At 68.8% G+C, this 56803-nt stretch carries 52 protein-coding genes (2 of these 52 cut by a window edge); 29 read left to right on the top strand and 23 right to left on the bottom strand.

Annotation, left to right across the window (positions count from 1 at the left end):
• Positions 1-323, bottom strand: partial view of an IclR family transcriptional regulator gene (locus tag ABIC25_RS07235; protein WP_354560637.1) — the 5' portion only. It extends 631 nt beyond the left edge of the window; 323 of the gene's 954 nt are visible here — the first part of the coding sequence; the start codon lies at positions 321-323; its stop codon lies off the left edge, out of view.
• Between the two features lie 86 nt (positions 324-409).
• Here ABIC25_RS07235 and cysD point away from each other — a divergent pair, with 86 nt between their 5' ends.
• The 3 genes from cysD (at position 410) to ABIC25_RS07220 (ending at position 4063) form a co-directional block, all read left to right on the top strand.
• Positions 410-1357: a sulfate adenylyltransferase subunit CysD gene (cysD, locus tag ABIC25_RS07230; RefSeq protein WP_354560836.1), complete on the top strand. Its 948-nt coding sequence runs from the start codon at positions 410-412 to the stop codon at positions 1355-1357.
• On the top strand, positions 1357-3219 hold the full coding sequence (gene cysC, locus ABIC25_RS07225) for an adenylyl-sulfate kinase (protein WP_354560636.1): 1863 nt from the start codon (positions 1357-1359) through the stop codon (positions 3217-3219). The genes cysD and cysC overlap by 1 nt, the downstream gene beginning before the upstream one ends.
• Positions 3220-3283: 64 nt before the next feature.
• Positions 3284-4063, top strand: coding sequence for a 3'(2'),5'-bisphosphate nucleotidase CysQ (locus ABIC25_RS07220; protein ID WP_248644700.1), 780 nt, complete (start codon positions 3284-3286; stop codon positions 4061-4063).
• A gap of 11 nt (positions 4064-4074) precedes the next feature.
• Here ABIC25_RS07220 and ABIC25_RS07215 read toward each other — a convergent pair whose 3' ends face one another.
• From ABIC25_RS07215 to eccA, 3 genes are all read right to left on the bottom strand, one after another.
• The gene (locus ABIC25_RS07215) at positions 4075-4614 is read right to left on the bottom strand and encodes a hypothetical protein (RefSeq protein WP_101820923.1); all 540 of its coding nucleotides are present in this window, start codon (positions 4612-4614) and stop codon (positions 4075-4077) included.
• A gap of 14 nt (positions 4615-4628) precedes the next feature.
• Positions 4629-5045, bottom strand: coding sequence for a hypothetical protein (locus ABIC25_RS07210; protein ID WP_354560635.1), 417 nt, complete (start codon positions 5043-5045; stop codon positions 4629-4631).
• 183 nt (positions 5046-5228) lie between these two features.
• The gene (gene eccA / locus ABIC25_RS07205; RefSeq protein WP_248644702.1) at positions 5229-7010 is read right to left on the bottom strand and encodes a type VII secretion AAA-ATPase EccA; all 1782 of its coding nucleotides are present in this window, start codon (positions 7008-7010) and stop codon (positions 5229-5231) included.
• 185 nt (positions 7011-7195) lie between these two features.
• Here eccA and purL point away from each other — a divergent pair, with 185 nt between their 5' ends.
• The 3 genes from purL to ABIC25_RS07190 all read left to right on the top strand — a co-directional run bounded on the left by purL (position 7196) and on the right by ABIC25_RS07190 (position 10477).
• Entirely contained in the window at positions 7196-9526 is a 2331-nt protein-coding gene (gene purL, locus ABIC25_RS07200; RefSeq protein WP_004023148.1) for a phosphoribosylformylglycinamidine synthase subunit PurL, read from the top strand.
• 134 nt (positions 9527-9660) lie between these two features.
• Positions 9661-10032, top strand: coding sequence for a CD225/dispanin family protein (locus ABIC25_RS07195; RefSeq protein WP_239400073.1), 372 nt, complete (start codon positions 9661-9663; stop codon positions 10030-10032).
• 28 nt (positions 10033-10060) lie between these two features.
• Complete coding sequence (locus tag ABIC25_RS07190) at positions 10061-10477, top strand: DUF2752 domain-containing protein (protein ID WP_354560633.1); 417 nt, start codon at positions 10061-10063, stop codon at positions 10475-10477.
• On the opposite strand, the gene ABIC25_RS07185 is transcribed toward ABIC25_RS07190, so the two are convergent.
• Positions 10463-11389: a glycerophosphodiester phosphodiesterase gene (locus ABIC25_RS07185; protein ID WP_354560834.1), complete on the bottom strand. Its 927-nt coding sequence runs from the start codon at positions 11387-11389 to the stop codon at positions 10463-10465. The two genes, ABIC25_RS07190 and ABIC25_RS07185, sit on opposite strands and share 15 nt — an antisense overlap.
• Before the next feature lie 79 nt (positions 11390-11468).
• Between ABIC25_RS07185 and ABIC25_RS07180 the strand changes: the two genes are divergently transcribed.
• Positions 11469-12548, top strand: coding sequence for an NAD(P)H-dependent amine dehydrogenase family protein (locus tag ABIC25_RS07180; RefSeq protein ID WP_354560631.1), 1080 nt, complete (start codon positions 11469-11471; stop codon positions 12546-12548).
• Between the two features lie 168 nt (positions 12549-12716).
• On the opposite strand, the gene ABIC25_RS07175 is transcribed toward ABIC25_RS07180, so the two are convergent.
• The 4 genes from ABIC25_RS07175 to ABIC25_RS07160 form a co-directional block, all read right to left on the bottom strand.
• On the bottom strand, positions 12717-14378 hold the full coding sequence (locus tag ABIC25_RS07175) for an HNH endonuclease signature motif containing protein (RefSeq protein ID WP_354560629.1): 1662 nt from the start codon (positions 14376-14378) through the stop codon (positions 12717-12719).
• 191 nt (positions 14379-14569) lie between these two features.
• Entirely contained in the window at positions 14570-15367 is a 798-nt protein-coding gene (locus tag ABIC25_RS07170) for an NADPH-dependent oxidoreductase (protein WP_101820951.1), read from the bottom strand.
• Positions 15368-15470: 103 nt separating this feature from the next.
• Complete coding sequence (ykgO, locus tag ABIC25_RS07165; RefSeq protein WP_033205406.1) at positions 15471-15593, bottom strand: type B 50S ribosomal protein L36; 123 nt, start codon at positions 15591-15593, stop codon at positions 15471-15473.
• 67 nt (positions 15594-15660) lie between these two features.
• On the bottom strand, positions 15661-17169 hold the full coding sequence (locus ABIC25_RS07160) for a glutamate-cysteine ligase family protein (protein WP_354560627.1): 1509 nt from the start codon (positions 17167-17169) through the stop codon (positions 15661-15663).
• A gap of 55 nt (positions 17170-17224) precedes the next feature.
• Here ABIC25_RS07160 and ABIC25_RS07155 point away from each other — a divergent pair, with 55 nt between their 5' ends.
• The 3 genes from ABIC25_RS07155 to purM all read left to right on the top strand — a co-directional run bounded on the left by ABIC25_RS07155 (position 17225) and on the right by purM (position 20599).
• The gene (locus tag ABIC25_RS07155; protein WP_051987072.1) at positions 17225-17629 is read left to right on the top strand and encodes a sterol carrier family protein; all 405 of its coding nucleotides are present in this window, start codon (positions 17225-17227) and stop codon (positions 17627-17629) included.
• Positions 17630-17785: 156 nt separating this feature from the next.
• Positions 17786-19396, top strand: coding sequence for an amidophosphoribosyltransferase (gene purF, locus ABIC25_RS07150; protein ID WP_354560626.1), 1611 nt, complete (start codon positions 17786-17788; stop codon positions 19394-19396).
• Positions 19397-19492: 96 nt separating this feature from the next.
• On the top strand, positions 19493-20599 hold the full coding sequence (gene purM, locus ABIC25_RS07145) for a phosphoribosylformylglycinamidine cyclo-ligase (RefSeq protein WP_064569499.1): 1107 nt from the start codon (positions 19493-19495) through the stop codon (positions 20597-20599).
• A gap of 266 nt (positions 20600-20865) precedes the next feature.
• Here the strand turns inward: purM and ABIC25_RS07140 are convergent, their stop codons facing one another.
• The 3 genes from ABIC25_RS07140 to ygfZ all read right to left on the bottom strand — a co-directional run bounded on the left by ABIC25_RS07140 (position 20866) and on the right by ygfZ (position 22995).
• On the bottom strand, positions 20866-21045 hold the full coding sequence (locus ABIC25_RS07140; RefSeq protein ID WP_004020923.1) for a DUF3073 domain-containing protein: 180 nt from the start codon (positions 21043-21045) through the stop codon (positions 20866-20868).
• 94 nt (positions 21046-21139) lie between these two features.
• Complete coding sequence (locus tag ABIC25_RS07135; RefSeq protein ID WP_239400063.1) at positions 21140-21817, bottom strand: MOSC domain-containing protein; 678 nt, start codon at positions 21815-21817, stop codon at positions 21140-21142.
• The gene (gene ygfZ / locus ABIC25_RS07130; protein ID WP_239400061.1) at positions 21814-22995 is read right to left on the bottom strand and encodes a CAF17-like 4Fe-4S cluster assembly/insertion protein YgfZ; all 1182 of its coding nucleotides are present in this window, start codon (positions 22993-22995) and stop codon (positions 21814-21816) included. Before ygfZ ends, ABIC25_RS07135 begins: the two co-directional genes overlap by 4 nt.
• Positions 22996-23053: 58 nt before the next feature.
• Between ygfZ and ABIC25_RS07125 the strand changes: the two genes are divergently transcribed.
• The 5 genes from ABIC25_RS07125 to cydC all read left to right on the top strand — a co-directional run bounded on the left by ABIC25_RS07125 (position 23054) and on the right by cydC (position 30257).
• On the top strand, positions 23054-23923 hold the full coding sequence (locus ABIC25_RS07125; protein WP_354560623.1) for an aminodeoxychorismate lyase: 870 nt from the start codon (positions 23054-23056) through the stop codon (positions 23921-23923).
• 223 nt (positions 23924-24146) lie between these two features.
• On the top strand, positions 24147-25730 hold the full coding sequence (locus ABIC25_RS07120) for a cytochrome ubiquinol oxidase subunit I (protein ID WP_354560621.1): 1584 nt from the start codon (positions 24147-24149) through the stop codon (positions 25728-25730).
• Positions 25731-25742: 12 nt separating this feature from the next.
• Positions 25743-26825, top strand: a complete 1083-nt coding sequence (gene cydB, locus ABIC25_RS07115) for a cytochrome d ubiquinol oxidase subunit II (RefSeq protein WP_239400055.1) — start codon at positions 25743-25745, stop codon at positions 26823-26825.
• Positions 26822-28549 carry a thiol reductant ABC exporter subunit CydD gene (cydD, locus tag ABIC25_RS07110; RefSeq protein WP_354560619.1) on the top strand — a complete coding sequence of 576 codons (1728 nt, stop codon included), beginning with the start codon at positions 26822-26824 and terminating at the stop codon, positions 28547-28549. Before cydB ends, cydD begins: the two co-directional genes overlap by 4 nt.
• Positions 28539-30257 carry a thiol reductant ABC exporter subunit CydC gene (gene cydC, locus ABIC25_RS07105; RefSeq protein ID WP_354560617.1) on the top strand — a complete coding sequence of 573 codons (1719 nt, stop codon included), beginning with the start codon at positions 28539-28541 and terminating at the stop codon, positions 30255-30257. Before cydD ends, cydC begins: the two co-directional genes overlap by 11 nt.
• A gap of 299 nt (positions 30258-30556) precedes the next feature.
• Here cydC and ABIC25_RS07100 read toward each other — a convergent pair whose 3' ends face one another.
• The 3 genes from ABIC25_RS07100 to ABIC25_RS07090 all read right to left on the bottom strand — a co-directional run bounded on the left by ABIC25_RS07100 (position 30557) and on the right by ABIC25_RS07090 (position 33184).
• Positions 30557-32056, bottom strand: coding sequence for an aldehyde dehydrogenase (locus tag ABIC25_RS07100; RefSeq protein ID WP_004020915.1), 1500 nt, complete (start codon positions 32054-32056; stop codon positions 30557-30559).
• A 129-nt stretch (positions 32057-32185) separates the two neighbouring features.
• Positions 32186-32821, bottom strand: coding sequence for an LON peptidase substrate-binding domain-containing protein (locus tag ABIC25_RS07095; RefSeq protein WP_180819413.1), 636 nt, complete (start codon positions 32819-32821; stop codon positions 32186-32188).
• 54 nt (positions 32822-32875) lie between these two features.
• The gene (locus tag ABIC25_RS07090; RefSeq protein WP_004020913.1) at positions 32876-33184 is read right to left on the bottom strand and encodes an antibiotic biosynthesis monooxygenase family protein; all 309 of its coding nucleotides are present in this window, start codon (positions 33182-33184) and stop codon (positions 32876-32878) included.
• A 109-nt stretch (positions 33185-33293) separates the two neighbouring features.
• On the opposite strand from ABIC25_RS07090, the gene ABIC25_RS07085 reads away from it, so the two are divergent.
• On the top strand, positions 33294-34115 hold the full coding sequence (locus ABIC25_RS07085) for an alpha/beta fold hydrolase (RefSeq protein ID WP_004020912.1): 822 nt from the start codon (positions 33294-33296) through the stop codon (positions 34113-34115).
• 102 nt (positions 34116-34217) lie between these two features.
• Here the strand turns inward: ABIC25_RS07085 and ABIC25_RS07080 are convergent, their stop codons facing one another.
• Positions 34218-35177 (bottom strand): hypothetical protein, encoded by a 960-nt coding sequence (locus tag ABIC25_RS07080; RefSeq protein WP_354560615.1) that lies wholly within the window; start codon positions 35175-35177, stop codon positions 34218-34220.
• A gap of 167 nt (positions 35178-35344) precedes the next feature.
• Positions 35345-36238, bottom strand: a complete 894-nt coding sequence (locus ABIC25_RS07075; RefSeq protein ID WP_248644715.1) for an iron-sulfur binding domain-containing protein — start codon at positions 36236-36238, stop codon at positions 35345-35347.
• On the opposite strand from ABIC25_RS07075, the gene ABIC25_RS07070 reads away from it, so the two are divergent.
• Together ABIC25_RS07070 and ABIC25_RS07065 are read left to right on the top strand one after the other, a co-directional pair.
• Complete coding sequence (locus ABIC25_RS07070) at positions 36237-36890, top strand: carbonic anhydrase (RefSeq protein ID WP_239400043.1); 654 nt, start codon at positions 36237-36239, stop codon at positions 36888-36890. The two genes, ABIC25_RS07075 and ABIC25_RS07070, sit on opposite strands and share 2 nt — an antisense overlap.
• Before the next feature lie 121 nt (positions 36891-37011).
• Positions 37012-37791: a hypothetical protein gene (locus ABIC25_RS07065; protein WP_354560613.1), complete on the top strand. Its 780-nt coding sequence runs from the start codon at positions 37012-37014 to the stop codon at positions 37789-37791.
• Positions 37792-37802: 11 nt separating this feature from the next.
• Here the strand turns inward: ABIC25_RS07065 and disA are convergent, their stop codons facing one another.
• On the bottom strand, positions 37803-38888 hold the full coding sequence (disA, locus tag ABIC25_RS07060) for a DNA integrity scanning diadenylate cyclase DisA (protein WP_064569491.1): 1086 nt from the start codon (positions 38886-38888) through the stop codon (positions 37803-37805).
• A 99-nt stretch (positions 38889-38987) separates the two neighbouring features.
• Here disA and ABIC25_RS07055 point away from each other — a divergent pair, with 99 nt between their 5' ends.
• Positions 38988-39536: a PaaI family thioesterase gene (locus tag ABIC25_RS07055; RefSeq protein ID WP_033205345.1), complete on the top strand. Its 549-nt coding sequence runs from the start codon at positions 38988-38990 to the stop codon at positions 39534-39536.
• 13 nt (positions 39537-39549) lie between these two features.
• On the opposite strand, the gene radA is transcribed toward ABIC25_RS07055, so the two are convergent.
• Both radA and ABIC25_RS07045 read right to left on the bottom strand, forming a co-directional pair.
• Positions 39550-40929: a DNA repair protein RadA gene (radA, locus tag ABIC25_RS07050; protein ID WP_239400039.1), complete on the bottom strand. Its 1380-nt coding sequence runs from the start codon at positions 40927-40929 to the stop codon at positions 39550-39552.
• An 84-nt stretch (positions 40930-41013) separates the two neighbouring features.
• Entirely contained in the window at positions 41014-41697 is a 684-nt protein-coding gene (locus ABIC25_RS07045) for a hypothetical protein (RefSeq protein WP_004020904.1), read from the bottom strand.
• 435 nt (positions 41698-42132) lie between these two features.
• On the opposite strand from ABIC25_RS07045, the gene ABIC25_RS07040 reads away from it, so the two are divergent.
• The 3 genes from ABIC25_RS07040 to ispF are packed head-to-tail and all read left to right on the top strand — an operon-like array spanning position 42133 to position 43809.
• The gene (locus tag ABIC25_RS07040) at positions 42133-42621 is read left to right on the top strand and encodes a CarD family transcriptional regulator (protein ID WP_004020903.1); all 489 of its coding nucleotides are present in this window, start codon (positions 42133-42135) and stop codon (positions 42619-42621) included.
• Positions 42622-42652: 31 nt separating this feature from the next.
• Complete coding sequence (gene ispD / locus ABIC25_RS07035) at positions 42653-43342, top strand: 2-C-methyl-D-erythritol 4-phosphate cytidylyltransferase (protein WP_239400037.1); 690 nt, start codon at positions 42653-42655, stop codon at positions 43340-43342.
• Positions 43342-43809, top strand: coding sequence for a 2-C-methyl-D-erythritol 2,4-cyclodiphosphate synthase (gene ispF, locus ABIC25_RS07030; protein ID WP_033205341.1), 468 nt, complete (start codon positions 43342-43344; stop codon positions 43807-43809). The genes ispD and ispF overlap by 1 nt, the downstream gene beginning before the upstream one ends.
• Here ispF and ABIC25_RS07025 read toward each other — a convergent pair.
• Positions 43806-45038 carry a nucleotide disphospho-sugar-binding domain-containing protein gene (locus ABIC25_RS07025; RefSeq protein ID WP_354560610.1) on the bottom strand — a complete coding sequence of 411 codons (1233 nt, stop codon included), beginning with the start codon at positions 45036-45038 and terminating at the stop codon, positions 43806-43808. The two genes, ispF and ABIC25_RS07025, sit on opposite strands and share 4 nt — an antisense overlap.
• Entirely contained in the window at positions 45035-46390 is a 1356-nt protein-coding gene (locus ABIC25_RS07020; RefSeq protein WP_354560608.1) for a hypothetical protein, read from the bottom strand. Before ABIC25_RS07020 ends, ABIC25_RS07025 begins: the two co-directional genes overlap by 4 nt.
• Before the next feature lie 425 nt (positions 46391-46815).
• Between ABIC25_RS07020 and ABIC25_RS07015 the strand changes: the two genes are divergently transcribed.
• From ABIC25_RS07015 to rlmB, 6 genes are all read left to right on the top strand, one after another.
• Positions 46816-47775, top strand: a complete 960-nt coding sequence (locus tag ABIC25_RS07015; protein WP_248644721.1) for an alpha/beta hydrolase — start codon at positions 46816-46818, stop codon at positions 47773-47775.
• 85 nt (positions 47776-47860) lie between these two features.
• Positions 47861-49369, top strand: coding sequence for a condensation domain-containing protein (locus tag ABIC25_RS07010; protein WP_248644722.1), 1509 nt, complete (start codon positions 47861-47863; stop codon positions 49367-49369).
• A complete protein-coding gene (locus tag ABIC25_RS07005) occupies positions 49369-50841 on the top strand; it encodes an acyltransferase (protein ID WP_354560606.1) in 1473 nt (490 codons plus the stop codon). The genes ABIC25_RS07010 and ABIC25_RS07005 overlap by 1 nt, the downstream gene beginning before the upstream one ends.
• The gene (locus ABIC25_RS07000) at positions 50838-52184 is read left to right on the top strand and encodes a condensation protein (RefSeq protein ID WP_239400025.1); all 1347 of its coding nucleotides are present in this window, start codon (positions 50838-50840) and stop codon (positions 52182-52184) included. The genes ABIC25_RS07005 and ABIC25_RS07000 overlap by 4 nt, the downstream gene beginning before the upstream one ends.
• 63 nt (positions 52185-52247) lie before the next feature.
• Positions 52248-53639 (top strand): cysteine--tRNA ligase, encoded by a 1392-nt coding sequence (gene cysS / locus ABIC25_RS06995; RefSeq protein WP_354560604.1) that lies wholly within the window; start codon positions 52248-52250, stop codon positions 53637-53639.
• Entirely contained in the window at positions 53639-54589 is a 951-nt protein-coding gene (gene rlmB / locus ABIC25_RS06990; protein WP_004020893.1) for a 23S rRNA (guanosine(2251)-2'-O)-methyltransferase RlmB, read from the top strand. The genes cysS and rlmB overlap by 1 nt, the downstream gene beginning before the upstream one ends.
• Before the next feature lie 16 nt (positions 54590-54605).
• On the opposite strand, the gene ABIC25_RS06985 is transcribed toward rlmB, so the two are convergent.
• Positions 54606-55364 carry a LamB/YcsF family protein gene (locus tag ABIC25_RS06985; RefSeq protein WP_354560602.1) on the bottom strand — a complete coding sequence of 253 codons (759 nt, stop codon included), beginning with the start codon at positions 55362-55364 and terminating at the stop codon, positions 54606-54608.
• 100 nt (positions 55365-55464) lie between these two features.
• On the opposite strand from ABIC25_RS06985, the gene ABIC25_RS06980 reads away from it, so the two are divergent.
• Positions 55465-56803, top strand: the 5' portion of a protein-coding gene (locus ABIC25_RS06980) for a carboxylesterase/lipase family protein (protein ID WP_354560601.1). 209 nt of this gene lie beyond the right edge of the window; 1339 of the gene's 1548 nt are visible here — the first part of the coding sequence; the start codon lies at positions 55465-55467; its stop codon lies beyond the right edge, outside the window.

The following is a 56803-nucleotide window of genomic DNA, read 5'->3' as shown; positions in this document are numbered from 1 at the left end:
AGCTCGCGCGCCGCCGAGGTGGCCCAGCGAACGAGGTGGTCGGCGCCGTCGGCATTGCGGACGAGACCGACGAAGGCAGGTCCGACGGCGAAGGTGCCTGCCGACGGGTCGCGGATCAGCCAGCCGCACTCCACGAGCTCGGAGACGACGGCATGCGCGGTGGCGCGCGACATCGAGGTCTGACGGACGATCTCGGCCAGGGTCATCGACGGCTGCTCGGCGCCCGCGAGGAGTTCGACGATGCGGACGACCCGGGCAGTGGGCGGTGACGCCGCACGTGCCGGTTGACGCGCGGCAGAGAAGTCACCTACGGTTTGTGTCACATTGTCAACACTTAGTGTCGAATATTCGACATGTCAAGGGGGTTGCTCCGGTGGCCATCACCATCGATGCCGACGGCGAACGTCGTCTGGATCGCACCGAGTCCACAACCGATGGTCGTCCGCACCATCGCGGGTACGAGCTCTCGCACCTCGCGGCGCTCGAGGCCGAATCGGTCCACATCTTCCGTGAGGTCGCCGCGACCTTCGAACGTCCGGTCCTGCTGTTCTCCGGCGGCAAGGACTCCGTGGTGATGTTCCACCTGGCGCGGAAGGCGTTCTGGCCGGCGCCGATCCCGTTCCCGCTCATGCACGTCGACACCGGGCACAACTTCGACCAGGTGATCGAATACCGCGATCGCGTGGTCGCCGAGACCGGGGTCCGCCTTCTCGTCAGCTCGGTGCAGGACGACATCGATGCCGGGCGGGTCGTCGAGCAGACCGGCCCGGGTGCCAGCCGCAACCGGCTGCAGACCGCGGCGCTGTTGCGCGGGATCACCGAGAACCGTTTCGACGCCGTGTTCGGCGGGGCCCGGCGCGACGAGGAGAAGGCGCGGGCGAAGGAGCGCGTGTTCAGCTTCCGTGACGAGTTCGGCGCGTGGAATCCGCGCGAGCAGCGACCCGAGCTGTGGCGCCTCTACAACGGGCGTCACGCCAAAGGGGAGCACATCCGGGTGTTCCCGCTGTCGAACTGGACCGAGCTCGACATCTGGCAGTACATCGCCGCCGAGGACATCGATCTGCCGGAGATCTACTACGCGCACCAGCGCGAGGTGATCCCGCGCGACGGCATGCTGCTCGCGAAAACCCGCTTCCTGCAGGAACTCCCGGGTGAGGAGGTGCGGACCGAGACCGTGCGGTTCCGGACCGTCGGCGACGCCACGTGCACCGGGTGTGTGCTGTCCGGCGCGGACGACGTGATGAAGGTGATCGAGGAGATCGAGGTCACCCGGTTGACCGAGCGGGGAGCCACGCGCGCCGACGACCGGATCTCCGAGTCGGGGATGGAAGACCGCAAGAAGGAAGGTTACTTCTGATGGGCGACCTCAACGCCGTCGGCGGCGCGACGGAGATGCTGCGTCTGGCGACCGCGGGCTCGGTGGACGACGGCAAGTCGACACTCATCGGCCGGCTGCTCTACGACTCGAAGGCGATCTTCACCGACCAGCTCGAATCGATCGAGCGCACCAGCGCCGAGCGCGGTGACGAGTACGCGAACCTCGCCCTGCTGACCGACGGGCTGCGTGCCGAACGCGAGCAGGGCATCACCATCGACGTCGCCTATCGGTACTTCGCCACGCCCAGGCGGAAGTTCATCATCGCCGACACGCCGGGTCACGTGCAGTACACGCGCAACATGGTGACCGGCGCCTCGACCGCCGATCTGGCGATGATCCTCATCGACGCGCGCAAGGGTGTGCTGGAACAGACGCGTCGGCATGCGTTCCTGTCGTCGTTGCTCGGCATCCCACATCTGACGGTCTGCGTGAACAAGATGGACCTCGTCGACTGGTCGCAGGAGCGTTTCGACGAGATCTGTGCGGACTTCGTCGATTTCGCGACCAAGCTCAACGTCGTGGATCTCACGTTCATCCCGATGTCGGCGTTGCGCGGCGACAACGTCGTCGAGCAATCCGCGGCGATGCCGTGGTACGAGGGGCGGCCGCTCCTCAATCACCTCGAGCACGTCTACATCGCGTCCGACCGCAATCTGATCGACACCCGCCTCCCCGTCCAGTACGTCATCCGGCCGCAGCGCAGCGACGGTGCCGACCATCGGGCCTACGCGGGTACGGTCGCCGGCGGGGTGCTCGCCAAGGGTGACGAGATCGTCGTCCTGCCGAGCGGATTCAGCACTACGATCACCGAGATCTGGGCGCCGGGAGGCCAGCCGGTCGACGAGGCCTTCGCGTCGATGGCCGTGTCCGTCGAACTCGCCGACGAGATCGACATCGTGCGCGGCGACATGCTGGCGCGGCCCAACAACCGTCCGTACGTCGGGCGCGATCTGGACGCGATGGTGTGCTGGTTCGCCGACGACGCCGAGCTCCGCCCGGGGAACCGGTATCAGCTGCTGTGTGGGACCCGGCTGACCCGAGCGCAGGTGAACGGACTCAACTATCGCCTCGACGTCAACTCGCTGCATCGTGACGAGGAAGCAGAGGGACTGTCGCTGAACGAGATCGGGCGCGTCGTCCTGCACACCCAGGAGCCGGTGACCTTCGACTCCTACCGCCGCAACCGGGACACGGGCAGCTTCATCCTGATCGACGAGGCCACCAATCGCACCGTCGGTGCCGGGATGATCACGGCGCCGGTGAGTCACGACAGCCACGTCGTGTGGCAGGCGACGAAGGTCGACCGCGAGCACCGTCCGCACCGCGGCGCCACGATCTGGTTGACGGGACTGTCCGGCTCGGGCAAGTCGTCGCTCGCGGTCGAACTCGAGCGGCGCTTCGTCGCCGAGGGCCGTCCGGCATATCTGATGGACGGCGACAACCTGCGGCACGGGCTGAACTCGGATCTGGGCTTCTCCGACGACGACCGGCGGGAGAACATCCGCCGGACCAGTGAGGTCGCGGCGTTGTTCGCCGACTCGGGATCGGTGGCGATCGTCTCGCTCATCAGCCCCTTCGCCGAAGAACGGCAGCGGGCCCGCGAGATCCACGCCGAGCGCGGGTTGCCGTTCTACGAGATCTTCGTCGACACCCCGCTCGCGGAATGCGAGCGACGCGACCCGAAGGGGCTCTACGACCGCGCCCGCCGGGGGGAGATCAGTCAGTTCACCGGCATCGACTCGCCCTACGAGCGGCCGTCGAGTCCGGATCTTCTCATCACGCCCGACGACGGTCCGCCGTCCGAGGTCGCTGACCTCGTCTTGCGTAACCTGGGTCTGTGAGTGCGCTCTGCCACCCGGCGCCGAGCGCTGTTGTGCCACCGGTATTCCGACCGAGAGGAACCCCGTGACCGACGATCGCGCCCTGGCGGGCGAACTGGCCACCGCCGCAGGTGAACTCCTGCTCGACATCCGGCGTTCCAGCGGATTGACGGGGAAGGAGCTCGGTCAGGAGGGCGACCGCCGGTCCGACGAATTCATCCTCGGGCGTCTCGCACAGGAGCGGCCGGAGGATGCCGTGCTGTCCGAGGAGTCGGCCGACGACAAGTCGCGGCTGTCGGCGCCGCGGGTGTGGATCATCGATCCGGTCGACGGCACGCGCGAGTACGGCACCTACGAGCCCGGTGGCGGGCGTACCGACTGGGCGGTGCACGTGGCGCTCTGGTCGGCCGACGACGGGCTGATCGCGGGTGCGGTGGCGCTCCCGGCGCTCGGGGTGACCTATCTCGACGACGATTCGACCGTCGAACCGGTGGAGGGCCTGGCCTCGCGGCCCCGCACCGGTGTCCCGCGCGTCGTCGTGAGCGGTTCGCGGCCACCGGCCTTCGCCGACGAGGTGGCCGCGGCCATGGCCGGCGAGGTACTGCCGATGGGGTCCGCCGGGGCGAAGGCGATGGCGGTCGTGCGCGGCGAGGCCGACGCCTACGTCCATGCCGGCGGCCAGTACGAATGGGATTCGGCCGCGCCCGTCGCGGTCGCGAAGGCGAAGGGCCTGTGGTGCGGGCGGATCGACGGTTCGCCGCTCGTCTACAACAACGAGGACACGTACCTGCCCGACCTCGTCATCTGCCGGCCCGAGTTCACCGAGGTGATCCTCACGGTCACCACCGAGGGTGCCGGCGGCTGAGCCCCGCGGTGCTAGTGCGTGACCACGACCTTGATCACGACGATCACGGTCGCCACCAGCGTGACTGCGCCGGCACTGAGAAGCGTTGCCCGACTGGGTCGTTCGTTGTTGAGACGGTCGATGACGAAGACTGTGCCGCCGATGCGCAGCAGGATCACGATCTCGGCGACGAGCTGGGCGGTACGGGGCTCGATCCAGCCGATCAGCCCGATCAGCAGGATCGCGCAGGGCAGGAGCGCCGAGGTCAGGATGGGCACCGAGTCGCGGAGATGGCCGAGCGCCTCTGATCGCGTCGGTTGCACCTTTCCGTCGGAGACCCGGCGGGAGACGCCCTCTGCGAAGACGTGCGCGATGAAGGTCGACGCGGCCGTGCCGGCGAGGATCGCGATCCCCACGAAGTCGTCCTCGACGTGCAGCGGGATGAGTACGGCGAGGATCAGGATGTTGCCGTAGATGTAGGCGCTGATCCGTGGGGCGGCGTGCTTGCGGTCGAGCGGGTTGTCGCGGCTGAACAGCGGGCCGTGCAGCAGGGTCCACGGACGAGTGCTCATAGACGCCGAAACTATCAGCGCGGGACCAGTTCGGCGACGACAGCGGCAATGGTGTCGTCGGGCCGGCTCAGGCAGACCGTCGCCGCCACGGTCGCCACCTGCTGCACATTCGCGGTCACGTCGAGCTCGGTGAGAACCGCCGCCCGCTGTGCGTCGTCGAGTTCGCGGAACTGCGCGCACGTCATCGTCGACGCGGCGCCGGTCCCGGTGTCGGAGCCGCGCGACGGCGATGCAGTCGTCCGGCTGGTGGTCGCGGATGTGGCGGGGCTGCTGGTCTCGGTGGCGCTCGTGGTCGAGACCACGCTCTCGGGTGCAGGCGCGGGCGCGGGCTCATCGGACGAGCACGCGCCGACCGCGAGCATCGCCAGCGCGGTCATCGTCAGGCCCGCGGCGAGCCGGGTCGGACGGAAACTGCGGGCGGGTACGGACATGCAGGGCTCCTCGTGGAATGTGCAGCGGTGGTGTTGTGATCGGCGGTCGGTGTGGCTTCGTGGCTTCGACTCGGCTCCTCGCTTCGCTCGGTGCCGGCTCAACCAGCAGATGGGGTCGGTGCCGGCTCAACCGGCGGATGGGGGCGGTGCTGTCCGGGCCGACGGGGTGGGTCGGTGGGGCATTCAGCGCATGAGCCCGGAGAGGACGCCCGAGATGGCCGACCGGACGTCGGCGGTCTCGATGCGCATGAGGTCGTCCTGGCTGAGTGCGTCGAAATCGCCGGCACCGCTGAGGCGGAACTCGCGCTCCTCCTCGGCCGCCTCGATGATGTTGCGGATGAAGCGACCGTTACCGGCGAGATCGGTGGCGCGCCGCACGGTGCCCTGGTGTTCGCGGACATCGTGGTACAGCGGAGCGCACGCCTGCTCGATCTCGGTCATCGCCTCGCGGGTCAGCGACGAGTCCCGCTTGCGCGCAATGAATTCGGCGATACGAGCGAGCTCGTCGGGAGTGTAGGAGTCGAAGCGCACGCGGCGGGCGAAGCGCGAGGCCAGGCCGTCGTTGGACGCGAGGAACCGATCGATCTCGGAGTCGTAGCCGGCGATGATGACGACGAGCCGGTCGCGGTCGTCCTCCATCCGCGCCAGCAGCGTGTCGACGGCCTCGCGACCGAACGCGTCGCCGCCGGACAATCCCTGCTGGATCAGGGTGTAGGCCTCGTCGATGAACAGGACACCGTCCATCGCGGAGTCGATCAGTGCCGAGGTCTTGATCGCGGTGCTGCCGAGGTGCTCGCCGACCATGTCACGGCGGGTCGCCTCCACCACCTTGTCGGACTTGATGAACCCCAGGCCGCAGTAGATCTTGGCGACGATGCGCGCCACCGTGGTCTTGCCGGTGCCGGGCGGTCCGGTGAAGGCGAGATGCAGGCTGCGCGCCGACGTCGACAACCCGCGGTCGGCGCGGACCTTCGCCAGCGTCGCGGTCGACTGCAGTTTGGCCACCTGCTGCTTCACCGAGTCGAGCCCGATCTGTTCGGCCAGTTCGCGTTGCGCCTCGGTCACCAGGGAGCTCTGCTCGTCCGGATCCCCGGACCCCGACACCAGGGTCTCGGCGCGATCGGGCACCGACTTTGGGTCCCACCGGTCGGTGCGCTCGGCGATCTGCTCGGGAGTCGTCGCGGTCACGCGGAGGGAAGGCGAGCGGATGGCCTCGGCCGCGGCCGCGAGCGACGGGTCGCGGGCATAGGCCTGCTCGAACATCGACTTGGCCTTCTCTTCCTGGCCCTGCTCGCGCAGGGCGAGGCCGTAGACGAACATCGCCTGCGTCGAACAGGCCGCGATCGGGCCGTCGACCGCGTTCTGCAGTCGGCGCATGCCCTCGCCGAGCATGCCGAGGTGCACACACGACGTCCCGGCCATGAAGTCGGCGACGGCCTGCATGTAGGGGTCGTTCCACCGATCCGACCTGGTGAGCGACGTCAGGACGTCGGGCCACCGCTGGGTGGCGAAGTGGAGGAAGGCGCGCACGAAGTCCACGATCGGCACGCGATGGGCCGGGGGCACCTCGTCGAGCACCTCTTCGGCACCGGCGAAATCCGCCCCGCGAACCAGGCTGGCGGCATAGGCCGCGGTCGCCTCGACCGCACTCGACGCCGGGAAGTCGATCATCATGCCCGTGTACCAGCGCCCCGCGATCGTGCCGGGCGGGAGTCCGAGCCGGCGCTGCTCCGCGCCGATCGATCCGCGTGCTCGATAGAGACCCAGAAGGACCTCGTTGCTGTTGTCGCCGCAGGCGAGCCTGCCGATCCAGGCGTCACCCAGGGACGGATCCCACTCCGTCGCGCGGGTGAAGGCCTTGGCGGCCTGGGCGGGATTGTCGACGGGCTCCTGGCCCTCGACGGGGATGTTCAGCGACAGGACACCGAGTTCGAAGAGCGCCCTCGCCTTGCGGACATCGGCCATCGCTTCCCCCTGTGTCGTCCCATCGGCGTACCGAAGCCCCTGTACCGATCTCCCCGGGCGCATCCGCGCGGTCGCCGGGGACAGACTATCGCTAGACCGCCCCGGCGCCGGGTGCAGATCTCCCAGGTCCGCACCCGGACCGCCCCGGCGGCCGGAACCGCCCGCGTCCGCCTAGACTGATCAGAGTGAGTGCCCAGGTGGATACCGTCTCAGCCGCTGCCCAGACCCCGGATCATCCGCAACCCTTCCGCGAACTCGGTCTCAAGGACGACGAGTACGCGCGCATCCGCGAGATCCTGGGCCGCCGGCCCACCGACGCGGAACTCGCCATGTATTCGGTGATGTGGTCCGAACACTGCAGCTACAAGTCGTCGAAGGTGCACCTGCGCTACTTCGGCGAGACCACCACCGACGAGATGCGTGCGAGCATGCTGGCCGGTATCGGCGAGAACGCCGGTGTCGTCGACATCGGTGACGGCTGGGCGGTGACCTTCAAGGTCGAATCGCACAACCACCCGAGCTACGTCGAGCCGTACCAGGGCGCCGCGACCGGCGTCGGCGGAATCGTGCGCGACATCATGGCGATGGGTGCGCGTCCCATCGCGGTCATGGATCAGCTGCGCTTCGGCCCGGCCGACGCCCCGGACACCCGCCGCGTCGTCGACGGCGTGGTGCGCGGCGTGGGCGGTTACGGCAACTCGCTCGGCCTGCCGAACGTCGGCGGCGAGACCGTCTTCGACGCCAGCTACGCGGGCAACCCGCTCGTCAACGCGCTGTGTGCCGGTGTGCTGCGCACCGAGGACCTGCACCTGGCCTTCGCCTCGGGCGCGGGCAACAAGATCATCCTGTTCGGCGCGCGTACCGGCCTCGACGGCATCGGTGGTGTGTCGGTGCTGGCGTCGGAGACCTTCGACGACGCGGACGCCGGGAGCGAAGCGAGCGGGTCCAGTGGTGCAGCGGGATCTCGGCCCAACCGCAAGAAGCTGCCGAGCGTGCAGGTCGGCGACCCGTTCACCGAGAAGGTGCTCATCGAGTGCTGTCTCGAGCTCTACCACGCCGGTCTCGTGGTGGGCATCCAGGATCTCGGTGGTGCCGGATTGTCCTGTGCGACCAGCGAACTGGCTGCGGCCGGCGACGGTGGCATGCACATCGACCTGGAGAAGGTGCCGATGCGCGCCGAGGGCATGACCCCGGCGGAGGTGCTCTCCAGCGAGTCGCAGGAACGTATGTGTGCGGTGGTGACGCCGGAGAACGTCGAGAAGTTCCTCGAGGTCTGCCGCAAGTGGGACGTGCTCGCGACCGTCATCGGCGAGGTCACCGACGGTGATCAGCTGGTCATCACCTGGCACGGTGAGACCGTCGTCGACGTGCCGCCGCGCACCGTCGCCCACGACGGTCCGGTCTACGAGCGCCCGGTCGCCCGACCCGACTGGCAGGACACCGTCATCGCGTCGACCACCGAACCGCTGCAGCGTCCGAGCACACCGGATCAGCTGCGCGAGACGCTGCTGACCATGCTCGCCTCACCCGCGCTGTGCAGCCGCAAGTTCATCACCGACCAGTACGACCGGTACGTCCGCGGCAACACCGTTCTCGCCGAACACGCCGACTCGGGGATGATCCGGATCGACGAGGAGTCCGGGCGCGGGATCGCGCTGGCGACCGACGCCTCGGGCCGTTACACCTTCCTCGATCCGTACCGCGGGGCGCAGCTCGCGCTCGCCGAGGCCTACCGCAACGTCGCCGTCTCCGGTGCGACGCCGAAGGCCGTCACCAACTGCCTCAACTTCGGCTCGCCGGAGGACCCCGCGGTGATGTGGCAGTTCCAGCAGGCGGTCCGCGGACTCGCCGACGGCTGTGCACAGCTCGGGATCCCGGTCACCGGCGGCAACGTGAGCTTCTACAACCAGACCGGGGCGACGGCCATCCTCCCGACCCCGGTGGTCGGTGTGCTCGGCGTGATCGACGACGTGCACCGACGCATCCCGACCGGGATCGGCACCGAACCGGGCGAGACGCTCATCCTCCTGGGTGAGACGCGGGACGAGTTCGACGGCTCGATCTGGGCGCAGGTCAGCCACGATCATCTCGGTGGCGTTCCGCCGCAGGTCGACCTCGAGCGGGAACGACTGCTCGCCGAGATCCTGACCGCGTCGTCGCGTGACGGACTGATCTCCGCGGCACACGATCTCAGCGAGGGTGGGCTGATCCAGACCGTCGTCGAGGCGGCCCTGGCCGGTGAGACCGGCTGCCGGATCCTGCTGCCCGAAGACGCCGACCCGTTCGTCTGGTTGTTCTCCGAATCGGCCGGCCGGGTGCTCGTCGCGGTGCCGCGTACCGAGGAGTCACGGTTCACCGCGATGCTCGACGCACGCACGCTGCCGTGGACGCGGATCGGCGTGGTCGATCAGGGCAGCGACGCGGTCGAGGTCCAGGACTACTTCTCGGTGCCTCTCGCCGAACTCCGCGAGGTCCACGAAGGCACCCTTCCGAGGATGTTCGGCGACGCCGTCTAGTTGCATCTCGCAACGTTGTAGCCTGCGAGGATTCCGTTGTACGTCAATGGAATCAATATCGTTTGCAGACGTGTCGCGGCCGGTGGCGGTCGGTTACGCTCCTTGAGTTCTCTGACCGAGTCGAAAGGGCGCAGATGAGCTACCCCTATGATCCGAACCAGCCGCCGAACTACGGCGCGGGTGGTTACGGACAGCAGCCGTACGGCGGGTTCCCCGGTGGGAATCCGGCCGGTCCGGAGCCGGACAACAACCTCGTCTGGGCGATCCTGTCGACGGTGCTGTGCTGCCTGCCGCTCGGGATCGTGTCGATCGTGAAGTCCACGTCGGTCAGCAAGCTGTGGGCGGCCGGCGATTACGCCGGTGCGCAGAAGGCTGCCGACGAGGCCAAGAAGTGGGCGATGTGGAGCGCGATCTCGTCGGTCATCATCTGGGTTCTGGTCATCATCGTCTATGTCGTCCTCTTCGTCATCCTCCTCGGCGCCTCCGCGTCCACGTCCACGTACTGATCGCTTCGAGAGAGCCGTCCTCGGACGGGTGTCGGCTCTCTCGAACCATCGGTACCTCGGGCCGGCGACCGTTGTCGCCGGTACCGGGTTGGTCTGTGCGGCAGTGTGGTTCGGCGATCCGACGACACCGGGCGGCGCCCTTCCGGTGTGTCCGACCAAGCTCATCTTCGGGGTGACGTGCCCGGGTTGTGGATCGCTCCGGGCGATCTATTCGCTGCTCCACGCTGATGTCCCGGCCGCCCTGCATTACAACGCGGTCGGGGTGCTCGCGATGGGGTTGCTGCTCGTCGCCTTCGGCGCGTACTGCGTGCGGCTGTGGACCGGTCGCCGGGTTCGCAGCTGGCAGCATCTCCGCTACTCCGGCGTAGTCGTACTCGTGGTCGTGGTGGCCTGGTTCGCGATCCGGAACATCCCGGTCGAACCGTTCTGGTCACTCCACGTCTGAACGTCCGGCGGCACCGCGGAACCAGCGAGCCAGCCGCGAACCGGGCTCGCGCACCGGATCGTCGAGGTCGAGTGTCGCCAGGGCCTCGGGATCGTCGGTCGTGATCTGATCGATCCGCAAGTCCAGCAACCGTCTGATGTCCGGGGCGACACGTGGCCCGACCCGCGTGACCGTGTACCCGTCGACCAGACGACGGTTCTCGTGAAAAGCGCCGATCAGATCGTGGCCGCGACGATCGGCCGCCAGGATCAACCGGTTCTCCAGGTAGACCATCTCGGCATCCGGTGATGCCGCCACCGCGCGGTCGACGAAGCCGTCGAAGTCCCCGGACCGGATCGCGGCCTCGGCGGCACCGTGATGGCAAGGGTCGTAACCGATCCGGATGCCCGGCGCGGCCGAGGTCAGCGTCTCCACCGCCGCGGCGTCGCCGCACGACAGGATGTAGTGCCTCGCGTGCGGTGCAACGCTGCGGGCGAACACCGCCACGGCCGTCGGGTCGAGAGCGGCGTCGTCTTCCTTGAAGTCGAGCTGGAGCGACGCGGTGGGCGCGATGTCGACGCCGTCGAAGAGCTCGGTCAGATCCTCGAGCAGGAGCACGCGATCCTCGATGGGTCGGCCGGTGTTGTCCCGCAGGTGCAGGTCGCGCAGGTACGACGCGGGGAGTGCCGACACCGTGCCGGTGCCGGTGGTGGCGTGGTCGACGGTGCGGTCGTGCAGGACGGCGAAGCCGCGCTCGGCGTGGATCACGAGGTCGATCTCGATGCTCGCGCCGAGACGCATGCCCTCGACGATGCGGGTCGCGGTGAACTCCGGATCGTCGGCGCGGCGTCGGCCACGGTGCCACTTGAGCATCGTCCGATGACCGTCGTGGTCGATGGCGATCGGGGCGGCCGCGGGATCTGGGGGCGACATGGCAGTCACAGCTCCGACCTTAGCGATGCATCTCACCGAATCGACGCGCCGAAGTGGAACGTGTTCTAGTTTGGTTCGTATGACATTGCGCGTGGTCGAGTGGTCGACCGGAACCGTCGGACGACATGCCATCGCCGGGATCGACGCCCGGCCCGACCTCGAACTCGTGGGGGTGTGGGTGTCCGACCCCGCCAAGGTCGGCAAGGACGCCGGTGAGCTGGCCGGTCTCGACCGTGGGCTGGGCGTCGCCGCGACCGACGACCGTGATGCGTTGATCGCCCTGAAACCCGACTGCATCGTGCACACGGCGATGACCGACGATCGCGTCATGGAGTCGATCGAAGACCTGATCTTCTTCGTGGAGCACGGGATCAACGTGGTGTCGAGCGGCCCGGTGGTGCTGCAGTTCCCGCAGGGGATTCTGCCGGATTCGCTTCTGGACCGGATCGCGGCCGCGGGCGAGTCGGGCGGGGCGAGCCTCCACGTCAACGGCATCGACCCGGGATTCGCCAACGACGTGCTGCCGCTGGCGATGACGAGTCTGTCGCAGCGCATCGACGAGGTGCGCTGTCAGGAGATCGCCGACTACTCGACCTACTACCAGCCGGTGGTCATGCGGGATCTGTTCGGCTTCGGGCAGCCCCTGGACACGACACCGCTGATCTTCGCGCCGGGCATCCTGTCGATGGGGTGGGGGAGTGTCGTTCGACAGATCGCCGCCGGCCTCGACCTCGTGCTCGACGAGCCGCTCGTCGAACGTGTCGACCGGGTGGAGGCCGATCGCGACTACTCCACGGTGTCCGTCGAGATCCCCAAGGGGACGATGGCCGCGGTGCGCTTCGAGGTCGTCGGCCAGGTCGACGGCGTGGATCGCGTTGTGCTGGAACACTACACACGCACCCACCCCGATCAGTGCCCGGACTGGCCGTCTCCGACCACGGGGGACGGGTGCTACCGCATCGAGATCTCCGGCGAACCCGAGATGGCCGTCGAGTTCGGGCATCACGGCGAGAACGGTGACCACAACGTGTCCGGCATGATCGTCACCGCGATGCGACTGGTCAATTCTGTTGCGGCGGTTGTCGATGCGAAGCCCGGTCTGGTCACCGCACTCGATCTCCCGCTCGTGACCGGCCGGGGGTTGTTCGCTCGGAAGTAGTCGCTATCGGCGACGGTGGTCGGGGTGATCCGAACTTGTGCGAGGTGTCGATGGCCTTGATTTCCGCCTGCACCATCGTGGGCGGCCCGCACAGATGGGCCGCATTGGTTACGGCGTATCGCGCCGTCCACTCGCCGTCGGCGCAAAGTCGGTCGAGTTGCGCTGCGATCACACGTGGTCGGTGAGTATGCGTGCGAGTTCTGCTTCGACTGGAGTAAGGGGTCGGGTGATGAGATCTTCCGGCAATGTTCGCGGGTGGACCAATTCGCGGTAGGCGAGTTCGAGGCGCCGGCCGCTGTCGCCATAGCCGACGGCGTCGGCGCGCGACAGGTCTGGGCGTGGTTGATCGCCGGACCGGGTTGGTGGTCCGTGGATTTCGTCGCGCACTGTGTTCAGATGTTCGGCGAATCGCCGGGGTATGTCGGGTCGGCGGTTGATGCGTTCGGGGTTGGGTGGCGCGCCGGGCTCGGCATTCAAGCGCCAGAGGCAGCGGCCTTCGTCGGGTCCGGACCGTTCGATTCGGGTGGTGTATTGCCCGGGTTGGTCGCCGACCATGCGGTTGTGGCGGGGGCAGGCGGGTGCGAGGTCGTCGATGTCGGTGAGACCACCTTTGGCCCAGTCTTTCTGGGCGTGGTGGAGTTCGACGTGGGTGGCGGGCTGGTCGCATCCGGGTGCCGAGCACACTTCACCGTCGGGGCGGGCGAAGGACACGAGGCGTTGTTCGCGGGTTGCCAAGCGTTTCCCGCGCCCGAAGTACAGTGGCACGGCGGTCGAATCTTTGAAGATCGCGAGCCACGGCTGCACGTCGGCGCCCATCGCGAGCAGGTCGGGGATGGGGATCAGGGTGCCGGTGGCGGTGGTGGCGAGTCCGGCTTCACGGATCAGATCATTCAGGTCGGCTTTGATGATCAGTTGGGCGGGCAGGCCGCGGTGCGACGTGCCGAGTGTGCCGTCGGCGAAACCGGCGGCCAGTGCGGCGTCGAGGGCGTCGTGATTGGTCTGGGCGGGGGTGCGTTGGTCGCGGTCGGCGGCGAGGGCCAGGGCGTCGGGGTCGGCGGTGCCGGCCGGTCCGGACGGTGAGTTGGGGTCGTCGGGGTTGTTGAGTCCGGGTTTGCCCCAGATGGCGAACATCATCGTGAGCCGGGCGGCGAGTTCGGGGGTGAGGGTGCCGGAGATGGTGGCGGTGCCGTCGGCGCGTTGGCGTCCGATCCACAGGTTGCGGCGCCGTTTCTGGTCGGTGTCGTCGGTGAGGGTGCCGTCGGGGTCGAGGTGAGCGAGGAGCCGCGCGCCGAGTTGGGTGATGTCGGCCGGTGTGTGGTCGATGGCGATCTCGGCCATCTGCCGCTCGGCGGCGACTCTGATGTCGTGGTCGATAGTGCCTGGGATGCGGTCGAGGACGTCGAGGGCGGCTTGGACGTGGGCGGTGCCGACGGCGCCTCGCGCGAATGCCTCAGCCAGGCAGGGGTGTTCGGGCTCCAAGATTTCACCGCCGAGGCTGGTGCGGGTGGCGGTGGCGTCCATCTGCTTACGCCGGCGCATCGGGTTCGACACTCGCAGTCGATGGGTCATGAACTGCATGAGCGTGCGGCAGCCGGTCTTGCGGGGGAGGTCGCGGGCCTCGACTTGATCGATCTGCCGGTCACCGGCAACGATCAGGCGTGCGATGGCACGTTCGGTATCGGCTGCCACGTCAGTCAACTCGGCATCGGTACACGGCGACAGGTCCACAGTCTGCAATTTGTCGAGAATCGCATGCAGCTCGGCCACCAGCTCGACGGCACGCGGTTGCGGCGCCGCCGAATCGTCGTCGACGTGTGTCGTGTCGGCCATGACGGTCACCTCCCCCGGGAGCCGTTGCTGCGAATGTACGTTCGAGTGTACACGATCTCGGCGCATCTGGTCGCGAAAAGCGCTGTCCAGCAATCTGTATGGTCTCTTGTGATGGTGAAGGGAGCTTGTCGGTGGCAACAGATATACCTAGCGGAACAACGAACATCGTCGTTGCAGTCAACCGGGCATCGTCACCACGACGGCAGCCCGCGCGCTTCTAATTGGGCACGTAGGTTCTCCCGACCGTGCAACGACTCTGCGCCGGCGAGCCGGGCGAGAACCCTTGTGCTCCAGTCGCCGTCGAGGCCATGTCGGCTGTTGTATCCGGTCAGTGTCCCGTCGTAGGCATCGACGTGCGAGTCCGCGGCCGCGGCGTCGTAGGTCTCGCGGTGGAGAACGGCGGCTTGGGGGAGGCGGGGTTTGACGCCCGCAGGCTCGGTGGGGTCGGGTCGGCCGATCGCCAGCCCGAAGGTTGCGATCGCATGGTCGGGCAATCTCAGCTCGTCGGCCACCTCTAGGGGGTGATTACGGATTGCGCCGACGAACACCGTGCCGAGGCCCAGTGATTCGGCGGCGACGACCGCGTTCTGGGCGGCGAGTGCGGTGTCGACGAACCCGATGATCGTGGATTCCAGATAGTCGGTCGCATCGAGCGGCACTGCCCGGCGCGTAGCGAGGCGCCGGGCACGGCCGAGGTCGGCGACCCAGACCAGGAACAGCGGCGCGTCGTCGATGAACCCCTGGTTGTTGGCCAACACCGACAACCGGCGCTTGCGATCCGGATCTCGCACCGCGATCACGCTCCACGCCTGCAGGTTCGACGATGTCGGGGCCGACTGTGCCGCCGCGACGATGGCGTGGAGCCGGGCATCATCGACGGGATCCGGCAGGAACCGACGGACCGAACGGTGCGCCAACTGAACGCCGAGAACCTCGCTGACCACGTCGAGGGTGGCTTCGGGGTCGGCGTAGCGTTCGGTGATGGTCATGCCGAGCATGCTGATGCGCGGGGACCGGTGTGACAACCTTCTCGCGCGGACTGGGCGGAAGTCCCCGCGGCGGCGAGCGGAACCTCGCCCTCCGCGCCGGCCATCAACCCTGGCGCGCCTTGAATCTGGGGTTGCCCTTGTTGATCACGTAGATGCGTCCTTTGCGCTTGACCACCTGCGAGCCGGGCTGGTTCTTCAACGAACGGATGGATGCACGGACCTTCAACGGAGCCTCCTTAATGGAAATTGTTTCCATTAAAGCAGCTCCGTCGCCACGGGTCGACGGCCGGGTCTCAGACCTCCCAGGTGTGTACCGGCTCGCCCTCGTGCATCTGGGTCACGTAGTCGCGCAGCATTCCCTGCAAGGCCTGCGCCCGGCTCTCGCCCGCGCGTTCGCGGGCCGCCACGGCCTGGCGTTGCCAGACCGACCCGGTCTGACGAGAGATGCAGCGGCCCTCGATGACCGAGAGGTAGCGCTTGCGGGCCTTGTCGGAGACCCCGAACCGGCGCAGTCCGTCCTCGGCGAGCACGAGGAGCCGGCGGAGAACGAGTTCGTCGGGCCGGACCCAGCCGACGTCGGGCCAGTACAACTGGGACTCCATCCCGGCGCGTGCGCCGGACTGCAGGTTCTCGGCGGCGGCATTGAACGACATCCGCGACCACAGCGGGCGGTCGGACTCGACGAGACCGCGGACGACACCGTAGTAGAAGGCGGCATTGGCCATCGTGTCGACGACCGTCGGGCCGGCGGGCAGCACGCGGTTCTCGACGCGGAGGTGGGCCTGGCCCTCGTGGATGTCGTAGACCGGCCGGTTCCAGCGGTACACGGTCCCGTTGTGCAGGCGCAGCTCGTCGAGGGTCGGGATGCGTCCGTCGTCGAGTTCGGCGAGCGGATCGGTGTCGGTGGAGACCGGGAGGAGGGCGGGGAAGTAGCGGGTGTTCTCCTCGAAGAGGTCGAAGATCGTGTTGATCCATCGCTCCCCGAACCACACTCGAGGCCGCACGCCTTGGTTCTTCAGCTCCAGCGGCCGGGTGTCGGTGGCCTGCTCGAAGACCGGGATGCGGCTCTCGTGCCACAGCGCGGTCTCGGCGAGGAACGGCGAGTTGCCGGCCAGTGCGACCTGCACACCGGCGATGGCCTGTGCCGCATTCCAATGCGCGGCAAAGTCTTCCGGCGCCACCCGGAGGTGCAGCTGGAGGGATGTGCAGGCGGCCTCGGGCAGGATCGAGTCGGTCGAGGTGCGCAGATTTTCGGTGTGGTGGGCGTCGGTCAGCGGTACGCCGGTGATGTCGATCTCGAGGTCCTCGCCCCGCGCGGCGAAGATCTGCTCGTTCAGCAGGTCGTACCGTGGGTTCGCCGAGATCCAGTGATGGGCGAAGTGTTCGGACCTCAGCGTCGGGAGCATGCCGATCATCACGAGGTGGCTCGAGGTCTGCGCGGCCCGCTGTTCAGCCCGGTTGAGCGACGTGCGGAGCGCCTGTTCGAGTGAGATCGTGTCGTCGGTGGTGAACGGTCGCGGCGAGACGTTGATCTCGATGTTGAACTGACCGAGTTCGGTCTGGTAGTCGGGATCGGCGATCGCCTCGAGGACGGCGGCGTTGGCCATCGCCGGTCGCATGTCCTCGTCGACGAGGTTCAGCTCGACCTCCATGCCGAGCAGCGGCTTCGGCGGACGCCCCTGGTCGGTGAACAACCCGTCGGCGAGCATCCGGGCGATCGCTTCCGTCCCGCGCCCCACCTGACGCCGGAAACGAACCCGGTCCTCGCCGGTGAACTGCTGCTTGGACACCTCGGCTCCCATGCGGTCAATACTGCCCGATCCGGGCCGCCCCGAACCCTGTTGGGAGAATGGCCGGGTGCCGCCACGCAGGAGAGTGGATCCAGCAGAGGTCCGAGCCGCAGTGCTGGCCGTCTCGGACTGGCTCGTCGACCCGACCGCGCCGCCGCCGGGACGAGCCGCCCTCGCCGACGCCGTCCGACAGTCGGCCCGGACGCTCGAACAACTGGCGCCCGGGAACTCGGTCGAGGTCCGGGTGCCCCCGTTCGTCGCGGTGCAGTGCATCGAGGGTCCCCGCCACACCCGCGGGACGCCGCCGAACGTCGTCGAGATGTCGCCGCGGACCTGGCTGCTGCTCGTCGCGGGCGTCCTGTCCTACGACGACGCGCTCGCCGCGGGCGACATCGACGCCTCCGGACACCGCGCCGGCCTGGTCGCCGACCTGCTCCCACTGGTCCCGATCGGAGCGTCGGGCGACCGGTGAGCCGGAGTGTGATCCGTCACTCGACGCCGGTGTCGAGGAATGACCCGCCGGTCCACACTGCTGCAAGATTCGCATCGGGAGCCGACGGACCCGTAAACTCCGTGATGTCTCCCAGCCCACTCGACTGACCGATCCGCAGCCCCAGGGAGCTAGTCGATGCCTGATCATTCGATCGCCAACATGAACCTGCTCGCTCCCACGACGCCGGCGGGCGGGTGCTCCGCTCGCGGCGCGGGCGCGGTCAACCCGGCTCCGCTGGACGAACCCGAGAACGAACCGCGTGAGGAATGCGGTGTATTCGGGGTCTGGGCGCCCGGTGAGGACGTCGCCAAACTGAGCTATTACGGGCTCTACGCCCTGCAGCATCGCGGCCAGGAGGCCGCTGGTATCGCGGTCGGCGACGGCAGTCAGGTGGTGGTCTTCAAGGACCTCGGACTGGTCAGCCAGGTCTTCGACGAGCAGACCCTCGGTGCGATGAGCGGCCACGTGGCGATCGGCCACTGCCGGTACTCCACGACCGGGTCGACCACCTGGGAGAATTCCCAGCCGATCTTCCGCACCACCGACGCCGGCACCGGCGTCGCGCTGGGCCACAACGGCAATCTGGTCAACACCGCGGACCTCGCGGCTCGTGCGCGTGAGCAGGGGATCAAGAGCTCGGCGGCCACGTCGGACTCCGATGTCGTGGGTGCGCTGCTCGCGCACGGCGCCGCCGACAGCTCCATCGAGCAGGCTGCCATGGAACTGCTGCCGACGCTCAAGGGCGCCTTCTGCCTGACCTTCATGGACGAGCACACGCTCTACGCCGCCCGCGACCCGCACGGGGTGCGTCCGCTGTCGCTCGGCCGTCTCGATCGCGGCTGGGTCGTCGCGTCGGAGACCGCCGCACTCGACATCGTCGGTGCGTCGTTCGTCCGGGACATCGAGCCGGGTGAGCTGCTGGCGATCGACGCCGACGGGGTCCGCAGCTCCCGCTTCGCCGAGCCCACACCCAGCGGCTGCGTCTTCGAATACGTCTATCTCGCCCGCCCGGACTCGGTGATCCACGGGCGCTCGGTCCACTCGACCCGCGTGGAGATCGGTCGACGCCTCGCCAAGGAGCACCCCGCCAAGGGTGACCTGGTGATCCCGGTACCGGAGTCCGGCGTGCCGGCGGCCGTCGGTTTCGCCCAGGAATCGGGCATCCCCTATGGCCAGGGACTGATGAAGAACGCCTACGTCGGCCGGACCTTCATCCAGCCGTCGCAGACGATCCGCCAACTCGGCATCCGCCTCAAGCTCAACCCGTTGCGCGAGGTCATCCGCGGCAAGAAGCTCGTCGTCGTCGACGACTCCATCGTGCGGGGCAACACCCAGCGCGCGCTCATCCGGATGCTGCGGGAGGCCGGGGCCGCCGAGGTGCATGTTCGCATCGCGTCGAGCCCGGTCCGGTGGCCGTGTTTCTACGGTATCGACTTCGCGTCGCCCGCGGAGCTCATCGCCAACGGCATGGAGTCCGAGGCCGGCATGGTCGAGGGTGTCCGGCAGGCCATCGGCGCCGACTCGCTCGGGTACATCAGCATCGACGAGATGATCAACTCGACCGGTCAGGCCGCGTCGGCCCTGTGTGCGGCCTGCTTCGACGGCAAGTACCCGATCGAGCTGCCCAAGGAGACGTCGATGGGCAAGGCCGTCCTCGAACAGATGCTGGCCAGCGCCGCCGGCGACCGGACGGTGGACCCCCTGACCAAGCCGAACGACAACGTCAGCGCGGTCATGCGGCCCTGATTCCCCGCCATCTGCCCTCCGGTACCGTATGACCCGTCGGCGAACACGCCGGAAACAACGTTCGACCGAGATTCTTGGAACGGGAGTGCTGCGGAGATGACGGAGCGGGATGCTGCTGCCGACGAGACGGCCGGGAGCGCGACACCGGCCTCGTATGCGGCGGCCGGAGTCGACATCGACGCCGGTGAGCGGGCTGTGGAACTCATTGCGCCCCATGCCAAGCGTGCGTCGCGTCCGGAGGTTCTCGGCGGGATCGGTGGCTTCTCCGGTCTGTTCGCACTGAAGGGCAACTACCGGGAGCCGGTCCTGGCCGCCGCCAGCGACGGCGTCGGCACCAAACTGGCCGTGGCACAGGCGATCGACAAGCACGACACCGTCGGTCGCGATCTCGTCGCCATGTGCGTCGACGACCTGGTCGTCTGTGGCGCCGAACCACTGTTCCTGCAGGACTACATCGCCGTGGGCAAGGTGGTCCCCGAGACGGTGGCCCAGATCGTCGCCGGTATCGCCGACGGATGTGTCGAGGCCGGTTGCGCGCTCCTGGGCGGCGAGACCGCCGAGCACCCCGGCCTGATGCAGGACAACCACTACGACATGTCGGCCACCGCGGTGGGCGTCGTCGAGGCCGACAACGTCCTCACCCCCGACCGTGTGCGTGCCGGTGACGTCGTCATCGGCATGGGATCGTCGGGATTGCACTCCAACGGGTACTCGCTCGCCCGCAAGGTGCTGCTCGAGTGGGGCCACATGGATCTGTTCGGCCACGTCGAGGAGTTCGGTCGCACCCTCGGCGAGGAGTTGCTCGAGCCGACCCGGATCTACGCCCGGGACTGCCTGGCACTGATCGCCGAGGCCGATGTCCGCACATTCGCGCACATCACCGGCGGTGGTCTCGCCGAGAACCTGGCTCGGGTGATCCCGAACGGACTCGTCGCGGAACTCGAGCGGAACACCTGGACGCCCGCGCCGATCTTCACCCTGATCGGGCAGCGCGGGCGGGTGGAGCAGCTCGAGATGGAACGCACCTTCAACATGGGCGTCGGCATGGTCGCGGTCGTGGCGCCCGAGGACACCGATCGGGCGCAGGCCGTGCTGACCGCGCGGCATGTCGACAACTGGGTCCTGGGTACGGTCAAACGAGCGAGCGACCGGTCCGACAACGACTCACGTGTCAGCCTCCTCGGGGAGCACCCGCGCTTCTAGCGCCCGCCCGAACTCGCACTGTCGCAAGGACAGTCGTGGCCGACTCAGACAGACAACCGACGCCCGCCGGAGGGGATTCCCTCGGCGGGCGTCGGCGTCTGTCGATGACGAGATCACCCCCGTACCGGCGCACGAGCACGCACCACCCATGTGAAACGGGTGGTGCGTACAAAATCATGGGCCCGCGTCACCGCGGGTCCGCTCATGCGGAGAGTGTGTGGGGTGATCCCAGGCGTCGAGAGATCAACGCCTGAGGAGTGTGCGCGTCAAGCGCGTCGCCACTCCTCTTCGTCCACCCAGTCGTCCACCGGATCCGGTCGATCTACAACCGGATCGCCCTGCCCGGAAAGCTCGCGCTGCAAGCTTTCCAAATCGGTGTTCGGAGTGGAGTACTTCAGCTGACGTGCAACCTTCGTCTGCTTTGCCTTTGCCCGGCCGCGGCCCATATGGGACCCCCTCGCACAATGACGGGGCGGCCAAACGATTGGCGGCCCCGTTCTCTTGAAGTAATTCTGTCGTGCGGACCAGTCTAGCGCGCCTCTAGGATTTGTGTTGTCCACCCTGGGTTGCCGCGCCGACGCGTCTTTCCGACTTGTTCACCATCTTGGTCGCCTCGCGCCGGACCTTGGCGGGCAGATCGTCTCGGGCGAGCAGGGATCGGATCGCCCCGATGTCGCCGCCGGCAAGCAGATCGCGAGAGCGCACCCCGTGGTCGGGACGATGGACGACGGTGATCTGATCGCCCTGCGCCACGCTGCCGTTCTGGACAACGCGCAGGTAGGTGCCGAAATCGGCCTGGTCCAGAAATCGCTTCATCCATCGCGGCTCGCCCGCCCAGACCGCGAAGGTCTTACAGGGGACACGGGGGATGGTCACCTCGAGGATCAACCCGTCGGCGCCCACCTCCCACCGTTCGCCGACCAGCGCGTCGGTGACCGCCATCCCGTCGATGCGCAGGTTCTCGCCGAACCATCCGTAAGGAAGCTCACGTCCGAGCTCTTCGGCCCACCGGCGCGCCTCGTCGTCGGCGTAGGCGTACACGGCCTGATCGACACCGCCGTGGTGCCGCTTGTTGCCCACGTGATCGTCGACGAGGCCGAGCTCGTCGACGGCGAGGCGTCCCTGTCGCGGACGCTTGTCGATGGCGGAGCGGCCGATGCCTTCGAGGATCACGTCTTCGCCGGCGGTGCACACCGCCAGCACCACACCCGTGCTCAACTGTTACGTCCGAGGGCTGTCGAGCCGCTGCGCAGGCGTTCCACGGCGGCGCGTCCGGCCTGGACCCGGTCGTCCTCGAGGATCGAGTCGGGATCGATCCGGGCGCTCACGGCGGACTCGGCGCCCACGGTCAGCTCGACGTCGGCGCCGACGTTGCGTTTCACGAGCGCAAGGGCGATGGGGCCCCACTCGTGGTGGTCGACGACGGTGCCCAGCCGGCCGACGGTGCGGCCGCCGGCACTAACCGGGTCGCCGGGCGCCGGGCGCTGGTCGCTGCTGCCGTCGAGGTGCAGCAGCACCAGCCGGCGGGGCGACTTGCCGAGGTTGTGGACCCGGGCGACGGTCTCCTGGCCCCGGTAGCACCCCTTGTCGAGGTGGACCGCGCCGAGCTCGTCGGGCCCGCCGATCCAGTCGACCTCATGTGGGATGGTGCGCTCGTCGGTGTCGGCGCCCAACCGGGGACGGCGGGCCGCCACGCGCAGGGCGTCGAATGCCCAGCTGCCGGCCATCCGCGCGCCGGCCTCGGTCAGGGTGTCCCACCATCGGTTCAGCACGTATTCGGGCACGATGAGGTCGACGACCGGCAGGTCCCGGTGCTCGCCGAGTGAGGGCATGCGCCGCCAGAAGCCGAGCGGCTCGTCCTCGTGGTGTGACTCGGGCAGTCCGCCGGCCTGGTAGACGACGGTGTCGGCACCGATCTCCAGGAGGTCGGCGACGGGTCCGCTGAGGGCCCCCGGGCCGACGAGCGTCACGACCTTCATGTCGGGGCGGGCGGCCGGTTCGGCCTTGGCCCAGAAGACCATCTTGCTCAGGAAACCGAGCAGCGGTTCGCCACGGGAACCCTCGGTGTCGAGCCAGGTGACACCGTCGATGTCGGTGAGGACGAAGTGCTCTTCCACACGGCCGTTGGCGTCGAGGGAGAGGTTCTCAGCGCTCGACCGGTCGGGGAGGGCGGCGATGTGCTGACTGGTGATCGTGTGCAGCCAGGTCAGACGTTCGTCGCCGGCGATCTCGATCACGGCACGGTCGGACCGGTCGACGATGATCACGCCGGCGGCGGCACGTTGCTCACCGAGTGGATCGCCGTAGTGCCATGCGGTGTCAGCGGAGTGGAGGTCGCCGGGGCCGGGCACCGCCCCGCCCTCGGAATGCCTGGTCAGGATGGGTGAACGGCTCACGCGTCGATTCTACGGGTCGATTCGGCGAACGGCCGGGACGCATGGCAGCCTTCTATCCATGGCCGATTCGATCCTTGTCTCGCTCGACGGTACGCAGCACGATGCCGACGCTCCCTTCCTCCATGCCGACGATCTGGCGGCCGTTCGCGGCGACGGCATCTTCGAGACCCTGCTCGTCCGCGCCGGACGGCCGCGATGCGTCCGGCTGCACCTCGAGCGCCTCGCGCGTAGCGCAGCTGCGATGGAGCTCGGGACACCCGATCTCGACGAGTGGCGCGGGGTGATCGAGGCCGCGACGCAGGCGTGGGTCGAGAAGCACGGATCGGCGGGCGAGGCACTGCTCCGGCTCGTGTACACCCGGGGGCGCGAACACGGTTCGGCGCCGACCGCCTATGTCACCGTCGACGCGGTGCCCGACCGGGTGGCGGCCGCGCGCGCGGAGGGGGTGCGGGTGGTCACCCTGGACCGCGGCTTCTCGATCGACCTCGCCGGCTCGGCGCCGTGGCAACTGCTCGGGGCCAAGACCCTCAGCTACGCCACGAACATGGCGGCGCTGCGTCACGCGGCCGCCGAGGGCTACGACGACGTGATCTTCGTCAGCAGCGAGGGCGCGGTCCTCGAGGGGCCCCGGTCCACGGTCGTCGCGATCTACGGCGACACCCTGGTGACGCCGCCCACCGAGATCGGAATCCTCGAATCGACGACCGCGAGTGCGGTTTTCGACGTGGCGGAGCGGGAGGGTTGGACGACCAAGACCGACCTCCTGCGGCCCGAGGACCTGGTGGCGGCCGATTCGGTCTGGCTGGTCAGCAGTGTCACCCTCGCGGCCCGGGTCACCCATCTCAACCGGTATGTGATGCCGGTTCCGTCGGACTCCGCGAAATTCGCCGATCTGGTCGATCGCGCCATCTCCGTGGACGACAATTGATCCCGGTCACCGACACCTGAGACCCGCGGCCTGGAGCACAGGCCCGAGCGGGTGAGAGGGAAGACACCGCTTCGAGCTGGTCAGCGGGACCTTTGGCGCTTGTTAAGGCCGGTGACCAGGCGTAACGTCGCGCCTACGACTTACTACTACCTGTAGTAGTAGGTTCCGGCAGGTTTCGATCTGCCCCCGCAGCCCGGGGGCCGGCAACTCGATTCGAGGCGATATGGACGCTCTGGACGTCTCCAGATGGCAATTCGGGATCACGACCGTCTACCACTTCATCCTGGTGCCCCTGACCATCGGCCTCGCGCCGATGATCGCGGTGATGCAGACGGTGTGGCATGTCACCGGCAACGAGCAGTGGCTGCGCGCCACCAAGTTCTTCGGGAAGCTCTTCCTGATCAACTTCGCGCTGGGTGTCGCGACCGGCATCGTCCAGGAGTTCCAGTTCGGCATGAACTGGAGCGAGTACAGCCGGTTCGTCGCCGATGTCTTCGGCGCACCGCTTGCCCTGGAGGGCCTGGTCGCGTTCTTCCTGGAATCGACCTTCATCGGGCTCTGGATCTTCGGCTGGGACCGCTTGCCGCGCCGGGTGCACCTGGCGTGTATCTGGCTGGCGGCCATCGGCGTCAACGCCTCGGCGTACTTCATCATCGCCGCGAACTCGTGGATGCAGCACCCGGTCGGCGTCGTGTGGGATGACGAACGCGGTCGGCCCGCCATGAACGACTTCGTCGCGGTGCTCACCAACAACACGACCCTCGCGGCCTTCCCGCACGTCATCGCCGGTGCCTTCCTCACCGCGGGCACGTTCGTCGCGGCGATCGGCATCTGGTGGATGGCGCGGAACTCCTGGCGGGCCAAGAAGATCCGCGAGGCCGCCGAAACCGGCGACACCGGCGTGATCCCGGAGAGCGCGTCCCCGAGCCACGTCGACGCGACGCCCGAAGCCCTCGAGAAGGACGCCCGCGACCTCTGGCGGCCGGTGACGAGACTCGCGCTGTGGGTGACCCTCGTCTCCGGCGTCGCCCTGTTCATCACCGGGGACCTCCAGGCGCAGATCATGTTCAAGCAGCAGCCGATGAAGATGGCCTCGGCCGAGTCGCTGTGTGAGACCGAGACGGGCCCGGGCTTCTCGGTCCTGTCGATCGGGCGCCAGAACAACTGCGACAACATCGAACACGTCATCGAGATACCGAAGATGCTGTCGTTCCTCGCGAACCACGACTTCGACTCGACCCTGCAGGGTGTCGAGGAATTGCAGGAGCAGTACACCGAGGCCTTCGCAGGCCAGCCGAATGTCCCGGCCAACCAGAACTTCGCACCGAACCTCTTCGTGACCTACTGGGGTTTCCGGGCGATGATCACCTGGGCCCTCGGTTCGGTGGTCGTGGCCCTGGGCGGTCTGTGGTTCACCCGCCGCAAGCGGGTGGTCGAATCCAGACGCTTCGGCTTCATCGCCCTGCTGATGATCCCGACGCCGTTCCTGGCGAACAGTTCCGGCTGGATCTTCACCGAGATGGGGCGTCAGCCGTGGGTTGTCGCACCCAACTGGGAGGACGATCTCGATCCGCTCCGGATCAGCATGCTGGTGCAGAACGGCGTCTCCAACCATTCGGCGAGCACGGTGTTGGTCACCCTGATCGGGTTCACGCTGCTCTACGGTGCACTCGGCGTCGTGTGGTTCATGTTGCAGCGGCGCTACGTCATCGAGGGCCCGGCCGCGCACGATTCGCGACCACCAGGCCACACCGACGACGACGAATCCGATTCCGATGAGCCCAAACAGCTCTCGTTCGCCTACTAGAGGAGCGTGATCATGAGTCTCGAAGAAATCTGGTTCCTGGTCATCGCGTTCCTGTTCGTCGGGTATTTCGTACTGGAGGGCTTCGATTTCGGCGTCGGAATGCTGATGCCGATCCTCGGATCGAGTCACACCGGTGGCGACGACAAGGTGGCCGCCGGCGATCCGGAGGCCGATCCCGACAAACGGCGCCGCGCGCTCCTCAACACCATCGGCCCGGTCTGGGACGGCAACGAGGTCTGGCTCATCACCGCGGGTGCGGCGCTGTTCGCCGCCTTCGGCGGTTGGTACGCAACCATGTTCAGTGCGTTCTACCTACCCCTGTTCCTGATCCTCATCGGCCTCATCGTGCGGGTGTGCGCGATCGAGTGGCGGGGCAAGATCAACAATCCCCGCTGGCGTATGTGGTGCGACATCGGAATCGGCCTGGGGTCATGGATTCCGGCGATCCTGTGGGGTGTGGCGTTCGCCAACATCGTGCGCGGGTTGCCGATCGACGCCGACGCCCAGTACACCGGTGGGTTCTTCAACCTCCTCAACCCGTACGCGCTCCTCGGCGGTGCGACCACCCTGCTCGCCTTCCTCACCCACGGCGCGGTGTTCATCTCGCTGAAGACCTCCGGTGTGTTGCAGGAGGATTCCGCTCGCTACGCCGCCCGGCTGGCCTGGCCGACACTGATCGTGGCCGCCGTGTTCCTGCTGTGGACCCAGTTCGCGTATGGCAACTCGTGGACGTGGATTCCGGTGCTCATCGCCGCCGTCGCCGCGGTGGGCATGGTGATCGCCACCCAGATCCGCCGGGAGGGTTACGCTTTCCTGTTCACCTGCATCGCGATCGCGGGTACGGTCGCCGCGCTGTTCGCCGTGCTGTTCCCGAATGCGATTCCGTCGACCCTGAATCCGGAGTGGAACCTCACCATCGAGAACACGGCGTCGAGCGACTACACACTCACGATCATGACGTGGGCCGCTGTGCTCATCACCCCGGTGGTGATGGGCTACCAGGCCTGGACCTACTGGGTGTTCCGCAAGCGGCTGTCGGTCGCGCACATCCCGGACCCGGCCGGACTCCCGTCGCTGCGAATCCCGAGCAAGTGAGTCGCACCGCCGGGCCCCCGGTCGATCCCCGGCTGCTGCGGTACTCGCCGACGACCCGCCGCTACATCGGGGTCACCGCCGCGTTCGCGGTTGGCGAGGTGATCGCGATCATCGTGGTGGCGGCGATGGTGGCCTCCATCGTGTCCGAACTGATCGTGTCGCCCGGAGCGCGGTCGTTCGCCGCGCAGGCGGCTCATCTCATGGTGCTCACCGGAGCCCTGGCGCTGCGGGCGGCGATGGCCTACGGGCACGATCGGTACGCGCACCGCGCCGCCGCGCGGGCGATCGCCGAATTGCGGGCCGAGGCCCTCGACGTCCTCACCGATCCGTCCCGCACCTCGCCGCGCTCGCTGACCGCGATCCGCGAACACGCGAGCACCGTCCTCCTGCGCGGACTGGACGCGCTGGGGCCGTACCTGTCCGGCTACCTGCCGGCCCTCGTCGCCGCGGCCATCCTGACCCCGGTCGTCACGGTGGTCATCGCATTCGCCGACTGGCCCTCGGCGCTGATCATCCTCGTCACCCTGCCGCTGATCCCGCTGTTCATGGTTCTCGTCGGACTGATGACGCGAGATCGCACCACGCGCAAGCTGGCGACGATGAGCCGGCTGAGTGCGCAGCTCCTCGACCTCGTCGCGGGGTTGCCGACGCTGCGGGCGCTGAACCGGGCCGGCGCCCCGGCGCAGCGCGTCGGTGAACTCGGCGAGGCGCACCGCCGCAGCACGATGAGTTCACTGCGTGTCGCGTTCCTGTCGGGGGCCGTGCTGGAACTGCTCGCCACGCTCTGCGTCGCACTGGTGGCGGTGAGTATCGGACTGCGCCTGGTGTATGGCGAGATGTCCCTCTACGCAGGTGTTTTCGCGCTGATCCTGGCGCCCGAGGCATACCTGCCGCTGCGTCGCGTCGGGATGCAGTTCCACAACTCGGCGGACGGCCTCACCGCTGCCGAGCAGGTCTTCGGACTCATCGCGCCGGCGACGGTCGGGTCGGTCCAGGCGGTGCCCGCCTCGGGCAGCCGGGGCCTCACCGTTGCCGGGCAGCCGATCACGGTGCTCGACGTCGGGGTCCACGGTCGCGACGGGTGGGCACCGGAATGCCTTCGCGCGACGATCGAACCGGGTTCGCTCACCGTGTTCACCGGGCCGAACGGGTCGGGGAAGTCGACGGTGCTGGCGGCGATGATGGGTCTGCTCGCCCCTGACGAGGGGTCGGTGCTGATCGGGTCCACCCCGGTCGCCCAGGCCGACCCGGCGGCCCTGCACGAACAGATCGCCTGGCTGCCCCAGCAGCCGGTCGTCGTGCCGGGCACGGTCGCCGAGAACCTGGAACTGTTCGGTTCGTTGGATCGGGAGACCTTCGAGTCGGCCGCTGCGGCAACCGGTTTCGCAGACCTGATCGTCGAGTTGCCCGAGCGGCTCGACACGGTGCTCGGAACAGGTGGCGTCGGACTGTCCGCGGGACAGCGGCAGCGCCTTGCGCTGACCCGCGTCCTCGCCTCACCGGCACCCCTGCTCCTCCTCGACGAGCCGACCGCCCATCTCGACGAGGCGTCCGAACGCGATGTGTTGGCCGCGCTCCGCGACCGTGCTCGTGCCGGAGACACGGTGGTCGTGGTCGCGCACCGGGGCGTCGCCCGCGAATACGCGGACCGGACGGTCGATGTCACGCCGGCCGCGAGCATGACGTCCGGCGGCGCGGCCGCGGAGGTGGATCATGCGCGATGATCCGTTGATCCGGGCCCTGGGGTTCCTCGGTCTGCGGTGGCGTCCCACTCTGGCCGCGCTCGCTCTCGGCGTCGGCGGTGCACTGTCGGCGCTGTTCCTCGCGGCGCTGTCGGCCTGGCTGATCACCCGCGCCTGGCAGATGCCGCCGGTGCTGTATCTGTCGGTGGCCATCACCGCGGTCCGGGCGCTGGGCATCTCACGCGGGGTGTTCCGCTACCTCGAGCGGCTGGCGACCCACGACCTCGCCCTGGCGGCCATGGCCACTGCGCGTCAGCGGGTGTACGCGGCGCTGGCCTCGGGGTCACCGGGCTACTCGGTCACGCTGCGCCGCAGCGAGCTGCTCAACCGGACCGGGGACGACGTCGACGAGATCGGCAACGCCCTCATCCGGGGCCTGATCCCGATCGGGGTCGGTGCGACGACATCGGTTGCGGCGGTGGTGGTGATGGCCCTGGTGTCGGTGCCCGCCGTCGTCGTGCTCGCGCTCGCACTGGTCGTCAGCGGCGCCGTGGCACCCTGGCTCGCCGCACGCGGTGGTGCCCGGGCCATCCGGGACGGCGCACACGCCGCGTCCGAGGCGACGGAGGCCGCCACGACAACTCTGTGGCACGCGCCCGAGCTCGTCGTCGCACGCCGACGCCAGGGTGCACTGGCCGCGGCCGCCGCGGCCGACCGCCGGCACCTCGACGCCACCGACCGCGGCATCCGGTGGCAGGCGTCCGCCGCAGCGGCGACGCCGCTGGCGCTCGGGGCATCACTCCTCGCAGCGTGTGTGATCGCCATCGAGTTGGCCTCGGGGACCACGGGTTCCCTCGCCGGGGTGAGCTCCGGGGAAGGGCTGACGCCGATGATCCTCGGTGTGCTCGTCCTGCTGCCGCTGTCGGCGTTCGAGTCCACCGCGCCGCTCACCGAGGCCGGACTGCAGATCGAACGAAGCCGCCAGAGCGCCGCTCGGGTGATGGCGCTCGTCGACGGGGCGCGTGCCGACGGTGTCGCCGAGGTGACCGACGCCGACATCCACCGCTCCCCGGTGCGCCTGGCCGCCACGGGAGTGCGCTGGGGGCACCCGGGACGAGAGATCCTCGGTCCGGCAACAGGTGTGGACCTCGACCTGCACCCGGGCTCGCGCCTGGTCGTCACCGGCCCGAGCGGGGTGGGGAAGTCGACCCTGCTGTTGACCCTCGCGGGCCTGCTGCCGCCGGTGGCGGGTGAGGTCGCCGCCGTCGACGAAGCCGACCGATCGACGGTCGGGTTACGCTCGGCGTCCTGCTATTTCGCCGAGGAGGCGCACATCTTCTCGACGACGGTCCGGGAGAACCTGCGCGTCGCCCGCGGGGATGTCACCGACGAGGAGATCGGCTCCGCGTTGGTGGCCGTCGGCCTCGAGCGCTGGGCTGCAACACTTCCCGACGGTCTCGACACCGTTCTAACCGGTGGGGCCGATGCGATGAGCGGCGGGCAGCGGCGCCGGTTGCTCCTCGCCCGCGCACTTCTCCACCCCGCGCCGGTCGTCCTGCTCGACGAGCCGACCGAGCATCTCGACGAGGCGGATTCCGACCGGTTGCTGCGCCGACTCCTCGGGATCGAGCGTGACCTGTTCGGACCCGGCCGCATCGTCGTCGTCGTGACCCACCAGCCGCCGGTCGACACCGGTGCGGCAGAGGTGCTCGAGTTGGCGGGTCGGGAGAGCAGCGTCGACCGAGCGTAGCGAGGTCACCGGGTGGTTTCGACTCGGCGCCTCGCTCCGCTCGGTGCCGGCTCAACCAGCGGTGGGGACGTCGCCAGTCCACCGCGGCCCCTTCTGCCGGCCGAGCCCTCCATCTGCCGGCCGAGCCCTCCATCTGCCGGCCGAGCTTGTCGAGGTCACCGGGTGGTTTCGACTCGGCGCCTCGCTCCGCTCGGTGCCGGCTCAACCAGCAGGGAAGTGGCCTCACCCAGCGGGAAAGAGCCGGGGCCGGACGCACAAGTCGTCCGGCCCCGGCTCCCCCCTGTGAGAGTTCGGGAGGTCTAGTTCTCGGACACCTCGTATCCCATCGGCAGCATCGTCGACTTGTGTTCGAGGAAGGACTCGAGGCCTTCGCGGCCGTTCTCGCGGCCGATGCCGGAGTTCTTGTAGCCGCCGAACGGTGACTCGGGATCGATGGCGTACCAATTGATCCCGAAGGTGCCGGTGCGGATCTTGGTGGAGATCTCGATACCGCGCTCGACGTCGTTCGTCCACACCGTGCCGGCGAGTCCGTAGCTCGAGTCGTTGGCGATGGCGATGGCCTCGTCGACGTCGTCGTAGGCGATGACCGACAGCACGGGACCGAAGATCTCCTCCTGCGCGATGGCCATGTCGTTGGTGACGCCGGTGAAGATCGTGGGGGTGAGGAAGTAGCCGGAGTCGAGTCCCTCGGGACGCTCGCTCTCGAGAACCGCGGTGGCACCGGCCTTCTTGCCGAGTTCGACGTACTCTTCGACCTTGTTCCGCTGGTTTTCGGTGATCAGGGGTCCGAGCTGGGCCTCGGGATCGGACGGCAAGCCGACCTTCATCGCCTTGGCGGCATCGACCATCGCGGCGACGATCTCGTCCTGCCGGCTGCGCGGCACCAGGATTCGCGTCTGCGCGACGCACGCCTGCCCGGTGTTGAACAGGCCGAGGAAGGTCAGCATGAAGGCATTCGCGGCGAGATCGACGTCGTCGAGGACGATGGCGGCCGACTTGCCGCCCAGCTCGAGCGAACACCGCTTGAGCGTCTGCGCACAGGCCGCGCCGATCGCCTTGCCGGCCGCGGTCGAGCCGGTGAAGGTGATCTTGTCCACGTCGGGATGCGCGACGAGGGCCTGTCCGGTCTCGGTACCGCCGGTGACCACCGAGATCGCTTCCGCCGGAACACCGGCCTCGATGAACAACTGGGCCACGTAGTTGCCGGTCATCGGGGTCTCTGGTGCCGGCTTGAGCACCACGGAACACCCGGCGGCGAGTGCGGCGCCCATCTTGTTGCAGGTGATGAAGAGCGGGACGTTCCAGGCGCAGATGGCGCCGACCACGCCGACCGGTTCGCGAGTGATCCGGGTCGTCCCGAACAGTCCCGTCCGGTACTCCTCCCACTGGTAGCCGCGGGCCGCGTTCGCGTAGGCGCGCAGCACGCCGGTGCCGGGGAGCTGCTGAAGGGTGCTGATCGCGCTCGGCGGCGCGCCCATCTCGGCGGAGACCAGCGCGGTGATCTCGTCTCCCCGCTCGTCGATCAGGTCGGCGACCCTGGCGATGATGTCGGCACGCTGTGCGGGCGGCGTCGAACTCCAGACCCCGGAGTCGAAGGCCGCGCGTGCGGTGCGAACCGCGGTGTCGACGTCCGTGGCGTCGGCGAGCGGTACGGAACCGACGCGTTCGCCGGTGGCGGGGGAGTGGACCTCGAGGGTCTCGGTGGAATGGGGGTCGACCCACCGGCCGCCGATGAGCAACTGGGGTTGGTCGCCCCCGCCGGTGAGAGTGGCGGGTTGGGACTCCACGGTCTCGGTCATTACGCGTGTGCTCCTCAGAGGACGGGGTCCTGTCCGGGCGCGAGCGGCCGACAGCCGCCGACGGACAGGTGTGAACTACGGCACACGCAATACTAGAACACGTTCTAACTCTGATGCCAGGGGTGGTCGTCAGGAACTGCCGAACGCCACCCTGGCCTCCATCCCCTGCATGACGTCGTCGAGGATCTCGATCTGGTCGGACGGGTCGTCGGCCTCGAGGATCCGTTGCTGGTCATGTGGCTGTCCCGCCGTCTGCGCCGCCCACCGGTGGATGGGCGAGAGGTCCGCGGCCCGGGGATCGGAGTCGATGAGGGCGAAGGCGGCGATGATCGGCTCGGGGTCCTCACCGGCGGCGCGGAACTTCCGCCGGATCAGCTCACGGTGTCGCTCGGCGAGGTCGCGCAGACGGGCCAGATCGGAGCGGCTCGGGGTCCGCTCGGGCAACACCGTGATGCGGGCGCGCGGATACGGATCGTCGGGCAGCCACTCCTCGACCCGGAACCGGCGGCGGCCGATCGCGGTCAGCGACGCGCGGCCGTCCGGCAGCCGGCCCGTGATCTCGGCGTGGGCCAGAGTGCCGACCTCGCATCGTGACTCACCGCCGCCGACCTCGGAACCGCGCTCGATCAACACCACCCCGAACCGGATCGTCGGCGGATCGGACGAGGTGTCGACGTGGTCGTCCAGCATCTGTCGATAGCGCGGCTCGAAGATGCGCAACGGCAGTTCCGCGCCCGGCACCAACGCGGTGCCGAGCGGGAACATCGGCTCTACTAGGACCTCGCCGGCCGCCGGATCCACGGTCAGGGTCCGCTCGTCTCAGGCTTTGGGCCGCGCGTCGAGCACGACTTCGAACTCGAGCAGATCGGCGCCCGAGGCGACCGGCTTGGCGCGCTCCCCGGAATGCGCCTCGCGGGCCGGCCCCGCCGACCAGGCCTGGAAATCCTCCTCGGACTCCCATTCGGTGACGACGAAGTATCGGTCGTCGCCCTTGACGGGCCGCAACAGCTGGAATCCGAGGAACCCCTTGGAACCGTCCACCGAGTGGGCGCGATTGGCGAATCGCTTCTCCAGTTCGGGGCCGGCACCCTCGGGGACAGAGATGGCATTGATCTTCACAACAGACATGCGTCCACCATAGGCGCCGCGCAGGGGCGGTCGGGGCGAACATCGACACCGATGTCGACACCAGCGCCGGCGATCGGTGTCACCACGCCTCTGCGACTACAGTTCTGGCATGTTCGACGGTGAGGTTCCGCAGGAGACCGGGCTCCGCGATCACGGCGGCCCCGACCTCGCCGACGATGCCCACGGTGCGTTCGAGCGCACGTCGCCGCCCATCGTCTTGCTGCACGGCCTGATGGGCCGCGGCCGCACATGGCGGCGTCAGGTCCCCTGGCTGCGCCGGTACGGTCGGGTGTTCACCTTCGACGCCGCCTTCCACACCGGGGCCGACGCCGAAGATCCCTGCGACGACCGCGAACTCGCGACCGAACGGTTCGTCGCCGACCTCGCCGAGGTGCTCACCTGGATCGACCGCGGTCCCGCGGTCCTCATCGGGCACTCGATGGGGGCTCTGCACGCATGGTGCACCGCGGCGGAGTATCCGGAACTGGTGGCCGCCCTGGTCGTGGAGGACATGGCGCCCGACTTCCGTGGCCGGTCGACGTCGAACTGGACCCCGTGGTTCGAGTCCTGGCCGGATCGGTTCGCGTCGGAGTCCGAGGCCGTGGCGATGTTCGGCCCGATTGCCGGACGCTATTTCTTCGAGGCCTTCGACGACGGCCGGCTGCACGGCCGGATTCCGTTGTGGGCCGCGATCGCCGAGGAATGGGGCCGGCGCGACTTCTGGACCCAGTGGCGGTCGGTCGGCGTACCGACGCTGCTGATCGAGGCCGAGCACGGGGTCACCCCGCCCGGACAGATGCGGACGATGTGCGCGGAGAACGACCATGCTCGCCACATCCGCGTGCCGGACGCCGGGCATCTCGTCCACGACGACGCACCGCAGGTCTATCGCGGCGCGGTCGAGGCATTTCTCTCCGGACTCGAACTCTGACACCTCGGTGCACAACGTGTTCTGGTGCACAACGTCGCCTGGCACAACGACATTCGGGGCGCACACGACGAATCGTGTGCGCCCCGAATCGGGTTGGGAGGATCAGGTCGGGTCGGCAGGCGCGATGGGTGCGCCGTTGAGCCGACGCCAGCAGTGCACGAGGAACAGCTGCGCGACCGGGGCCGCGACGATCAGGCCCACGTAGCAGACCAGTACGCCGACGAGGTTGATGGCGTAGGTGACCAGCAGGGTCAGGATCGAATCGCCGACCTTCGACTTGGTCAGTTCGAAGGACGCCTTCATCGCGTTGATCGGCGAGAGGCTCTTGTCGATGGTCGCGACGACCGAGAACATCAGGAAGAACATCGCGATGATGCCCGGGATGATGCACAACGCGTAGCCGATCCCGGTGATGATGCCGACGAGGATCGCGGTTCCGATGACCGGGCCGAACCGGATCGGGGTGAGGAACGACTTCGCCGTCACCGGCTCACCGTTCGCGACCCGGACCGCGCCCGAGATGATGCTCGCCTGGATGTAGAGCAGCCCGATGAACAGCAGCGCGTAGATGAGGATCATCAGGATGGTTCCACCGGCGCTCAGCGAGGTCGTCTCGTAGGTGTAACCGCCGCCGAGATCGGTGGTCTCGGTCGTACTGAAGAGAGCCACGCCGAAGATCGCGAGCGCGATGACGACCGCGCCCAGCAAGAACACGGTGAGTCCGGGCAGGATCATCGCGCCGATGTTGTTCTTGAACTTGCCGAAAGCCCACGAGAACGCGGTGCCCACATCGATCTTGCCCGAATCGCCTGGTGCGCCGTAGGGGTCGGGGGCTCCGGGGTAGGACCCGGCGTCGCCGTACTGCGGGCCGCCGGGAGGCGGCGGCGGGGGTGCCTGGCCGTACTGGGGTTGCTGCGGCGGCTGCTGGCCGTACGGCGGCTGCTGCCCGTACTGGGGCGGCTGCGGTGGCTGCTGCCCGTACTGCGGCGGCTGCTGACCGGGGAAGCCGCCCGGCTGCTGCGGGTCCGGTGGCGGGACAGGGGGATACGGCGGCTGACTCATGGACCGGGACATTAGCAACTAAGTGACCCCGGCGGGAGACTATCTCTGAACGATCAAACGACTGGTCAATGATCGTGGCACGAATTATGGGTTCGCGGTGGCGGGTTCGCGAACCCGGACCTGGACAGACGTCCCAGAATCGTCGTCCGAGCGTCGACGAACCGGACTCATGCCTCGCCGGCCAGGCAGTACCGGCCGCTGACAGTGATCTCCACCAGTCCGTCCACGAGAAGCGAGTCCAGGGCACGGTCGCGCTGCGCGGTGTCGGAGGTCCACACGACGTCGAGGGCGGCGCGGTCGACCGAATCGTTCGAGTTGCGAAGGACGTCGAGGAGCAGTCCGCGTACCTGACGGTCGGTGCCGGCGAACTTCTGCACCCGGCGCGGTGGCCCGGAATGGGCCGGCCGGCCGAGTCCGACCCAGGTGCAGTCGACGAGAGGACAGTTGTCGCACTTCGGGTTTCGGGCGGTGCAGACGAGAGCGCCCAGCTCCATCAGTGCGGCCGAGAAGCGCGGGGCCGACGCGGCGTAGGTGCCGTCGGGGGAGCGGGGGAGCAGGGCCTCGGCGTCGGCGAGATCTCGCCGCGACGGGTTCGCCGGCTGCTCCCGACCGTGGACCGCACGGACGATGACCCGCCGGACGTTCGTGTCCACGACCGGCACGGCCTGACCGTAGGCGAAGCAGGCGACCGCGCGGGCGGTGTAGTCGCCGATCCCGGGCAGGGCCAGCATCGTCTCGACGTCGTCGGGGACGCGGTCGCCGTGCTCGGCGGCGAGCACCTTCGCGCACTCGTGGAGACGAAGCGCGCGGCGGGGGTAGCCGAGCTTGCCCCACGCGCGCAGGACCTCGCCGGCCGGTTCGGCGGCCATCGCCGAGGGGACCGGCCAGCGCCGTACCCACTCCTGCCAGGGTTCGACCACCCTCGACACGGGGGTCTGCTGCAACATGATCTCGCTGATGAGGATCTGCCAGCCGGTGCAGGACGGATCGCGCCAGGGGAGATCTCGTTCGTGGGTATCGAACCAACCGAGCAGACGGCCCGGTGGCACACTATTGGGCATGACCGCAAACACACCACGGGACGCGTGGCGCATCCTGCGCGACGGCAACGACCGATTTGTGACAGGTGAATCTCAGCATCCCAGCCAGGGTATCGAGGACCGCGCGCGACTCGTCGGGGGTCAGCATCCGCACGTCGTGCTGTTCGGCTGCGCGGACTCGCGGCTCTCCGCCGAGATCATCTTCGATCAGGGACTCGGCGACATGTTCGTGGTGCGGACGGCCGGCCACGTGATCGATTCGGCTGTTCTCGGCTCCCTCGAATACGCCGTCGAGGTGCTGCAGGTGCCGCTCATCGTGATCCTCGGGCACGACAGCTGCGGCGCGGTCAAGGCGACTCTCGATGCGCTCGACGACCTGCAGATCCCCGGTGGCTACATCCGTGACGTCGTGGAGCGTGTGACCCCCAGCATCCTCGCCGGTCGCAGTGAAGGGTTGACGCGAGTCGACGAGTTCGAGGCCCGCCACGTGGTCGAGACCGGCCAGCTGCTCATGCAGCGCAGCCGCATCATCGCCGACCGGATCAGCACCGGCCGCCTGGCGATCGTGGGCCTGACCTACCAGCTCAACGAGGGGCAGGTCAACGTCCAGGGCGTCTACGGCGACATCGGCGAGCGTCCGGCGCCCACCGCGGTGGCCGCCGAATCCGCCTGACGCCGGCCCTTCAGAGCCTGAAGGCGAACTCTAGACTTTGCCTGCTCCGGGCCGTTTTTCGGCTGCGACACGCCGCACGTGATCAGCCGGAAGTCAATACCCGGCCGTTAGCGTGGTGGGCGTGATCGAACCCCAGGGCCCGCTGCCACCCGAGATCTACTGGCGACGCCGCGCCGTCGCCGTGGGTGGTGCGGTGGTCGTGGTCGGTCTGGTCGTCGCATTGATCGTCTGGATGACGTCGGGGAGCGGAGATCCCCAGAACACCGCGGCCACGCAGAGTGTCTCGTCGAGTTCGTCGGCATCGTCGACGACGTCGGCACCACCCGCCTCGGAACCGCAGGCCGGTGGCGCCTCGGGCGAACCGGACGCCGGTGGCGGCTCGGGCGGGGGTGCCGGCGGTTCGGGTGCACCCGCCGGACCGCCCGCCGGCGCGTCGAGTCCCGTCGAATCGGCAAGCCCCGCAGGGGTCCCCGGAGGAGCCGCGGGTCCCGCGCTGTGCCCGGACCAAGCGATCTCGGTGGTCCTGTACACCGACAAGCCGACCTACACGATCGGGCAGAATCCGGTGTTCACCATCGTGACCACCAATGCCGGTCTGTCCGAGTGCACGCGCGATGTCGGCAAGGCCGTCCAGAACGTGATCGTGCGCACCCTGGACGGCACCCGGACACTTTGGTCGGCGCGCGACTGCTCGCCGCTCAACACCGTGAACAACGTCGTCCTCAAGCCCGCACAGCAGGTCAAGGACACCATCACCTGGTCGGGCACCACGAGCAGCCCCGGCTGTGAGCGTCCGCGGACCCAGGTGCCCGCCGGGTCGTACTCGGCCATCGGCAAGATCGGTGAGCGGGAGTCGTTCCCGATCACGTTCAACATGGTGGCGCCTGCTCAGGAGCCCTGAGCGAGCCGCGACTAGTCGTAGCGTTCGATGCTGGTCTCGGCCAGCCGCGACAGACCTTCGCGGATGTGGCGGGCCCAGATGCTGCCGATTCCCTCGACCGCCTGCAGGTCGGCCGACGAACTCGCGAGCAGTGCCTGCAGCGTGCCGAAGCTGCGGACGAGCCGGTCGACGTGCGCGAACTGCAGGCGTGAGATCCGGGCGAGCAGCCGGTAACCGCGAGGACTCATCGCGGTGTCCTGGGCCTCGATGGTGGTCGGGTACCCGAAGGCGCCGGCCAGCAGGGTCAGGTCGAGAAGGTCTGCGTCGCTGAGGTTCTCGACGACCTCCAGCGCCTGGCGGACATCTTCGGCGGTGGCCGGTTCCGGACTGGCGTAGTAGTCGCGGACGAGGAGTTCGCGCATGGTGTCGTTGTCGCTGATCAGTTCCTCGAGCTGCAGGCTGACCTGTCGGCCGTTGACGCCGAGTTCGAGAACGTACTCCTCGATCTCGACCGACACGCGCCGGACCATCTCCATCCGCTGCGCGGTCGACATGGCGTCGCGCAGCAGCACGTAGTCCTCGATCTCCGCACGGGAGAGAGCCGAGATCACCTCGTCCAACCGCGCCTTGTACCGCTCGAGTGTGGCCAGGGCGACGTTCGCTCGGGACAGGATCGGGTCCGGGCTCTCGACGACGCGACGGGCCCCGTCGACGTACACGCTGACGATGGACATCGACGCGCTCACCGAGATCACCGGGTGACCGGTCTGGATGGCGGTTCGTTCGGCCGCACGATGGCGCGTGCCGGACTCCTCGGTCGGTATCGAGGGATCGGGGACCAGCTGGACGTTGGCGCGCACGATGCGCTTGCCGTCGGTCGAGAGCACGACCGCACCGTCCATCTTCGCCAGCTCGCGCAGTCGGGTGGGGGCGAATTCGACGTCGAGGTGGAAACCGCCGTCGCAGATCTTCTCCACGTCGGAGTCGTGTCCCAGCACGATCAGGGCGCCGGTGCCGCCGCGGAGGATGCGCTCGAGACCGTCGCGGAGCCCGGTGCCGGGCGCGACGCGCGCGACCGTCTCGCGCGTCAGCTCGGATCTCACCACTTCGGCGACCATGTCTCCCCTTCTCCGGACCTGTCTGCGGCGACCGGGCGTCGCCACCGGGCCACATGCCCCCTGACATCGGCCATTGCGATGTGACTAGGGTACCGGGGTGTGAAGAGCAGCAGTTTTGTGGTGCCCGACGAGCTGGACGAGGTGGAGCGCCACCCGAAGGCGGCGAAGGCGGGTGAACCCGTGCGGATGCACAACCCGACGTGCTTCGGCTGCGGGCCGGATTCACCGCAGGGCCTGCACCTGGTCGTCCATGCCGGCGAGGGATTCACCGTCGACGCCTCGATGAAGGTCGAGACGCGGATGGAAGGCGGTCCCGGTGTCATCCACGGTGGCATCCTGAGTACCGCCTTCGACGAGGTGATGGGCACCATCCCGCTGCTGGTCGGGCCGTCCGGGGTGACGGTGCATCTCGAGATCGACTACCTCCGGCCGATCCCGGTGGGGTCGACATTGCAGTTCTCGGCCAACCTGCTGGGCCGGCAGCGCCGGAAGATCTACACCGAGGCGAGCGCCCACATCGGAGACCCGGAGAAGCCGGTGGCGACCGCACACGCGATCTTCGTGACGATCGATGTGCGCAAGCACTTCGCCGAGCATGTCGACAAGAGCTCGAGAGCCGAGGAGTACAAGAGCCGGATGTACCCGTAGGGCCGGCTCACCGTCAGAAGGGCGCGTCCACCGGGTCGGCCGCGCGGAGGCCGACGGCGTCACCGATGTTCGCGACGCGCAGGATCCGAATGCCTTTCGGCAGTTCCTCGTCCGTGGCGGCCGGAATGATCGCCTCCCGGAAGCCGAGTCGCTTCGCCTCGGCGAGCCGGCGGGCGACCGCCGAGACGCGTCGGACCTCGCCGCCGAGCCCGACCTCGCCGATGACGACCGTCGACTGCGGGATGGGCTGATTCTTCACCGTCGAGTACACGGCGAGAGCGATGGCGAGATCGGCGGCCGGCTCGGTCACCCGCATCCCGCCGACGGTGGACAGGTAGACCTCGCTCTTCGCGATCTGCTTCAGGCCCCCGCGTGCCTGCAGGACGGCCAGGACCATCGAGACCCGATTCATGTCCAGGCCGGACACTGCGCGCCGCGGGATGTTCATCTCGGTCCCGTTCGCCAGCGCCTGGACCTCGCCGACAAGGGCACGCTTGCCATCCATCGTCACCAGGGTGGCGCTTCCGCTCACGTCTGAATCGCGCTGGTGCAGAAAGATTCCCGACGGGTCGGGCACCTGGTGGATGCCGTCGTCGCGCTGTTCGAAACACCCCACCTCGTCGGCTGCGCCGAAACGGTTCTTGACGCCGCGGACCATACGCAGCGTCGAATGCCGGTCACCCTCGAAGGCGAGTACGACGTCCACGAGGTGCTCGAGCGACCGCGGCCCGGCCACCGCGCCCTCCTTGGTGACGTGACCGACCAGGATGACCGCGACCCCGCGATTCTTGGCCAGCGAGACCAGGGCGGTGGTGACGGCGCGGATCTGGGTGACCCCGCCGGTGACGCCGTCGGCCCCCGATGCGACGAGTGTCTGCACCGAGTCGACGATCATGAGCGAGGGGGCCACCGAGTCGACGTGGCCGAGGATGGTCGCGAGATCGGTCTCCGCCGCCAAATAGACATTCTGGTGAACCGCACCGGTGCGCTCGGCCCGCATGCGGACCTGCCCGGCCGACTCCTCACCGGTGATGTAGAGCGCGGTACGGCCCTGTCCGGCCCAGTGTTTGACGGCCTCGAGCAGCAGCGTGGACTTGCCGACGCCGGGCTCACCGGCCAGCAGGATGACCGAGCCCGGCACGACACCGCGGCCGAGGACCCGGTCGAGCTCGCCGATGCCGGTCGGTACCGCAGCCGACGCTTCGGCGTCGACCTCGGTGATGCGCAGCGCCGGGCTCGACGGTGCGACCGCAGCCGTCGACCGTGACGAGGTCGGGACGCCCGTGACCTCGCCGATCGTGCCCCACTCCCCGCACTCGGGGCATCGGCCCACCCATTTGGGGACCTGATGGCCGCAACCGGTGCAGCGGAAGGAGGACTTGGGTTTGGCCACCCGGTCAGCCTAGGTGGAGCCACCGACAAGACGAACGAGGCCCGGCGTGTGCCGGGCCTCGTTCGTCGAACAGATCATGGGGTTCTAGTGGCCGCCTTCGCCGTGGCCCTCACCGTCGGCGCCGTGTTCGCCGGTGCCTGCGCCGGAGCCCTCTTCGGCGTGGCCCTCGTCGCCGTGGTGCTGGTTGTAGAACGTCGGCTCGGCGTTGCGCGCCACATCCTGGCGTTCGAGCTCTGCGCCGCCGTCGACCGGGGTGTCGACGGTGGTCTGTCCGGCATCGACCCAGCTGCCGTCGGCCTCGCGCTTCTCGAAGACGAACGTCAGCTCGGTGGTCAGACCGGCTGCGACCGTGTCGCCGGTGTTGTCCAGCTTCACGCTCAGGCGCTTCTCGAACTCGGGATTGGCCCCGACCGGAGTGCCACCGCGGAGCGCCCCGTTGGGCGGGATGATGCGGTCGTCGGCCTCGGCGCCCTCGATGAAGGTGACCTGGCCCTCTTCGGGCTTGATCTCCTTGAGGCGGTAGTAGACCAGGGGATCGGCATTGGCGATCACGAAGGCGAGTTCGAACGGCCCGCCGTCACCGAAGACCGTGGACGCGTCGTTCTCGGGGTACAGGACCTGCACGTCGCGGAGCTGCAGCTCGTCGAGGTTGACGTTCGCGCCGTTCACCGCCGGCAGCTGATTGGCGGTCTGCGAGATCTGACCCGCGCCGCACCCGGTGACACCCAGGGCGACGGCGATGCCGATCGCGGCAACCGCGGTCACCATGCGAGATGGCCGAACCGCCGACCGCCGCGCGGAAAGTGAAAGCACTGACACCCGATCCTCCCAGGTCAAACGAAGCCGACATGCAGCGCGCGAAACCCTGCACTACGCAGCGTAGTGGGCGTGGTGCGGAAAAGTCCGGCCGGGTACCCGATTGCTTCGGCGCACGCGTGTCCGGGACGGTCCGGCGACGCCGCCCCGGGGGTGGCCGGGCGGTCCAACGGGGGCCCGGGCAAGTGGTGCCGACGCGTCGCCGACGGCCTGCCGCGAAAGTCGTCCGTCGGGGCCTCCGGTGAGGTAGCCAACCCTCACCGCGCACCCCTCGCGACCTCGAAAGAGCCTGTCATGAAACGCGTTCACCGCGTTGACCTGCACCGTTGGGTGGGTGCCTCGGAACGCCCGTGCTAGACTGGCTCTACTCGAAAGGGGCAAGGAACATTGAATTTCAAAGTTGGCGACACCGTCGTTTACCCCCATCACGGTGCTGCTCGGGTCGAAGACATCGTGACCCGGACCATCAAGGGTGAGCAGATCGAATACCTTGTTCTCAAGGTTGCCGACGGTGACATGACCGTTCAGATTCCCTCGACGAAGCTCGAGTACGTGGGTGTTCGTGATGTGGTCGGCCAGGAGGGTCTCGACCAGGTCTTCCAGGTTCTGCGGGCCCCGCACACCGAGGAGCCGACCAACTGGGCTCGTCGGTTCAAGGCGAACCAGGAGAAGCTGATCTCGGGCGACATCATCAAGGTCGCCGAGATCGTCCGCGACCTCTGGCGTCGCGAGCAGGATCGTGGCCTGTCGGCCGGCGAGAAGCGGATGCTGACCCGCGCCCGTCGCGTTCTGGTCGACGAGCTGTCGCTCGCCCAGAACACCGACGACGAGAAAGCCACCAGCATGCTGGACGAGGTCCTCGCCGCCGCTTCCTGATCGCCGGTCGCATCTGGTACTGGAACTCTCAGTGACCCCCACGCCGGACCGATCCGGCGCTGACGTGTGCGTGATCATCCCGGCCGCCGGGTCGGGGACCCGGCTCGGCGAGCCGGTACCCAAGGCCTTCGTCGATCTATGTGGCCGCACGATCATCGAACGGTGCGTCGAGAACATCCCCGCGGCGTTGGGGGCATCGGTCGTGGTCGTGGTGCCCGCCGACCTCATCGAGCGGGCTCGCATGCTGCTTCCCGGTGTCCGCGTCGTCGCCGGTGGCGCTCATCGGTCCGAGTCGGTGCGTGCCGGGATCGCCGCAGCCGGTGACGCCGGCATCCTGCTCGTGCACGACGCCGCCCGGCCGCTCACTCCCGCACGTGTCTTCGTCGACGTGGTGGACGCGGTTCGCTCCGGGCATCCGGCTGTCGTCCCCGCGATTCCCGTCGTCGATACCCTCAAACAGGTCGTGTCGGTCCCGGGCGGCCTCGAGCGCGTGACCCGAACCGTCGACCGCGACGAGTTGCGCGCCGTCCAGACGCCGCAAGGATTCACCCGCGACACTCTCCTGCGAGCTCATGCCGATGCCTTCGGTCTCGCCACCGACGACGCCGGTCTCGCCGAGAGAATCGGAATCGACGTCCACCTCGTCCCCGGAGACCCACTTGCCATGAAGATCACCACACCCTGGGACCTGCGCATCGTGCGAGATGTGGTGGGTCGATGATGCGGGTCGGCATCGGAACCGACGCCCACCGCGTCGACCCGTCCGCCCAGTGCTGGATGGTCGGCCTGAATTTTCCCGACGAACCCGGGTGCGAAGGGCACTCCGACGGTGATGTCGGTGCGCACGCGCTGTGCGACGCGGTGCTCTCGGCCGCGGGTCTCGGCGACGTGGGTTCGGTGTTCGGGACCGGTCGTCCGGAGTGGGAGGGTGTCTCGGGCGTGCAGATGCTCACCCATGTGCGAACGCTCGTCGAGGCGGAGGGACTGCGCGTCGTGAACGCGGCCGTCCAGGTCGTGGGCAACCGACCCAAGATCGGGCCGCGCCGCGCCGAGGCGCAACAGGTGCTCTCCGACGCGCTCGGCGGACCGGTCTCGGTGTCGGCGACGACCACCGACGGGCTGGGCATGACCGGCCGCGGCGAGGGGATCGCCGCGGTGGCGACCGCCCTGCTGGACGCCGCGGGCTAACCTGCTGCGGCCAGCAGGATGTCGCAGGCCCGGTCGACCGCCGCGGCCGGCGGGGTCAGGCGTTGGGCCAGCCGCGCGGCGCCTGCCGCGATCGCGGGATCGGTGAGCGGGTCGAGATCGTCCGGACCGAATCGGGCGAGACGATTGCCCGCTCCGGCGTTCGCTCTGCGCAGGGCGGCCGCCCAGATCGGCTGGTCGGCACTCAGCCAGGCGATGACCGATGGGATTCCCGCCCGGGTCGCAGCCGCGGTGGTGCCCGCACCACCGTGATGGACCGCGCCGCGGCATCGCGGCAGCAGGACTTCGTGGTCGACGGGTCCGGCGACGTGCAGAAGTCGATCGTCCTGTGGCAGTGCGTGTTCGGTGTGCCCGATCACGCGGAGGCCGCGACCGAGGAGGCTCGTCACGATGCCGGCGATCTGCTCGTCGGTGATCTTCATGCTGCCGAAACCGACGTAGACAGGCGGCTCGCCGTCGGCGATCCAGTCCAGTGCGGACCCCGTGGCGTCGGTGCCGGCCGACATCGCGCGACGGGTCGCGGTGTCGGGCAACAGGAATCCGACCAGCGGGCGCTGTGCACCCCACTCCTCGGCGAGACCCGGGAAGAACGCGGTGTCGTAGGCCTGGATCTCCGGCACACCGCGCGCTCGAAGTCGGCGCCCGAGAGGGCCTTTCACCGCCGGCAGGCCGAGCTGGCCGCGGAGTCGCCGGTCGGCGCCGCGCACCGTCAGCCAGTACGTGCGATCGGCGAGAGACCACATGGCCCGGGAGACGGGCCGGGGATGGTGGCGATAGCGGACGTCGAGACTTCCGTTGGGGCGCAACGGACAGTAGTGCAACGGCACGAACGGGATGCCCCGACTCTGGGCGATGGCCTCGCCGCGGTCCTGGGCGAGTGGAGCGGTGACCAGCAGATCCGAGGCGTCGGCGAGTTCGGCCATCACCCGCTCGGATGTCGCGCGTCCGTGTTCGGCGACTTCGCCGAGTGCCCGCAGGCGCACGCGCGGATTCTTCGACTTCAGACGCTCTTTCACCAGGGGACTGGCCAGGAGTTCAGCGGTGGAGGGGGCGAGGACCTGCGTCGGCAGACCCGAGGCAGCGGTCATGGTGACCAGGTCCTCCGGCACAGCGAGCCGTACCTCGTGTCCGCGTCGGGTGAGTTGGGCACCGAGGGCGATGGCCGGCTGGATGTCCCCGCGGCTGCCGTGCACCGCAAATGCGAACCTCATGCGCCCCAGGACTTTCCGGAGATTCCCCAGGCGGCGAGCTCGTCGGTGACGAGGGTCCGCAGGGATGCGGTGTCGGGAATGCGGACCGGGTCGAGAGAGCTGACGCTGAACATCACATGGTCGTCGTTGACCGCGAGCCACCCGCTGATGCCGCCCTTGCGATCCCGCAGCCGTGCCGGGTCACCGGTGGCCGTGATCGCCCGGATCGACAGTGCCCCGGGCGTTCCGGTGCCGAGGGTCGCGAACTCGTCGGGTGCCTGGCCGACGTTCGACGCCAGACACAGCGGCGTGGTCACGTTCGATGCGAGGCGTCGTGTGATCGGCTTGCTCAGCGCCTGCAGCACGACGGCCCGTTGCGCAACGGCGCCCGAGTTCGCGGCCAGTCGTCCGTAGGCGTCCTTGCAGGCGGTGCGCACCGCGGTGAGGTCGTCGTAGCGTTGCGGGTCCACCTCGACGAAAGCCGTTGCGCCCGAGCTGGCATTCGCGCGCCGGTCATCGAGCGTCCGGGAGGAGACGGGCAGCGACACCGGGACGACGTCACCGGGCGACACGCGGCCGCTGCGTTCCAGGACGCCGACCATGAGGGCGGCGAACAGGCTGTTGTCGGTGCCGCCGCGCGTCTTGGCCGCCGCGGTGTAGTCCGCCTGCGAGATCAGGACCGTGACGTTCGGTGCGGTCTCGGCGTCGGAGACGTCGGTCCCGGGTGCCGGCCGACCGGTCACGCGTACCGGCGACGCCGGCGGGGCGGAGCGACTCGCGCGCCAGATCCGCACCGCGGTCCGGCCGGCGGTCCACAGCAGATCGGCGGCATCCCGGACGTCGGAGACCAGGCCGGGTTCGGCACCGGGGACATAGTCGAGGCCGTGGATGGCCTCGATGACCGCCACCGCGCCGGTCCCGCCGTCGGCGATGACATGGGAGATGATCAGCGAGACCAGCACGGAGTCGTCGGCGGCGGCCCGTGCGACGACGAGCCGCCAGGCCGGCCCCTTCTCGAAGTCGAGCGGCGCGTCGGCCTGGGTCCGGCCCCATGCCTCTTCGTCGCCTGCGGGTACCGGGTCGTCCTGCACCTCGACCGCACCGGCTTCCGGGGTGTAGCGCCAATACGCGCGGCCGGGCCCCCGATGTCGTGTGACCAGCCGGCTCAGGCGTCCGTATCGCAGCTTCTGGCCCAGCGCGGTGATGGTGTCGACATCGACGGAGCCCGGAAACCGCCACAGTGTCTGATTCACGACGGGAAGGCCGAGGACGACATCCATCCGGACGAAGAGGTCGTCATCGGCCGTCAGCCGGTCGACGACGGGTCCCGGCGACGACTGTTCGTCGTGGCGGACCAGCGATGCGAAGTTCATGTCTGCCCTGCTGTTGATGGATGCACGCCGTTGGTGATGCACGTCGGCGTCGGTCGAGGTCGGTCCCGGCGTCCGGGCCATGCTAAGGTAAGCCAACCCTAGGCCAGGCGACGGGTGTCGACAGCGCCCCGGACGCCGCAGGCTTCTTACCACAGGTCGCACTGCGTCACTTGACTCGCGATCGTTGAGGAGCGGTTTGCTAGTACACGATTAGCTTGCCGAACTATCAATTCGGGTTCGATCCGGTTACTGTCGTGACCATCGTGAGACCCGCCGGGGTGCTGCCACGACGTCTGTCAGCCCCGAAAGCCTTGTCAGAAGATGACTTTCCCGCAGAACTCGGAGGACGCGACGACATGACGGGTATTTCCCGCCGAACACCTCATCGCCGCGGAACACAGCGCACCTTCTTCACTGTCGCAGCCATGACGGCGGCGCTCGGTGTCGCCGGTTCGCTCGTCGCCGCCGCCCCGGCGACAGCAGCGCCGGAACGCCCCGTGATCGAGCGGTCCGTCCCCGATGGTCCCCACACGCATCTTCTCGACGTGTACTCCGCCGCGATGGACAAGACGATCAAGGTGCAGGTCGTGACACCGCGCACCGGAACCGGGCCGCGCCCGTCGCTCTATCTGCTCGGCGGTCTCAACGAAGAGGACCCGAACAACAGCATCTGGACACTCAAGACCGACGTGGCCGGGTTCTACGCCGACAAGAACGTCAACGTCGTCATGCCCATCGCGGGTGACGGCAGCTTCTACACCGACTGGCAACGCGACGACCCGACGCTCGGGCGCTACAAGTGGGAGACATTTCTCACGCGGGAACTGCCGTCCCTGATCGACGAGCGCTTCGACGGCAACGGTGTCCGCGGGATCGCCGGTCTGTCCATGGGTGCCGGCGCCGCGCTTGTACTCGCGGTCCGCAACCCGGGCTTCTACGACGCGGTGGCGGCCTACAGCGGCTGCTTCACGACCACGGGTCCGGCCGGTCAGGCCTACCCCCGGGGGATCGTGGCAGCCTTCGGCGGCAACGCCGACAACATGTGGGGCCCGCCGGGCGATCCGGCCTGGGCCGAGCACGACGTCGTCGCCAAGGCGGCCAACCTGCGCGCGTCGACGGTCTACGTCTCCACCGGAACGGGCCGTGCCGGCCGGTACGACGCGCCGGGTTATCCGGGCAACGAGAATCCGACCGACCGCCAGGTCATCGGCGGCGCCATCGAAGTCGGCTCCCTCTGGTGCACGCAGCAGTTGGACGCCCGACTCGATCAGCTGAACGTTCCGGCGACCATCCGCTACGTCGACCCCGGCACGCATTCGTGGCCCTACTGGGTCGATCAGCAACGCGAGAGCTGGCCGACCCTCCGACGCGGACTGGGTCTGTGAAATCCCCGTACCGCACACACTCCTGAACACATCCGAACACCCGCGCCGATGGCGCACGTAGACGACAGAAGGTAGGTGGACTGCAATGGAATACACCGAGCTGACCGACTATTCGATGCCCGGCGGCACCGTCACCGCCTGGGAGCCGCAGGTCGACGCCGAGGAATGGCAGACGGACTCCCGACAGCTGTCCTACATGCATCTCGAGCACGCCCGCCGGGCCGTCCGCGAGGGTTCGGAGTGGTACAGCCAGTGGATCGGCACGGCGTTCCGGATCGAACATCGGTTGGATCGGGAAGCACTGTCCCGCACGATCATCGCCTGGTATCGCCGCCATGAGGCATTCCGGACCTCGGTGCGCGTCCACGAGCCGGATCATCCGCAGGGCGACCTGACCCGCATCACCGTTGCCGCCGACGCGATCACCGTGCGCGAGCGGGATTTCGGGGCCGACCTGCCCGCCGGCGAGGTCTCCGACCTTGTCATCGACTACTTCAACCGCACGGTCACCCCGCTCAGCTGGCCGCACTGCATCGCCGTGACGGTGGAGCCGACCGGCGACGACAGCGGGTTCCTGCTGGTGTTCGCAGCCGACCACACCGTGATGGACGCGTACACGCAGGTGTTCGCCATCCGCGAGCTCACGGCGCTCTACGCCGCCGAGGTGACGGGTGAACCGCACGCGCTCAACGACTTCGGCAGCTACCTCGACTTCAGCGACGCCGAACGGAGGCTCGGCGAGCAGATCGACGCGAACAACGCCGCGGTCAGCCAGTGGCGCGACTTCTTCGACGACACCCCGACCGCGGTGCAACCCGAGCCGATCCCGCGTTTCCCGCGGTTCGAGGTCCCGTCCGACTCGCCGCGCACCATCGTCTCGGAGCGACTGCCGGAGAACGGATTCCAGGCGACTCTGTCGCACTGGTTGCTCGATGCCGCGGACACCAAGCGATTCGACGCCGTCTGCAAGGGGGCCGGGTCGTCGATGACGGCCGGGATCTACACCGCGCTGTCGATGACCTCCGCCGCCCTGTCGGGTAGCGCCGATCTTCGCTTCATCGGGCCGGTGCACACCCGCAACGCCATCGAGTGGGGCGAAGCCGTCGGCTGGTTCGTCGGCATCATCCCGGTCGCGGTCCGGCCCGGCCGCCCGGCGAGGTTCACCGACGCCCTGACGACGGTGGCGGCCACCTCCGCGCAGTACAAGGCCGTGGGTGCCGCTCCGTTCGCGCCGGTGGCCGAACTGATCGGCGGCGACGTGACGCCGCCCGGTTTCGTCGTGTCGTACATCGATCTCCGGCACGCCGAGGGTGCGGCGGAGTGGACCCCGCGCCAGGCGCGGGTGCTGCGCAGCGCGACGCGCGACGCCGACGAGGTCTACTTCTGGATCAACCGGATCCCGACCGGCGTGAACGTGTCCGCACGATTCCCGGCCGACGAGAACGCCGGGGCCGTCGAGGTGTTCCTCTCCACGTTCCAGGCGATCCTCAAGACGATCGTCGCCGACGGTGACTGCGAGTACACCTATCGAGCGGTCGAGTCCGTGCCCGCCGGCGTGCACACCGGAGGGTCGACGGCCGTTCTCGGAAGCTGATGACCGGCGCGCTGCGGCCCGGGTTCGCCACCCCCCGATTCGCCACGCCCCGGTTCGGTACCCCGGGCTCGGTGGTCGTGCCGCTTCGCGGGCATCTCACCGGCGGTCGGACCGTCGAATGGGCACTGCGCGATGCCGGACGCGTGGGCCGGGCCGCGCAGCGCTGGGGTACCGGGGTGTCGTTCCTGCAGTCCGATCACCTGGCGACGATGGGCGACAAGCGGCGACGCGGTGAGATGCACACCGGATTCCTGCTCGCCGCACTGCGATTCGACGACCCGCTCGACGAGGGTGCGATGGCCGCGGCGCTCACCGAGTTCGTCCGTCGGCACGAGGAGCTCCGCGCCCACTACCGGCCGGGACCCGATGGCCCCGAGCGCTGGGTGAGCCCACCGCGGGAGTTCGTGGTCGAGGTCGCCGGCACCGAATCCCTCCTGGTCGACGACGCCGACGTCGGGTCGTGGGTGGGCCGTCGAGCAGCGGAATGCGCTCGCGCGGAACTCGTTCCGGGTTCGTGGTGGGCGGCGACGGTCGACGACGCCGGGTTCACCTTCTTCGCCGCCACGGATCACGCGCACGGCGACGGATATTCGTCGGTGCTCGCGCTGACCGAGATCACCGCCCTGTACCGGGCGCACCGGGACGGTGCGGGGGCCGATCTGCCGGCACCCGGCGCATTCGGACCTGCGATCCTCGCCGAACGGTCGGCTGCGGCCGCCCTCGCCGCCGACGACGACCGAGTGGCCGTGTGGCGGGAGCCCCTGGCGGACAACGACGGTCGCGCACCGCTGTGCCCTCTCGACCTCGGTCTCGCCGATGACGCCGCCCCGGTTCCCGCGGTCGCGGTAGAACAGTGGCTGCTCGACCCCGATGCGCTGGCGCGCTGCGACGCCCGGCTGGCGGCCATCGGTGGCGGGTTCGCCGGCCTTCTCTACGCGGCGTTGGCCGTGCGGCATCGCGAGATCACCGGGGAGTCACGCTTCTTCGTCTCCACGGTGCTGGCCACCCGCGACGCCGGGAGCGCGTGGACCCAGGGCTGGTTGTGCAATTTCGCGCCGATCGTGGTCGACCTCCCCGCCGGCGACCGAGCGACGTTCGACGATGTCGTGCGCACGGCCGGGAACAGCGTTCGCGCCGCTCGGAACGCGAGTTCGGCACCCGCGCACGGGGTCCTGGCGATCCTCGCCGCCGAGGGCGCCTTCCGCGGCCTCGACGGCAGCCCGTACATGGTGTCCTACACCGATCTGGCCCGGCTGCCGATCGGCGACGACCCGGCACTGGCGACGATGCAGACCTCGAGCGGCGTCGGCCCCACCCGGAATGCGAACCTCTGGTTCACACGGACTCCGGCGGGTCTCGTCGTCCGGTGCCATCTCCCCGACAACGAGGTCGCGCGCGCATCGGTCGTCGAACACCTCGCACGTGTCGGCGCCATCCTGAACGACTACGCGAGCGAGGAGACCGTGCGGTGAAGCTCTCGAGTTCGGAGACATGGGAGGTCGAACCGGGGGAACTGGTTCGCTGGCTTCCGGTACCGGCGGGATCCGCGGCGCCGGCGAATGTGCCCGTGTCGGAGAACGAACGGTTCCATCTCGACTCGATCGCGCAGGGGCAGCCCGGCTGGATCGCGCTCACGCTCGACTTCGCCGAGCGGATCGACCTGGGCCGTCTGGGCGCGGTCGTGTCGACGGTCATCGCCCGCCATGACGTCCTGCGCTGCCACTACACCGCGACCGACGCCGGTTATCAGCGACTGAGCCATGGCGGCGTCGACATGACGGAGGGCTCGCACGAGGCGGATGCCGGACTCGGACCCGCGACGTTCGCGGCCGCGCTGGCCGAGCGGATCACGGCGACCTGCAACCCGTTCGAGCCGATGCCGCACTTTCTGGCCGCCGTCCGGAGGTCGTCGAGCACGACACTCGTGTGCGGCTTCGACCATTGCTATGTCGACGCGCGGTCGATGGCGCTGCTGTCCTCGGAGATCTGCGAACTGCTCGCCGGAGCGGCGCCGGCGCCCGCGGAGTCCGGCCTGGACGCGCTGCGTCGGGTGGCCGGGCACGAGGCGGCGGTGACCCCCGACGACGCCCGACTGGGGGAGTGGGAACAGTTCCTCGCCGCGACCGACTGGCAGGTCCCGGAGTTCCCCGTCGACCTCGGTGTACCGGCGGGTGCCGCCGCCGAGATGCGCACGATGGTGACGACCCTGCTGCCCGGTGACTCGGCCCGGGCGTTCAGTTCCGAGGTCCATCGGCACGGCGGGCGGACGTACCCCGCGATCCTCACGTGCGCGGCCAAGGCGGTGAAGTCGATCGGCGGACCCGCCGAGGTGGCAACCGTGGTGCCCACCGGCACCGGCGCCGGACCCGGGTGTGTCGGTTGGTCGGTCGGCAACGCCCCGCTGCTGATCACCGCCGGCGACGATCTGCTCGAAGCCCTGCCCGTCAACACCGCACGGCTTGCCGCGGCCCTGCCGCTGGCCGAGATCGGCCTGACGCCGGTCTACGCCGCCTTCGGGCATCGGCTTCGCCAACGTCGCAGCGACGTGTTCATGATGTCCTACGTCGACTACACGCGGCTTCCCGGTCCGCATCCCGGGGTCCGGGCCGAACAGGTCTCCAGTTCCAAGCCGACCGACACCGCGCAGTGGTGGTTCTGGCGGGATTCCGACGGTATCCACGTCCGGGTGCGGTATCCGCACACCGAGCGTGCGGTGGCCGTTCTGGGCACGATCCTCGACGAGATGCGCTCGCTGGTCGCCGCGGTCGTCGCGCGGACGGCCGAGCCGGTCGCCGCCTCCGGCGAACGTGCGTGAGGTGTACGCACCCGCGGCTCGGGCCGTCGGTGGCCAGGTCAGGGTCCGGTAGGATTGCCGGTCGTGACCCTGCGCCTGTATGACACCGATTCCCGAGAGGTGCGCGACTTCGTGCCGCTGCACCCAGGCCAGGCGTCGGTGTACCTGTGCGGGGCGACGGTGCAGGGTGTGCCGCACATCGGTCACGTACGCAGCGGCATCGCCTTCGACATCCTCCGACGCTGGCTGACCCACAAGGGGCTCGACGTCCTGTTCGTCCGCAACGTCACCGACATCGACGACAAGATCCTCCGCAAGGCCGCGGACGCCGGCCGGCCCTGGTGGGAGTGGGCCGCGACGCACGAGCGCGCCTTCGACGACGCCTACCGTGCGCTGGGTGTGCTGGCCCCGTCGGCGGAACCCCGCGCGACCGGCTTCGTCACCCAGATGGTCGAGTACATGGAACGGCTCATCGAGCGTGGGCACGCCTACGTCGCCGACGGCAACGTGTATTTCGACGTTCGGAGCCTGCCGGACTACGGCTCGCTGTCCGGGCACCGGCTCGACGACGTGCACCAGGGCGAGAGCGCGGGAACCGGCAAGCGTGACCCTCGCGACTTCACCCTGTGGAAGGCGGCCAAGCCCGACGAGCCGTCCTGGCCGACACCGTGGGGACCCGGCCGGCCCGGCTGGCACCTCGAGTGTTCGGCGATGGCCACCTCGCTTCTCGGTGCGGAGTTCGACATCCACTGCGGGGGTATGGATCTCATCTTCCCGCATCACGAGAACGAGATCGCGCAGGCGCATGGTGCGGGAGATCCGTTCGCGCGCTACTGGTTACACAACGGCTGGGTGACCATGGGCGGCGAGAAGATGAGCAAGTCGCTGGGCAACGTGGTGTCGATCCCCGCGATGCTGCAGCGTGTCCGGGCCGTCGAACTGCGGTACTACCTCGGCAGCGCGCACTACCGCTCCATGCTGGAGTACTCGCCGGGTGCGCTCACCGAGGCGGCCGCCGGTTACCGACGCGTCGAGTCGTTCGTGGAACGGGTGGGCGCGCGTGCGGGCGAGGTGGTCGTCGGGGACGTCGATCCCGAGTTCGCCGCCGCACTCGACGACGATCTGGGCGTCCCGGCAGCACTCGCGGTCGTGCACAACGTGGTTCGGCAGGGCAACACCGCGCTCGAGTCCGGCGACGGCGCCGGCGCGCTCGCGGCGGCCTCCGCGGTGCGCGCGATGATGGGCATCCTGGGCGTCGACCCCCTCGACGATCGGTGGGCGGGGGCGGCCGACGAGTCGGCGGCCACCTCGGCGCTCGACGTCCTGGTGCGTGCGGAATTACAGCGGCGGGCAGACGCGCGCGCCGCCAAGGACTGGGCGACCGCGGATGCGGTGCGGGATCGACTGGCCGAGGCCGGCATCGAGGTCACCGACACCCCCGACGGTGCGCAATGGGCTCTGAAGGGTGAGGCGTGATGGCAGGCAATTCCAAGCGTAAGGGCGCGATCCGCAAGGACGGCACCAAGAAGGGGCAGACCGTCGGTTCGGGCGGCCAGCGCCGCCGCGGACTCGAGGCTCGCGGTGCGACGCCGAAAGCCGTTGACCGGCCGTATCATCCGGCCCACAAGCGGGCGAAGGCGGCGTCGAAGTCGGCGGCCGGCCGCAGTGGGGCACGGGCGCGGGACGAGGGCCCGGAGTACGTCCTGGGTCGCAATCCGGTCGTGGAGTGCCTCCGGGCGGGTGTGCCGGCCACCGCGCTGTACATCGCCACCAACTCCGAACCCGACGAGCGGGTCGCCGAGGCGGTCAAGATCGCCGGCGACTCGGCGATCTCCATCCTCGAGGTCGGCAAGCCCGAACTGGACCGCCTGTCCACCAACGGGATGCACCAGGGTATCGCCCTGCAGGTGCCGGAGTACCAGTACACCCATCCCGACGACCTGATGGCCGAGGCCAAGGCGAGCGGCACGCCGCCGCTGCTGGTCGCCCTCGACAACATCACCGACCCGCGCAACCTGGGCGCGGTCATCCGGTCGGTCGCGGCCTTCGGCGGACACGGCGTGGTGATCCCGGCGCGTCGCAGCGCGAGCGTGACGGCCGTCGCGTGGCGGACCAGCGCCGGTGCCGCGGCACGTCTACCTGTTGCCCGCGCCACCAACCTGACACGGACGCTGAAGGACTGGGCCGACGCCGGTGCGCAGCTCGTCGGCCTCGACGCGGACGGCGACGTCACGCTCGACGACTACGACGGCAGTGGCCCCACCGTGATCGTGGTGGGGTCGGAGGGCAAGGGGTTGTCCCGCCTCGTCCGCGAGAGCTGCGACTCGATCCTGTCCATCCCGATGGCCGGTGACGTCGAGAGTCTGAACGCCTCGGTCGCCGCGGGTGTGGTTCTCGCCGAGTTCGCGCGCCAGCGACGCCGGTAGCAGCGCCCGAGGCCGGTCAGGCCGGTGTGATGCCGATCTCGATCCCGGCCGCGGTGAGGGCGGCGCGCACCGCCTGTGCGTGTTCGACAGCGCCCGGGGTGTCGCCGTGCAGACAGACCGACGCGGCGTCCACGTCGATCAGCGTGCCGTCGATCGCGCCGATCCGGCCGGTCGTGACGAGTTCGACCACCCGGCGGGCGATCCAGTCGCTGTCGGAGAGCACGGCACCCCGGGTTCCGCGTGGTACGAGAGTGCCCTCCGGGGTGTAGGCGCGGTCGGCGAACGCCTCGGTGATCGTGTCGAGGCCGGCACGTCGGGCCCGTGCGAGCACCTCCGATCCGGGTAGTCCCATGACGGCCAGCCGGGCATCGACGCCGGCGATCGCCGTGACCACGGCGTCGGCCTGCTGCGCGTGGTGGACGACCGTGTTGTACAGCGCGCCGTGCGGTTTCACGTAGGTCACGGCGCCTCCCACCGAGCGGGCGAGCGCGTCGAGCGCACCGATCTGGTAGACGAGATCGGCGATGAGATCGGAGGTCGTCATCTCCATGAACCGCCGCCCGAAGCCGCTGCGGTCGGGGTAGGACACCTGGGCGCCGATCCGGACCCCCGCGGCGACCGCGGCCCGGCAGGTGGCGAGCAGGTCGGCCGGGGTGCCGGCGTGGAAGCCGCACGCCACGTTGGCGCTGGTGACGATGCCTAGCATCGCCGCGTCGTCGCCGACGCCCTCGCCGAGGTCGGCATTCAGGTCGATGCGCGCCGCGGCGGAACTCATGAGGGCATTTTAGGGGGTGCGTCGGCGGCCCGGGCCGGCCCGCCGACGGGTGTCCACGCGACCCGGTGGACGGAGTCCCCGTTTCGTCTACGGTGGGAGTATGGCATTACTCGACAGTAAGGTGACCACCCGCAACGGCGTGGTCGAGGGCGCCCGGGGGAAACGGCTGCGCAAGGGGACCATCAGCTGGCGAGGCATCCCGTTCGCAGCACCGCCGGTGGCTCACCGCCGGTTCCGTGCACCGGAGCCCGCACACGACTGGCCCGGTGTCCGCGACTGCACCAAGGTGGCCAAGGCGGCCATCCAGGAGAAGCGGTTCACCGCCATCGCGCCGGGCAGGTTCGCGCCGATGGCCGAGGACTGCCTGACGCTGAACATCTATTCGCCCGAGACCGCGTCGTCGGCACCGCGGCCCGTGATGGTGTTCATCCACGGCGGCGCATTCATCCTCGGCACGGCGGCCACCCCGCTTTACGACGGCGCCTTCCTCGCCCGTTCCCAGGACGTCGTCGTGGTGACGATCCAGTACCGATTCGGTCCGTTCGGCTTCCTCGATCTCGCCCAGTTCGCCACCGACGACCGACCGTTCGACTCCAACGTCGGCCTCCGCGACCAGATCGCGGCACTGCAGTGGGTCCAGGACAACATCGAGGCCTTCGGCGGCGACGCCGGGAACGTCACCATCTTCGGCGAGAGCGCCGGGGGAACGTCGGTGCTGTCCCTGCTGTCGGCACCGTCGACGACCGGGCTGTACCACCACGCGATCGCGCAGAGCCCCGCTCCGGAGCTGATCGTCGAACAGGACGCCGCGACGATCTACGCGGACGAATTCGTCCGCCTGTTGCGCGACCCGGAACGACGTGCGACCTCGCTCGAGCGCGATGAACCGCCGGTCGACACCGTCCACGCGCAACGCCTGCTCACCTCGCCCAATCCGGCCCTGCTGCTGGCGGCGGGAAACCGGCTGATGCGATTCGCCGCCAAGACCGCCGGCGGTGCGATCCCGTTCGCGCCCGTGGTCGACGGTGATCTGCTGCCACGGTCGCCGCTGGCCGCCGCCGCGTCCGGGCTGACCCAGCCGGTACCGCTCGTGATCGGCAGCAACCGCGACGAGGGCAAGCTGTTCGCCAAACTGTGGAACGTCCTGCCCGACGCCGAACGCACGCTGATGCGGGTGGAAGACGACGAGGTTCGGCGCGAGATCGCCTCGCACTACGAGGACGGCGACCGCGACCGCATCCGGCTGGCCGGCGACTCGATCTTCTGGGCGCCGATGAGCGCCTTCGCCGACGGACACAGCACGGTGGCCCCGACCTACGTGTACCGCTACGACTATCAGACGAAGGTGCTGGAGGCCACGGGCTTCGGCGCCACGCACGCCACCGAGCTGTTCAGCGTCTTCGGCGCCTACCGGGCGCCGATGGGGGCGGGTCTGGCCC

Source organism: Gordonia sp. PvP123, assembly GCF_040547295.1.
In the GTDB taxonomy this organism is placed as follows: domain Bacteria; phylum Actinomycetota; class Actinomycetes; order Mycobacteriales; family Mycobacteriaceae; genus Gordonia; species Gordonia terrae.
This window is presented reverse-complemented; position numbering and strand designations above follow the sequence as displayed.

What these genes read in the sequence shown, in the direction of transcription:
- purF (WP_354560626.1), top strand. Translation starts at nt 17,786, where the DNA reads ATGCCTGATCATTCGATCGCCAACATGAACCTGCTCGCTCCCACGACG.
- ABIC25_RS07010 (WP_248644722.1), top strand. Translation starts at nt 47,861, where the DNA reads ATGGAATACACCGAGCTGACCGACTATTCGATGCCCGGCGGCACCGTC.
- rlmB (WP_004020893.1), top strand. Translation starts at nt 53,639, where the DNA reads ATGGCAGGCAATTCCAAGCGTAAGGGCGCGATCCGCAAGGACGGCACC.
- ABIC25_RS07090 (WP_004020913.1), bottom strand. Translation starts at nt 33,184, where the DNA reads ATGTCTGTTGTGAAGATCAATGCCATCTCTGTCCCCGAGGGTGCCGGC.
- ABIC25_RS07215 (WP_101820923.1), bottom strand. Translation starts at nt 4,614, where the DNA reads ATGAGCACTCGTCCGTGGACCCTGCTGCACGGCCCGCTGTTCAGCCGC.
- ABIC25_RS07005 (WP_354560606.1), top strand. Translation starts at nt 49,369, where the DNA reads ATGACCGGCGCGCTGCGGCCCGGGTTCGCCACCCCCCGATTCGCCACG.
- ABIC25_RS07075 (WP_248644715.1), bottom strand. Translation starts at nt 36,238, where the DNA reads ATGCCCAATAGTGTGCCACCGGGCCGTCTGCTCGGTTGGTTCGATACC.
- ABIC25_RS07175 (WP_354560629.1), bottom strand. Translation starts at nt 14,378, where the DNA reads ATGGCCGACACGACACACGTCGACGACGATTCGGCGGCGCCGCAACCG.
- ABIC25_RS07195 (WP_239400073.1), top strand. Translation starts at nt 9,661, where the DNA reads ATGAGCTACCCCTATGATCCGAACCAGCCGCCGAACTACGGCGCGGGT.
- ABIC25_RS07170 (WP_101820951.1), bottom strand. Translation starts at nt 15,367, where the DNA reads ATGACCATCACCGAACGCTACGCCGACCCCGAAGCCACCCTCGACGTG.
- ABIC25_RS07100 (WP_004020915.1), bottom strand. Translation starts at nt 32,056, where the DNA reads ATGACCGAGACCGTGGAGTCCCAACCCGCCACTCTCACCGGCGGGGGC.
- ABIC25_RS07210 (WP_354560635.1), bottom strand. Translation starts at nt 5,045, where the DNA reads ATGTCCGTACCCGCCCGCAGTTTCCGTCCGACCCGGCTCGCCGCGGGC.
- ABIC25_RS07125 (WP_354560623.1), top strand. Translation starts at nt 23,054, where the DNA reads ATGGCCGATTCGATCCTTGTCTCGCTCGACGGTACGCAGCACGATGCC.
- ABIC25_RS07015 (WP_248644721.1), top strand. Translation starts at nt 46,816, where the DNA reads ATGACGGCGGCGCTCGGTGTCGCCGGTTCGCTCGTCGCCGCCGCCCCG.
- ABIC25_RS07045 (WP_004020904.1), bottom strand. Translation starts at nt 41,697, where the DNA reads ATGGTGACCGCGGTTGCCGCGATCGGCATCGCCGTCGCCCTGGGTGTC.
- ABIC25_RS07095 (WP_180819413.1), bottom strand. Translation starts at nt 32,821, where the DNA reads ATGTTCCCGCTCGGCACCGCGTTGGTGCCGGGCGCGGAACTGCCGTTG.
- purM (WP_064569499.1), top strand. Translation starts at nt 19,493, where the DNA reads ATGACGGAGCGGGATGCTGCTGCCGACGAGACGGCCGGGAGCGCGACA.
- disA (WP_064569491.1), bottom strand. Translation starts at nt 38,888, where the DNA reads ATGGTCGCCGAAGTGGTGAGATCCGAGCTGACGCGCGAGACGGTCGCG.
- eccA (WP_248644702.1), bottom strand. Translation starts at nt 7,010, where the DNA reads ATGGCCGATGTCCGCAAGGCGAGGGCGCTCTTCGAACTCGGTGTCCTG.
- ABIC25_RS07025 (WP_354560610.1), bottom strand. Translation starts at nt 45,038, where the DNA reads ATGAGGTTCGCATTTGCGGTGCACGGCAGCCGCGGGGACATCCAGCCG.
- ABIC25_RS06985 (WP_354560602.1), bottom strand. Translation starts at nt 55,364, where the DNA reads ATGAGTTCCGCCGCGGCGCGCATCGACCTGAATGCCGACCTCGGCGAG.
- ABIC25_RS07140 (WP_004020923.1), bottom strand. Translation starts at nt 21,045, where the DNA reads ATGGGCCGCGGCCGGGCAAAGGCAAAGCAGACGAAGGTTGCACGTCAG.
- ABIC25_RS07160 (WP_354560627.1), bottom strand. Translation starts at nt 17,169, where the DNA reads ATGGGAGCCGAGGTGTCCAAGCAGCAGTTCACCGGCGAGGACCGGGTT.
- ABIC25_RS07120 (WP_354560621.1), top strand. Translation starts at nt 24,147, where the DNA reads ATGGACGCTCTGGACGTCTCCAGATGGCAATTCGGGATCACGACCGTC.
- cydC (WP_354560617.1), top strand. Translation starts at nt 28,539, where the DNA reads ATGCGCGATGATCCGTTGATCCGGGCCCTGGGGTTCCTCGGTCTGCGG.
- ABIC25_RS07070 (WP_239400043.1), top strand. Translation starts at nt 36,237, where the DNA reads ATGACCGCAAACACACCACGGGACGCGTGGCGCATCCTGCGCGACGGC.
- ispF (WP_033205341.1), top strand. Translation starts at nt 43,342, where the DNA reads ATGCGGGTCGGCATCGGAACCGACGCCCACCGCGTCGACCCGTCCGCC.
- cysC (WP_354560636.1), top strand. Translation starts at nt 1,357, where the DNA reads ATGGGCGACCTCAACGCCGTCGGCGGCGCGACGGAGATGCTGCGTCTG.
- ABIC25_RS07020 (WP_354560608.1), bottom strand. Translation starts at nt 46,390, where the DNA reads ATGAACTTCGCATCGCTGGTCCGCCACGACGAACAGTCGTCGCCGGGA.
- ABIC25_RS07180 (WP_354560631.1), top strand. Translation starts at nt 11,469, where the DNA reads ATGACATTGCGCGTGGTCGAGTGGTCGACCGGAACCGTCGGACGACAT.
- cydB (WP_239400055.1), top strand. Translation starts at nt 25,743, where the DNA reads ATGAGTCTCGAAGAAATCTGGTTCCTGGTCATCGCGTTCCTGTTCGTC.
- ABIC25_RS07080 (WP_354560615.1), bottom strand. Translation starts at nt 35,177, where the DNA reads ATGAGTCAGCCGCCGTATCCCCCTGTCCCGCCACCGGACCCGCAGCAG.
- ABIC25_RS07085 (WP_004020912.1), top strand. Translation starts at nt 33,294, where the DNA reads ATGTTCGACGGTGAGGTTCCGCAGGAGACCGGGCTCCGCGATCACGGC.
- ABIC25_RS07185 (WP_354560834.1), bottom strand. Translation starts at nt 11,389, where the DNA reads ATGTCGCCCCCAGATCCCGCGGCCGCCCCGATCGCCATCGACCACGAC.